This is a genomic window from Amycolatopsis jejuensis, from assembly GCF_000717335.1.
GTDB classification, from domain to species: domain Bacteria; phylum Actinomycetota; class Actinomycetes; order Mycobacteriales; family Pseudonocardiaceae; genus Amycolatopsis; species Amycolatopsis jejuensis.
Window position 1 is genome coordinate 115,086 of sequence record NZ_JNYZ01000005.1, and the last position, 57,671, is coordinate 172,756.

Annotated in this window: 49 protein-coding genes (2 of these 49 cut by a window edge); 24 read left to right on the forward strand and 25 right to left on the reverse strand. The window is 67.8% G+C overall.

Annotated elements, in window-relative coordinates; translation table 11 throughout:
• Window positions 1-865, forward strand: the 3' portion of a protein-coding gene (locus tag OO71_RS07095) for a sigma-54-dependent Fis family transcriptional regulator (protein ID WP_033288848.1). Its footprint begins 767 nt before the window's first position; 865 of the gene's 1,632 nt are visible here — the last part of the coding sequence; its start codon lies beyond the left edge, outside the window; the stop codon is at window positions 863-865.
• Window positions 866-868: 3 nt separating this feature from the next.
• Here OO71_RS07095 and OO71_RS07100 read toward each other — a convergent pair whose 3' ends face one another.
• Window positions 869-1,687 carry a glycoside hydrolase family protein gene (locus OO71_RS07100; protein ID WP_033288849.1) on the reverse strand — a complete coding sequence of 273 codons (819 nt, stop codon included), beginning with the start codon at window positions 1,685-1,687 and terminating at the stop codon, window positions 869-871.
• A gap of 204 nt (window positions 1,688-1,891) precedes the next feature.
• Between OO71_RS07100 and OO71_RS07105 the strand changes: the two genes are divergently transcribed.
• Window positions 1,892-2,278 carry a cysteine/serine endopeptidase inhibitor gene (locus OO71_RS07105; protein WP_033288850.1) on the forward strand — a complete coding sequence of 129 codons (387 nt, stop codon included), beginning with the start codon at window positions 1,892-1,894 and terminating at the stop codon, window positions 2,276-2,278.
• Window positions 2,279-2,286: 8 nt separating this feature from the next.
• Here OO71_RS07105 and OO71_RS47110 read toward each other — a convergent pair whose 3' ends face one another.
• The gene (locus OO71_RS47110) at window positions 2,287-3,582 is read right to left on the reverse strand and encodes a helix-turn-helix transcriptional regulator (protein ID WP_051791170.1); all 1,296 of its coding nucleotides are present in this window, start codon (window positions 3,580-3,582) and stop codon (window positions 2,287-2,289) included.
• 355 nt (window positions 3,583-3,937) lie between these two features.
• On the opposite strand from OO71_RS47110, the gene OO71_RS07115 reads away from it, so the two are divergent.
• Window positions 3,938-4,666 (forward strand): chitinase, encoded by a 729-nt coding sequence (locus tag OO71_RS07115; protein WP_033288851.1) that lies wholly within the window; start codon window positions 3,938-3,940, stop codon window positions 4,664-4,666.
• 54 nt (window positions 4,667-4,720) lie between these two features.
• Here the strand turns inward: OO71_RS07115 and OO71_RS07120 are convergent, their stop codons facing one another.
• The gene (locus OO71_RS07120) at window positions 4,721-5,956 is read right to left on the reverse strand and encodes a helix-turn-helix transcriptional regulator (protein WP_156096211.1); all 1,236 of its coding nucleotides are present in this window, start codon (window positions 5,954-5,956) and stop codon (window positions 4,721-4,723) included.
• 342 nt (window positions 5,957-6,298) lie between these two features.
• Between OO71_RS07120 and OO71_RS07125 the strand changes: the two genes are divergently transcribed.
• Entirely contained in the window at window positions 6,299-7,057 is a 759-nt protein-coding gene (locus OO71_RS07125; protein ID WP_033288853.1) for a thaumatin family protein, read from the forward strand.
• A gap of 301 nt (window positions 7,058-7,358) precedes the next feature.
• Here the strand turns inward: OO71_RS07125 and OO71_RS07130 are convergent, their stop codons facing one another.
• From OO71_RS07130 to OO71_RS07155, 6 genes are read right to left on the reverse strand one after another with little or no spacing between them, the layout of a single operon-like run.
• Complete coding sequence (locus tag OO71_RS07130; RefSeq protein WP_033288854.1) at window positions 7,359-8,135, reverse strand: alpha/beta fold hydrolase; 777 nt, start codon at window positions 8,133-8,135, stop codon at window positions 7,359-7,361.
• Window positions 8,132-9,136, reverse strand: coding sequence for an LLM class flavin-dependent oxidoreductase (locus tag OO71_RS07135; RefSeq protein WP_033288855.1), 1,005 nt, complete (start codon window positions 9,134-9,136; stop codon window positions 8,132-8,134). The genes OO71_RS07130 and OO71_RS07135 overlap by 4 nt, the downstream gene beginning before the upstream one ends.
• Window positions 9,137-9,138: 2 nt before the next feature.
• The gene (locus tag OO71_RS07140) at window positions 9,139-10,698 is read right to left on the reverse strand and encodes a fatty acyl-CoA synthetase (RefSeq protein WP_033288856.1); all 1,560 of its coding nucleotides are present in this window, start codon (window positions 10,696-10,698) and stop codon (window positions 9,139-9,141) included.
• A complete protein-coding gene (locus OO71_RS47115; RefSeq protein ID WP_051791172.1) occupies window positions 10,698-11,282 on the reverse strand; it encodes a YybH family protein in 585 nt (194 codons plus the stop codon). The genes OO71_RS07140 and OO71_RS47115 overlap by 1 nt, the downstream gene beginning before the upstream one ends.
• 6 nt (window positions 11,283-11,288) lie before the next feature.
• Entirely contained in the window at window positions 11,289-12,152 is an 864-nt protein-coding gene (locus OO71_RS07150) for a DUF1028 domain-containing protein (protein ID WP_033288857.1), read from the reverse strand.
• Window positions 12,149-13,660: a PucR family transcriptional regulator gene (locus OO71_RS07155; RefSeq protein ID WP_033288858.1), complete on the reverse strand. Its 1,512-nt coding sequence runs from the start codon at window positions 13,658-13,660 to the stop codon at window positions 12,149-12,151. Before OO71_RS07155 ends, OO71_RS07150 begins: the two co-directional genes overlap by 4 nt.
• 140 nt (window positions 13,661-13,800) lie before the next feature.
• On the opposite strand from OO71_RS07155, the gene OO71_RS07160 reads away from it, so the two are divergent.
• Entirely contained in the window at window positions 13,801-16,053 is a 2,253-nt protein-coding gene (locus OO71_RS07160; RefSeq protein ID WP_033288859.1) for a helix-turn-helix transcriptional regulator, read from the forward strand.
• Here OO71_RS07160 and OO71_RS07165 read toward each other — a convergent pair.
• The gene (locus tag OO71_RS07165; RefSeq protein WP_033288860.1) at window positions 16,025-17,443 is read right to left on the reverse strand and encodes a flavin monoamine oxidase family protein; all 1,419 of its coding nucleotides are present in this window, start codon (window positions 17,441-17,443) and stop codon (window positions 16,025-16,027) included. The two genes, OO71_RS07160 and OO71_RS07165, sit on opposite strands and share 29 nt — an antisense overlap.
• Window positions 17,444-17,793: 350 nt before the next feature.
• On the opposite strand from OO71_RS07165, the gene OO71_RS07170 reads away from it, so the two are divergent.
• Together OO71_RS07170 and OO71_RS07175 are read left to right on the forward strand one after the other, a co-directional pair.
• Window positions 17,794-19,836: a hypothetical protein gene (locus tag OO71_RS07170; RefSeq protein ID WP_033288861.1), complete on the forward strand. Its 2,043-nt coding sequence runs from the start codon at window positions 17,794-17,796 to the stop codon at window positions 19,834-19,836.
• A gap of 52 nt (window positions 19,837-19,888) precedes the next feature.
• Window positions 19,889-20,803, forward strand: a complete 915-nt coding sequence (locus tag OO71_RS07175; RefSeq protein ID WP_033288862.1) for a LysR family transcriptional regulator — start codon at window positions 19,889-19,891, stop codon at window positions 20,801-20,803.
• On the opposite strand, the gene OO71_RS07180 is transcribed toward OO71_RS07175, so the two are convergent.
• The 11 genes from OO71_RS07180 to OO71_RS47125 form a co-directional block, all read right to left on the reverse strand.
• Complete coding sequence (locus OO71_RS07180) at window positions 20,792-21,547, reverse strand: SDR family oxidoreductase (RefSeq protein WP_033288863.1); 756 nt, start codon at window positions 21,545-21,547, stop codon at window positions 20,792-20,794. The two genes, OO71_RS07175 and OO71_RS07180, sit on opposite strands and share 12 nt — an antisense overlap.
• The gene (locus tag OO71_RS07185; RefSeq protein ID WP_033288864.1) at window positions 21,544-21,993 is read right to left on the reverse strand and encodes an OsmC family peroxiredoxin; all 450 of its coding nucleotides are present in this window, start codon (window positions 21,991-21,993) and stop codon (window positions 21,544-21,546) included. The genes OO71_RS07180 and OO71_RS07185 overlap by 4 nt, the downstream gene beginning before the upstream one ends.
• Entirely contained in the window at window positions 21,993-22,685 is a 693-nt protein-coding gene (locus OO71_RS47120) for a cysteine hydrolase family protein (protein ID WP_051791174.1), read from the reverse strand. Before OO71_RS47120 ends, OO71_RS07185 begins: the two co-directional genes overlap by 1 nt.
• Complete coding sequence (locus OO71_RS07195; RefSeq protein WP_033288865.1) at window positions 22,682-24,034, reverse strand: dihydroorotase; 1,353 nt, start codon at window positions 24,032-24,034, stop codon at window positions 22,682-22,684. The genes OO71_RS47120 and OO71_RS07195 overlap by 4 nt, the downstream gene beginning before the upstream one ends.
• Window positions 24,035-24,048: 14 nt before the next feature.
• The gene (locus OO71_RS07200) at window positions 24,049-26,067 is read right to left on the reverse strand and encodes an oxidoreductase (RefSeq protein WP_051791176.1); all 2,019 of its coding nucleotides are present in this window, start codon (window positions 26,065-26,067) and stop codon (window positions 24,049-24,051) included.
• Window positions 26,064-27,389, reverse strand: coding sequence for an MFS transporter (locus OO71_RS07205; protein ID WP_051791178.1), 1,326 nt, complete (start codon window positions 27,387-27,389; stop codon window positions 26,064-26,066). Before OO71_RS07205 ends, OO71_RS07200 begins: the two co-directional genes overlap by 4 nt.
• A gap of 96 nt (window positions 27,390-27,485) precedes the next feature.
• Window positions 27,486-28,802 carry an MFS transporter gene (locus OO71_RS07210; RefSeq protein WP_051791181.1) on the reverse strand — a complete coding sequence of 439 codons (1,317 nt, stop codon included), beginning with the start codon at window positions 28,800-28,802 and terminating at the stop codon, window positions 27,486-27,488.
• Window positions 28,799-29,086 (reverse strand): muconolactone Delta-isomerase, encoded by a 288-nt coding sequence (locus OO71_RS07215; RefSeq protein ID WP_033288866.1) that lies wholly within the window; start codon window positions 29,084-29,086, stop codon window positions 28,799-28,801. The genes OO71_RS07210 and OO71_RS07215 overlap by 4 nt, the downstream gene beginning before the upstream one ends.
• A gap of 5 nt (window positions 29,087-29,091) precedes the next feature.
• The gene (locus OO71_RS07220; protein ID WP_033288867.1) at window positions 29,092-30,657 is read right to left on the reverse strand and encodes a 4-hydroxyphenylacetate 3-hydroxylase N-terminal domain-containing protein; all 1,566 of its coding nucleotides are present in this window, start codon (window positions 30,655-30,657) and stop codon (window positions 29,092-29,094) included.
• Window positions 30,654-31,199, reverse strand: a complete 546-nt coding sequence (locus tag OO71_RS07225; RefSeq protein ID WP_033289111.1) for a flavin reductase family protein — start codon at window positions 31,197-31,199, stop codon at window positions 30,654-30,656. Before OO71_RS07225 ends, OO71_RS07220 begins: the two co-directional genes overlap by 4 nt.
• Before the next feature lie 770 nt (window positions 31,200-31,969).
• On the reverse strand, window positions 31,970-33,391 hold the full coding sequence (locus OO71_RS47125; protein WP_051791183.1) for a pyridoxal phosphate-dependent decarboxylase family protein: 1,422 nt from the start codon (window positions 33,389-33,391) through the stop codon (window positions 31,970-31,972).
• A 105-nt stretch (window positions 33,392-33,496) separates the two neighbouring features.
• Here OO71_RS47125 and OO71_RS07235 point away from each other — a divergent pair, with 105 nt between their 5' ends.
• Window positions 33,497-33,949: an Lrp/AsnC family transcriptional regulator gene (locus OO71_RS07235; protein ID WP_033288868.1), complete on the forward strand. Its 453-nt coding sequence runs from the start codon at window positions 33,497-33,499 to the stop codon at window positions 33,947-33,949.
• A gap of 44 nt (window positions 33,950-33,993) precedes the next feature.
• On the opposite strand, the gene OO71_RS07240 is transcribed toward OO71_RS07235, so the two are convergent.
• Genes OO71_RS07240 through OO71_RS07250 form a run of 3 tightly spaced genes read right to left on the reverse strand, consistent with a single transcriptional unit; the run spans window position 33,994 to window position 36,571 of the window.
• Window positions 33,994-34,767, reverse strand: a complete 774-nt coding sequence (locus tag OO71_RS07240) for an amino acid ABC transporter ATP-binding protein (RefSeq protein ID WP_033288869.1) — start codon at window positions 34,765-34,767, stop codon at window positions 33,994-33,996.
• Entirely contained in the window at window positions 34,764-35,636 is an 873-nt protein-coding gene (locus OO71_RS07245; protein ID WP_051791185.1) for an amino acid ABC transporter permease, read from the reverse strand. The genes OO71_RS07240 and OO71_RS07245 overlap by 4 nt, the downstream gene beginning before the upstream one ends.
• Complete coding sequence (locus OO71_RS07250; protein WP_033288870.1) at window positions 35,633-36,571, reverse strand: transporter substrate-binding domain-containing protein; 939 nt, start codon at window positions 36,569-36,571, stop codon at window positions 35,633-35,635. The genes OO71_RS07245 and OO71_RS07250 overlap by 4 nt, the downstream gene beginning before the upstream one ends.
• Before the next feature lie 182 nt (window positions 36,572-36,753).
• On the opposite strand from OO71_RS07250, the gene OO71_RS07255 reads away from it, so the two are divergent.
• Entirely contained in the window at window positions 36,754-38,019 is a 1,266-nt protein-coding gene (locus OO71_RS07255; RefSeq protein ID WP_156096212.1) for a 4Fe-4S dicluster domain-containing protein, read from the forward strand.
• A 41-nt stretch (window positions 38,020-38,060) separates the two neighbouring features.
• Here OO71_RS07255 and tcuA read toward each other — a convergent pair whose 3' ends face one another.
• Complete coding sequence (gene tcuA / locus OO71_RS07260) at window positions 38,061-39,533, reverse strand: FAD-dependent tricarballylate dehydrogenase TcuA (RefSeq protein ID WP_245633594.1); 1,473 nt, start codon at window positions 39,531-39,533, stop codon at window positions 38,061-38,063.
• A 112-nt stretch (window positions 39,534-39,645) separates the two neighbouring features.
• Here tcuA and OO71_RS07265 point away from each other — a divergent pair, with 112 nt between their 5' ends.
• The 15 genes from OO71_RS07265 to OO71_RS07340 all read left to right on the forward strand — a co-directional run.
• Window positions 39,646-40,809: a pyridoxal phosphate-dependent aminotransferase gene (locus OO71_RS07265; protein ID WP_033288872.1), complete on the forward strand. Its 1,164-nt coding sequence runs from the start codon at window positions 39,646-39,648 to the stop codon at window positions 40,807-40,809.
• A 20-nt stretch (window positions 40,810-40,829) separates the two neighbouring features.
• Window positions 40,830-42,308 carry an aldehyde dehydrogenase family protein gene (locus tag OO71_RS07270; protein ID WP_051791189.1) on the forward strand — a complete coding sequence of 493 codons (1,479 nt, stop codon included), beginning with the start codon at window positions 40,830-40,832 and terminating at the stop codon, window positions 42,306-42,308.
• Complete coding sequence (locus tag OO71_RS07275; RefSeq protein ID WP_051791191.1) at window positions 42,308-43,741, forward strand: 4-hydroxyphenylacetate 3-hydroxylase N-terminal domain-containing protein; 1,434 nt, start codon at window positions 42,308-42,310, stop codon at window positions 43,739-43,741. Before OO71_RS07270 ends, OO71_RS07275 begins: the two co-directional genes overlap by 1 nt.
• A complete protein-coding gene (locus tag OO71_RS07280) occupies window positions 43,731-44,243 on the forward strand; it encodes a flavin reductase family protein (protein WP_033288874.1) in 513 nt (170 codons plus the stop codon). Before OO71_RS07275 ends, OO71_RS07280 begins: the two co-directional genes overlap by 11 nt.
• A 22-nt stretch (window positions 44,244-44,265) precedes the next feature.
• Window positions 44,266-45,585 (forward strand): M20/M25/M40 family metallo-hydrolase, encoded by a 1,320-nt coding sequence (locus OO71_RS07285; RefSeq protein WP_033288875.1) that lies wholly within the window; start codon window positions 44,266-44,268, stop codon window positions 45,583-45,585.
• A gap of 56 nt (window positions 45,586-45,641) precedes the next feature.
• Window positions 45,642-46,460, forward strand: a complete 819-nt coding sequence (locus tag OO71_RS07290; protein WP_033289116.1) for an FAD binding domain-containing protein — start codon at window positions 45,642-45,644, stop codon at window positions 46,458-46,460.
• On the forward strand, window positions 46,451-46,903 hold the full coding sequence (locus tag OO71_RS07295) for a (2Fe-2S)-binding protein (protein ID WP_033288876.1): 453 nt from the start codon (window positions 46,451-46,453) through the stop codon (window positions 46,901-46,903). Before OO71_RS07290 ends, OO71_RS07295 begins: the two co-directional genes overlap by 10 nt.
• Window positions 46,891-48,993 carry a xanthine dehydrogenase family protein molybdopterin-binding subunit gene (locus tag OO71_RS07300; RefSeq protein ID WP_033288877.1) on the forward strand — a complete coding sequence of 701 codons (2,103 nt, stop codon included), beginning with the start codon at window positions 46,891-46,893 and terminating at the stop codon, window positions 48,991-48,993. The genes OO71_RS07295 and OO71_RS07300 overlap by 13 nt, the downstream gene beginning before the upstream one ends.
• On the forward strand, window positions 48,990-49,910 hold the full coding sequence (locus OO71_RS07305; protein ID WP_033288878.1) for a dihydrodipicolinate synthase family protein: 921 nt from the start codon (window positions 48,990-48,992) through the stop codon (window positions 49,908-49,910). Before OO71_RS07300 ends, OO71_RS07305 begins: the two co-directional genes overlap by 4 nt.
• Window positions 49,891-51,060 (forward strand): acyl-CoA dehydrogenase family protein, encoded by a 1,170-nt coding sequence (locus OO71_RS07310; RefSeq protein WP_051791193.1) that lies wholly within the window; start codon window positions 49,891-49,893, stop codon window positions 51,058-51,060. Before OO71_RS07305 ends, OO71_RS07310 begins: the two co-directional genes overlap by 20 nt.
• Before the next feature lie 54 nt (window positions 51,061-51,114).
• Window positions 51,115-51,840 carry a GntR family transcriptional regulator gene (locus OO71_RS47130; protein ID WP_051791195.1) on the forward strand — a complete coding sequence of 242 codons (726 nt, stop codon included), beginning with the start codon at window positions 51,115-51,117 and terminating at the stop codon, window positions 51,838-51,840.
• A 1,294-nt stretch (window positions 51,841-53,134) separates the two neighbouring features.
• Complete coding sequence (locus OO71_RS07325) at window positions 53,135-54,664, forward strand: acetolactate synthase large subunit (protein ID WP_033288880.1); 1,530 nt, start codon at window positions 53,135-53,137, stop codon at window positions 54,662-54,664.
• A 6-nt stretch (window positions 54,665-54,670) separates the two neighbouring features.
• Complete coding sequence (locus tag OO71_RS07330) at window positions 54,671-56,101, forward strand: dihydroorotase (protein ID WP_033288881.1); 1,431 nt, start codon at window positions 54,671-54,673, stop codon at window positions 56,099-56,101.
• A gap of 132 nt (window positions 56,102-56,233) precedes the next feature.
• Window positions 56,234-57,208: an asparaginase gene (locus tag OO71_RS49930; RefSeq protein ID WP_162186040.1), complete on the forward strand. Its 975-nt coding sequence runs from the start codon at window positions 56,234-56,236 to the stop codon at window positions 57,206-57,208.
• Between the two features lie 2 nt (window positions 57,209-57,210).
• Window positions 57,211-57,671 carry the start of an FAD-dependent oxidoreductase gene (locus tag OO71_RS07340; RefSeq protein ID WP_162186041.1) on the forward strand. Its footprint extends 559 nt past the window's final position, so only the first 461 of its 1,020 coding nucleotides appear in the window; its start codon is at window positions 57,211-57,213; its stop codon lies off the right edge, out of view.

Genomic DNA, 57,671 nt, shown 5'->3' on the forward strand with positions numbered 1-57,671 from the left:
GGGCCAGCGGGCGCGGGTCCGGGCCGAACCGGTGGCCGGTGCTCGCGGCGGGGTGCTGGTCGAAATCCGGCCGCTCGACGCCTCGGAAACACGGCGCGCGCGGCACCGGAACCAGATTTCACCCGATCGAGTGGCTGGGCATGTGCACATTGCGGGCCCGGGAGGGTCCGGGCGCAGCACCGAGGCCCGGCTCAGGGCGCCTGCGGAACCGTGCGCGGTACTCACCGGTGCGCAGGCGGTGCTGGGTGGCTCGGCGGTGTGGGCGGAGAGGTTCACTGCCGCGGTTGACGCCGGGAGCGGCAGCATCTGTGTCGACGGGGTGGATCTGCTACCCGCCGAGCTGGTCGAGCTGGTCGCCACGCACGCGGCGGGCGGGATCGGCCCGCATCTGGTCCTGACGACCGGCCCGCGGGAGAGCGTGAGCGGCCCGGTACGGGCGCTGATCGCGTCGTGCACCGACAGCGTCGAGCTTTTGCCGCTGGCGCAACGGGTGGCCGACTTCCCGGACATCGCCGGGCGCATGCTGGCGGACCTGGGCGCGGCCCAGACGCACTGCATCACGCCGGGTGCGCTGCGGGTGCTGGGGTCATACGACTGGCCGGGGAACCTGACCGAGCTGCGCGCGGTGCTCGGCCAGGCGATCCGGCGGCGGTCGGCGGGCGGGATCGGTCCGGGGGACCTGCCGCCGAGCCTGGTGGCGGATGCGACGGGCCACGATCTCGCGCCGATCGAGCTGGCGGAGCGGAATGCGATCGTGGCGGCGTTGCGGTCGGCGAAGGGCAACAAGGTGCGGGCGGCGAGCACACTGGGGATTTCGCGGACCACGTTGTATGCCCGGATGCGGGCGCTGAAAGTGCAGGGCTGAGAGTCAGCCCGCAGCGCGGTAGGCGGCTCCGCTCGCGTTCGGTTTCGTCCCGTTGTACAAGCCGGTCGGAGCGGTCTTCGTCGACAGCGTGAACCACGCGTAACGCTCCACAAAGGACAGACCCTGCAGCATGGCGGTCGAGTTCTTCACGAATTTCGCCTGCTGGGCCGCACTGGGGTAGCGCGGGGCGCCGTGCCCGAAGTCGGTGAGTGCGTACTCGGTGAGCCAGATCGGCTTGTGGTAACGGTTGTGCACGGCTTCGAGGTACCTCCGCAGCTGCCCGACAGCGGCGTCGGAGAAGTCGCCGCCGTACCAGTGCACCGGAATGAAGTCCACTTTGTACTTCCGGGACGCGGCGCCGCGCATGAAGGTGTCGAGCCAGCTGCCCGCCTTGTCCGCGTTCGCGGCGACCGCGGGGGCACCGAGGCGCATGCCGGTCGACTGCAGTTTCGGCCACAGGCCGAGCGCTTGGTCGGGGGACATGTTCGCCTGCCCGCCGTGGTCGGGTTCGTTGAAGCCCAGCAACGTTTTCCCGAGTGACTTCGCCTTGTTCAGGTTCTGTTGCGTGACCGACCCCTTGCCCCACATCATCGGGACGAACTCGATCCCGCTCGGCTTCGTGACCCCCTGCAGGTCCGCGGCCCAGTCGTAGAACCAGCCGGCCCGGACGTCTTTCAGTGCCTGGCTCACGCCGGGTGTGTTGTTGATACTGGCGCCTTTTTTCTTGCCCGCCAAAGTGTCTGCGGACGTACTCGGTGCGGCGACGGTGAGCGCGAGCAGCAGTGCCAGCACTGCCGGGACGAACTTGCGGATCCACGACATCGGCGGATTCCCCTTTCCGGACCACGGATTTCCGGAAACGCTAGACCTCGGAACGTGCCGAGTCGAGGGTTCCGGAGGTTTTCTGTGGTGGTACCGCAAGGGCTTCTGCGGGGCCACCACAGAGTCCGGTCCGGATTCTTGCCGGAGTGCGGACCGGTACCCGACGCTCGGGCTGCTCTGTTCACGGAAAAGGGAGTCCAAACCATGTCCGGATGGAGAAACGCGGCGGCGGTGGCTGCCTGTGCGGCGGCTTTCCCGATTGCCATGGCCGGTTCCGCGCAAGCCGCGACCAACGGCAGCGCGACCTATTACAACGATGCGGGCTACGGCGCTTGCGGGCAGCAGATCAATGCGGCGACTCAGATGCTCGTCGCGGCCCCGGCGGCACTGTGGACGTCGCCGAATCCCAATAACGACCCGTTGTGCCGCAAGTCGATCCGGGTCACCTACAACGGCAAGACCATCACCGTGCCGATCAAGGACAAATGCCCCAGCTGCGATTCCACCAAGATCGACCTCAGCCTTCCCGCGTTCCGGTCACTGGCCAATCCGGACCTCGGGATCATCAGGGTCACCTGGTCGATCGTCTGATCCCGGTTTCATCCCGGCGGATCCAGCCCGGCCGGAATACCGGACAGTTCCGCCCGGCCGGCAATGCCGAGTTTGCGGTAAACGCTGGACAGGTGGAATTCCACGGTCCGCACGGTGAGACATTCCTGTTCGGCGATACGGCGGTTGCTCAGCCCGGTGCGGGCCAGTCCGGCGATCTTGCGCTCCTGCGGGGTGAGGTGATCGCCGGCCTGGCGCGCGAGCCGGCGCAGAGCCTGCTCCACCCGGTTCGACCAGCCGTGGTAACCGTTGCGCGCGGCGAGCCCCGCGGCACTGCGCAGCACTTCCCTTGCTTCGCTGTACCGCTGCGCGGAACTCAGGAAATGCGCCAGGTCGTAGCGCGCGCGAAGGAGCTCTTCGATGGCCGCGCTTTCTGCGAGCAGGTCGGCCGCCCTGCGCACCGACTCGGGATTTCGCTTGACCACCACCGCGTGCGCGTGCGCAGCCACCCCGAGCGCCCAGGTGCCCGACCATCTTCGCGCCAGCAGCAGTTCCCGTTCGGCGAGCACCGCGGCGAGCCGGTGCCGCCCGGCCGCCTCCGCGCACAGCGCCGCGCGAGACCGCCACGGCTGCACCGCCGGGTTGTGCACCCCGGCCGCCATGAGCAGCCGTCCGCACTCCAGGAAATTGCCTCGCGCCACGTCGTGCCTGCCGGCCGCGAACTCGAGATGCCCGGCCGCGGCGAACAGTTCCGCCTTGTCCTGGTAGCGCAGGATCACCGGATCGCAAGCGTGGTCGACGATCAATGCGGTCGCCGCGTCGATGGCGCCACCGTCCACCAGCGCCAGCACCGACCACGCCACCAGCAGTTCCCGCAACATCGGCTGCCGGGTGCGGCCGAGCAGGTCGGACAGCATGGCGGCGCCTTCGTCCGGTGCGCCGCGCAGCACCCGCAACCGGGCGTGCAGCGCGGTCGCGAACTCCCGCTGGGTTGCGTCCGGACCGCGGGCGCGGCGCACGCAGTGGTGCTGCGCGAGGTCGGCCGCACCGGCGTGGATGAGCGCGAAAACCGCGCACCACCACGAAAGCAGGTCGTGCGCGGCGGGGGAACGCAGCACCGCCTCGGCCTCGCGGGCCACCGTCTCACGGTCGGCGCCCCGGTTGGCCATACCGATGGCCCGGAGGGCCCGCCGCCGCTCGGGCGGCGCGCTGTCCGCCCATTGCGCGACGGCCGCCCCGCCCGGAACGTAGGGCAGCCACCAGGTGCCCGGCAGCGCGGTGGCGTGGTCCGGCAATGGCGGCAGCGTCCGCGTCGCGCCGGCCGGCGGGGGACCGGTGTCATTCATGGAAAGTGCCTCGAATCGTTTTCCGGGTTTGCGGGGTAACCGAAAACGATCGAAGTTTAGGAAACGATGATCATTTATGTCAACGACCGGGGAAACTCGGAAACAGCTTCACTCGGACGGAGCAGCAGTGCACTGCTCACCTGGGCGTTTTTCCGGACCGCGCCTGGCTTCCCCGTAGTGGACCAGACATCTGAGCACAACCGGGGTCGGGGATTTCTTTACGCTCATACGTATCTTCGGACGAATTGCGGACGCACCGTGAAGACGGTTCCGGGCGGCGCGTGCGTTGATGGGCTTTCGGCGGTGTCCGCCATTCCTCCGGGCGGACCCCGGGAGACGATGGGAGATCCGGAACGTGCTGTTCACGAGGATTGCCGCGGTGGCGGCTGCAGTGCTGGCCTGCGGGTTCACCGGGATGAGTACCGCGTCGGTGGCGCACGCACAGCCCGACGGGCAAGCTGCCGGTTTCGTGGTGAGCGAGGCCCAGTTCAACAAAATGTTCCCCGGCCGCAACGGTTTTTACACGTATCGCGGTCTGACCGACGCGCTTTCTGCCTACCCGCGCTTCGCGACCACCGGCAGTGCCACGGTCAAAAAGCGGGAAGCGGCCGCGTTTCTGGCGAACGTCAGCCACGAAACGGGCGGGCTGAAGTACATCGTCGAGCAGAACAAGGCGAACTACCCGCATTACTGCGACACCGGCAAACCCTATGGCTGTCCGGCCGGGAAGGCCGCGTACTACGGCCGTGGCCCGCTGCAGATCAGCTGGAACTACAACTACAAGGCCGCAGGCGACGCACTGCATCTGGACCTGCTGCACAATCCGAGTCTCGTCGAAAAGAACGCCGCCGTCGCGTGGAAGGCGGCGCTCTGGTTCTGGAACACCCAGAAGACTGCGGCCGGAACCTTGATTCCGCACGACGCGATGGTGAACGGCAAGGGCTTCGGCGAAACCATCCGCACGATCAACGGCGGCGTCGAATGCAACGGAAGGAACCCGGCGCAGGTCCGCTCGCGGGTGGAGGCGTACAAGAAGTTCAGCAGCATGCTCGGGGTCGGCCCGGGCGGCAATCTCAGCTGCTGACGCGGGTTTCCACCGGAAGGCGCGCGGCCTTCCGGTGGATTCCGCCGTCCCGGGTCAGGACAGCCGGTTCCGGTTTCCGGAAAGCCGGTACCAGATCTCGAGCAGTCCGGCCCGCAGCTCGGCCCGGCCGCGGATGCCCAGCTTCCGGTACACGTGCGACAGATGGAACTCCACGGTGCGGACGGCGACGTACAGCCGCGCCGCGATGTCCCGGTTGCTGTACCCGGCGATGGCCAGCAGTGCCACCCTGGTCTCGGGCATGGTCAGCGCAATCGGCGGCTGCAACCCGGCCAGTTCGGCTTCCGCGTGGACGGCCTGCGCGGTGCAGCCCGCCCACCGGAACCGGGCGGCCGCCTCGCGGAACTGTTCCCGCGCGAAGGTGGGCTGCCCGGCCGCGGCGAACCGTACCCCGAGCTCGTACCGCGCTTCTCCGGCTTCCAATGCGGCGCCGGCGACGTCGAGCAGGTCGACCGCCTCGCGGAGCAGGTCGACGGCCGCCGCCGGATTGCCCACGACCGCAAGGACGTGCAGCGCTTCCCCGAGCGTTTTCGGTTCGCCCCAGGCCATTGCGGCTTCATAGTCCTCGACGGCAAGTTCGGTTGCCCGGCGGTGGTCGCCGAGGGCGTGCGCGCACCGCGCGGCCCGGCGGCGCCAAGCGGAAAACGCCGGGTTGACCATGCCGCGGGCGGTGAGCCTTCGTCCGCACAGCAGGTGATCCGCCAGCGCGTGCCGGACGTCGCCGATGGCCATCCGGACCGCGCCGCGGGCGCCGAGCAAGGCCGGGGGCGACGCGGCGTCGATGGTTCCGTGCGAGTGGCAGTAGGCGGCCAGCACGGTGTGCGCGGCCGCCGGATTGCCACGGACGAGCAGCAGTTCGGCGGTTTCGGCCACGATCGACGGGCGGAGCGCCGGGTCGACGCCGGTGTGCTGCAGCGCGCGGTACCGGCTCCAGGCAGTGTCGAGATCGCCGTTCCAGCGCGCAGTTCTGGCGCGCAGCAAGGTGATCCGGCCGGCCAATGCGTCGCTTGTGGACGGTAGACGGCCAAGCCGCGCCGCGGCTTCCTCGGCCTCCGCCGGTTCGCCGGCGAGCACGAGCGTGGTCACCGCACCGAGCACGCAGGCCGGTTCGCTGCGGCAGTGCGGAGCGACCAGTGCCTCGTCCGCTTCCTGGACTGCGTCGGGCAGCCGCTGCCCGCTTCTCGCCAGCGTGACGGCACGTTCGGCAGCGCAGCGGCCTCGCGGGGCGGGGGCCGCGAGTGCGTTGCCGGGCGAGGATCCGGAGATCTCCATGAGTTCCTCGGTGCGCTCGGAGGGGACCGTGCTCGGGCACCGGCAGCGGACCCGCCGGAGCGCGAAAAAATGGAACACCGGACTCACCAGCCGGTATGGAGCGCTGGCCTCCTGTCTTCCGTGAACAGTTGACGGACTCGACAACCGGGACGAAACCGGCCGACGGTGAACCGAGCATAAGGACTTCGCCCGACTCGTCAACAGCAGTACGGGAAATCCCCAGTCTTTTGGCTTACCGGACAACGCCCTTTCCGCAGATTGCGGGGCGACCGTGAAGACACTGCGGCAGCGGGCGGCCACGATCGGGCTGCGTCAGTTCTCATGCGGTGCAAAGGAGCTCAGATGCGCAGATTCCTGATGGCCATGCTTGCCCTGCTGGCGGCTGCGGTCGCGCTCGCCGGAGTGTCGGTGGGCGCCACCTCGGCGGATGCCACGACCGCGAACCGGACGGTGACGTTCGTCAACCGGACCGGCCAGCCGATCTGGATCGGCAGCGGGGTGAACAACGACGGCTCCAAGAACCTGACCGGGCTGCCCCGGCTCAACGACAGCCAGCGGGCGACGATCACCGTGCCTGAGTCGGGTAATCCCGGGCACTGGCGCGGGCGGTTCTTCGCCCGCCAGGGCTGCACCGGGAAGTCCGGCAGCACCTTCCACTGCGTGGTCGGTGACTGCGGCAAGCTGGCCGACCGCTGTACCACCGGCGCACAGCCGACCAGTCTTGCCGAATTCAACTTCGACCGGCACAACAAGACCGCACCCTGGTACAACGTCAGCTACGTCGACGCGGTGTCGTTCTCCATCACGATCGAGCCGACCGGCGCGAAGCGGCCACCTGGTTCGAACCAATGCGAGACCCAGGGTTGCTCGGACCGGCTGCTGCAGTACTGCCCACCGGCCAACCTCACCAAGCGCGGCGGCAAGGCGATCCTGTGCACCAACCCGAACCGGGACGCGAAAACGTCGTACAGCAACGCCATCTCGAGCCACTGCCCGAGGGCGTACGCCTGGTCGAAGCAGGACACCGAGCCCGGCAACAAGACGATGCGGAACTGCCCGAGCTGCAGGGGGTTCGTCGTCACCTTCCATCGCGGGATTTAGTCGCGGTGCGGAGTTCGAAGACCGGCGGGCTGTTCGCGGCGGCGTTCGGGGTGGCGGCCCTGATCGCCGCCGCACAGCCCGCCACCGCGGCGGCCCCGGCCGAACGCGCGGGGTACCGCGGCTGGCGGAGAATTTCGCCGGTGGGAACAAGACCGCCGCCGGCGTCGTGCGGGCGTGGATGAACAGCCCGGGTCACCGGGCGAACCTGCACGACATCGGGGTCGGCTACCGGCACCGCAGCGGGACGAAATACGGGCAGTATCGGACGCAGCTGTTCGGTACCCGCTGAGCGGGAACTGCGTCACTCCCGATCGAGGTGCGCCGACAGGAGTTCGGCCAGTGCCTGCGGCGCTTCGAGCATCGGCAGGTGTCCGACCCCGGGCATCGTGACGAGGCCGACCCCGAGCGCGTCCGCCATCTCGCGCGCTTGCTCAGGAGTGCAGGTGCGGTCGAAGGCGCCGGTGATCACCGTTGCCGGGCACTGCACTGCCGGAGCGTGTTCGCGGACGTCGCTGCTGGTCGTCGCCGCCCAGATCGCGCTCACCGTTTCGGCGTCGTTCGGGTTGCTCAGGTCGAGCATCCGCTCGACGACCTCGGCCGGAGCGCCGGGTGCAAGGGACATTTCCGGCAAGTTGTCCTCGAACACCCGACGTGGGCCGAGGGTCCGGAACGCTTCGACCGCCGCGTCGAGGCCGTCGCCCTCGATCGCCAATGCCCCACCCACCGAGACGATCGAGGCGACCCGGTCCGGGTGAGTGGCGGCGAGGTACACCGAGAGTGCCCCGCCGAGCGAACCGCCGATGACGTGTGCGCGGGGGATGGCGAAGTGGTCCAGCGCGGCGAGCAGGTCGGCGGCCCAGTGCTCGACCCCGAACGGGCCGAGTGGTTCGGACCTGCCGTGTCCGCGCAGGTCCGGCAGCACGCAGAACCTGTCCAGCGGGCCGACGACCTCGGCCCAGCATGCGGCCTGCAGGTTGATCGGGTGGGCGAACAGGATCGGCAGTGCCTTCGCGGCAGGGTCACCGGTGGTCAGTACCGACAGTTCGCCTGCCGGACCGGGGATGCTCGTGCGGTTCACGCCCCGCTCCGGACCAGCGGCAGTACCTCGTCGGCGGTGCGGCGGAGAGTGGTTTCGAGGTCGTCGGTCCGCACCGGCATGAGGACGACGGAATCGGCACCGGCGTCGAGCAGCGCACCGATCCGCTCGGCGCAGGTCGCGGGATCACCGGCAACGGTGAGTTCGTCGAGCCAGGCGTCGGGCATTTCCTTGCCGATCAGCTCCGCTCCGCCCCGGTCGCACAGTTCCTGGACTTCCGGGCCGAACGGGTTCACCGTGACGAGCGGACTGCGTGAGAGGAAACTCAGGTACAGCGAGACCAGCGGCCGGACCACGGCGCGGGCCGCGGCAGTGTCACTGTCCACACAGTACATTGCGAACGCCGGAACTCGGTGCTGCCTGGTGGGTTTCGTGGTACGCCGGGCCTCGCCCTCGGCGATCCGGGCCCGCAGCCAGCGCAGGTAGGCCGGGCTGGCCATGGCCGAAACCACGGTGCCCTCGGCGATTTCCCCGGACAACTGCAGCATTTTCTCGCCGAGTACACCGAGGTGGATCGGCGGTACCGAATGCGGTGGATGGGTGAGCTGGATGTTGTCGGCCTCGAATTGCCCCGCCGGTTCGGTGTACGCCTTGCCGCTCAACAGGGTACGCAGAATTGCGACACTTTCGCGGACCGCGCCGAGCGAAGACCGCGGTTTGATCCCCATCTTGCTGACGATTTCCGGCACGCCGAGCCCGATGCCCGGCCGGACGCGACCCGGGAACATCCGTTCGGCGGCAGCGATTTCCATGGCGGCGACGGCGGGATGCCGGACCAGTGCGGACATCACGCCCACGCCGACCGGAATCGTCTCGGTGGCCGACAGTGCCCGTACGAGGCAGGCAATCGAGCCGAGGTACCAATAGTCCTCGGGAATCCACAATTCGCCGAAGCCGAGGTTTTCCGCCAGTGCGGCGACTTCGCCGACCTGCTCCGGCGCCAGGCTGCTGGCCACCGCGAGGCCGACCGGGTTTTCCGGCATGGTCAGTCTCCTTTCTCTGCGGCTGCCGCGAATTCCTCGCGCAGCACGCGTTTCAGCACTTTTCCGCTCGCGTTTTTCGGCAGGGCCGGCACCACGGTGACCGCTTTCGGCACCTTGAACGGGGCGAGGTGCGCGCGGGCGTGTGACCGGATGTCGTCCTCGGTCACCGTCTGGCCGTCCTTCGGCACGACGATCGCCACGACCGCTTCGATCCACTGTGGATGCGGTACCCCGATCACCGCGGCCTCGGCCACCGCCTCGTGCCGGTGCAGGACCTCCTCGACCTCGCGCCCGGCGACGTTCTCCCCGCCGGTCTTGATCATGTCCTTGATCCGGTCGACCACGGTGAGGTAACCGTCCTCGTCGAGCACCCCGAGGTCGCCGGAGTGGAACCAGCCGCCGCGGAACACCTGCTCCGTCGCGGCCTCGTCGTCGAGGTAACCCAGCAGCGCCTGCGGGCTCCGGTGCACGATCTCGCCGACCTCGCCGGGTGGCAGTTCGCGTCCGTCGACCGGGTCGACCACCCGGGTTTCCACGTTCAGCGCGGCCTTGCCCGCCGCGCCTGCCTTGCGCATCTGGTCTTCGGGTCGGAGTACCACCGCCAGCGGTGCCATTTCGGTTTGGCCGTAGAAGTTCCACAGCCGCAGGTCCGGCAGCCGCTTTGCGATTTCGTGCAGCACCGGGACCGGCATGATCGCCGCGCCGTAGTATCCCTTGTGGAGGGTGGAAAGATCGCGGCGATCGAAGTCCGGGTGCCGCAGCAGGCCGATCCACACGGTCGGCGGGGCAAACAGCTTGGTGGCCCCGAACTCCTCGACGGCGGCCAGGATCGCCGCGGGGTCCGCGCCGGGCAGGATGATGCTTGTGGCGCCCAGCATCAGGTCCGGGACGAGGAAGCAATGCTGCTGTGCACAGTGGAACAGCGGCAGCGCGTGTACTTCGATGTCCGATGTGGACATTTCACCGTCGGCAACGCAGCTGGCGTACTGGGCCATCAACGCCGAATGCGACAGCATCGCGCCTTTCGGCCGGGACTCGGTACCTGAGGTGTAGAGGATTTGCGCGAGGTCGTCGGGCGCGATGTCCGCGACTGGTTCGTTTCCGGAGCCTTCGGCGAGCAACGCGGAGAGGTTCTCCCATCCGGTGCGCTTGCCGTTGTCGAGGAGTACTCGTGCTGGGTCGCCGGGGCCGATCGCCTGGTCGGCCACCTCGGCGAGCTCCGTCGAGGACAGCACGGCGATCGCACCGGAATGCTTGAGTACGTAACCGGCTTCGCCTGCGGTGAGCATGAAGTTCACCGGCACGAGCACCGCGCCGAGCCGGGCGACGGCGAAGATCGCGAGCACGTAAGCCGTCGAGTTGCGCGACAGCACTGCGACGCGGTCGCCTTGGCCGATTCCCCGTTCTGCCAACGCATTGGCCAGCCGGTTCACGTCGAGGTCGAGCTGCGCGTAGGTGAGGGAGGTACCGCCTTCGCGCAGCGCCACCCGGTCCGGATGGCGCCGGGCGGAGCGGCGGAGCACGTCCCCCAGGGAATTGCGGCGGACCCGCGCGGCGGTCATCACGCTCCCGGCGGCGGGAGTTCGACGGTCTGTGCGATGCTGCCGCCCCGGTCGCCGCCGCGGCTCAGCCAGGTGTCGGCCATACCGGGGCGCTCCTCGTCCGCGGGTGCGGCCGGTGAGCAGTGGAAGTGCCAGATCTTCCACACCGGATTGCCGTTCCCGTCGTCGCGGCGGGCGATCGACGTTTCCCGGAACCGCACGGGCGCAACGTCCTGCTCGCCGATGTCCAGATTGGACGCTCCCCAGCCTTCCTCGGCGGATTTCTTCGTGGGGAAAACGCCTTCGCAGGTAATGTAGGCGAGGTCGCCGGAGACGAAAATGCGGTAGTCCCACAGATCGACGACGTCGACGTCGATGGCGCCGACGTAGAATTCCCAGGCCTTGATCATTTCGTCGAGGCCGTAGTAGGTGTGGCCGTTGAGGTTGAACATCAGCGTGTCCGGTGCGAAGTTCCGGCTGCACCGCGGGATTTCCTGGGTGTGGTTGGCCGCCCACCAGTCACGGTGGGCGACCCGGATCGCCTCGACGTCCTCGGCGGGGCCGACGAAACGGGGCTTGGCGGTGGGGTAGAGATCGGTTGTCATCGGAACTTACTCCTTTTCTGGGTGGCCGCCGAGAATTCCGGCCTCGGCGAGACGGGGGAGCAACCGCGCAATCGGCGGATGGACGGCAATGGCCTCGGCAAACGCGGTGCGCGCAGCTTCGGCTCGGCCATCGCGGGCGAGTACGACGCCTCGCCACAAATCGGGTTCGGCATTGGCCGGTCCGAGCCCTTCGCGGGCCTCGGCAAGGGCCTTCAACGCGGCATCGGCGGAATCGCCGGGTTCGCCCAGTACCGCGCCGGGAGTCGCGATCGCGGCCATCATCCGGGCCGCCGCGCGGCTGCGGGCGAGGAGGCGGCGGAGTTCGGCGACCGGGTGCGGTGAATCGTCGACCCGCAGGTCGACCTGCCCGGCCACGATCAGCGCGGCGGCCTGCGCACCTCGGACGTCACCACCGGCATCATGCCCGGCTTCGAGCACCGCGAGCAGACGGTCCGCCAGGTTTCCGCCGGACTGCGCGGCATCGGCCATCGCGTCCAGCACGGCATCGCCGTCGAGAAGATTCCCCTGTACACACCAGTTTTCCCCCTGTCGTGATCCCACAGCACCGATACAGCCGGGTCCGGTGTGCACGGCGATGCCGCCTTGCGCGTCGAGCATTGCGACCTGCCGGAGGTCGGTCAGCGGGTCGTCCGCACGGATCTTCGCCAGTGCTTCGGCCGCGCTGAGACCCTGGCGCATCGCAGCGAGTCCGCCGCGGCCGTACTCGAGGTTGACGACGGCTTGTGTCGCCACCGCACCGACTCCGGCTTCCACCCACGGAACCTGGCTGCCTACCGCGAAGAAATGCGATTGGACCGCCACGCCGAGTTCGCCGGTGCCCGGATCGCGCAGGAGAACGGAATACGTCATGACGCCCCTCCGTCCGGTGTGGACAGTCGCAGTTCCAGTTCGGCGAGCAGCCGGTCGAGCGGGGACTCGAGGTCCATTCCGGACAGTTCCTGGAGGCGGCGAAGCCGGTAGCGCATGGTGTTGCGGTGCACGTACAACGCGCGCGCCGCGGCAGCCATGTCGCAGTTGGCGTCGAAATACGCCTGCAGGGTCTGGCGGTGGACGTCAAGGCGGGGTTCGTCGGTTTCGGCGAGCCGACGCAGGTACCCGGGCATCAGATGCGGCCGTTCCGCGGCAAGTTCCCCGGGTTCGTGCAGAATGCATTGGGTTCGGAGGTCCATTATGGACACCACATCCTGATGCGCTTCGACTCGCAGCGCGCGCTCCAGTTCTCGACCCGCCTGGGATACCGCGGACCTTCCGTGACTCGGCTGCCCGAGCACCGCGACGAGTTTCATGCCGAGCTGACTGGCCGACCGCGCAACGAGATCCGTGATCAATCCGGTGTCGATCGAGGGGGTGACCATCGCGTACACGCCGTCGCCCCACCTCGTGACCGCGAGCGGGCTCAGGCGGAGGGCGACCAGGTGCTCCAGATGCGCTCCGTCTACTTCGGACAGTGCGGCGCGATCACGGAGGCGGAAGCCGACCAGCTGGAAGGCGTCGTCCTCGCGTCCGCCGAGGAGAATGCCGGGCGTAGAGCTGCCGGAAAGCGCCTCGCGCAGGGCTTCCGCCGCGCGACGGTCGCGTCCCGGCGTGGCGGTGCGGACGAGGGTGGCGGCGACCGCGCGGGCGACATCGGTCATCCCGGCTTGCGCGCCCGGGCCGAAGGTGGCGCCGACGGGCGAAAGCCAGAGGTACCCGAGCACTTCCGGACCGGCGCGCAGCGGCGTGACCAGCCGCGGCGGCTCGTCGAGGAGGACCGGCGCGTGGGCGTGGGTGATCCGGTTCAGCTCGCCGGACGTCCGCAGCCGCTGCTCGAGGTCGTCCGGCACGCGGCGGGCTACGACGGTCGCGCGGCGGAGGTCGTCGGACTCGTGGTCGAGGGCGGAGTAGGCGACGAGCCGGAGGTGGTGGTCGGTGATGTCGACCGCGCCGCCGAGGGCCACCGCCGCGGCGTCGGCGAGCGCTGACCGCGGGTCGCCGATCCCTGGTTCCGGCGCGCCGCTACCCAGCGCCGCGCGGGTTCGGGTGAGTGCTTCGTCCCAGGTCAGCGCCGTCGGCAGCGCCAGCACCGCGATCCCGAGGTGCCGGGCTCGGGCCTGGACCCAGGTCGCGTCGGCGGGACGGCGGGTGACGACCCCGGCCGCGCCGGTTTCCGCTGCCTCGGTGAGCAACCGGGTGAACTGGTTCGACGTCGGGTCGAGTCCGACGGCGAGCACGAGGGCGCCCGGCGCGAGGTCGCCGATCCGCACGGCGTGGACCGGGGCATGGGCACCTGCCGGGGCGGCGAGGATTTCCAGCTCGGCGGCTTCGGCCAGCGCGGCGAGGGTGGCCGGGGCCGGGGAGGACAGGCACGGTGCGGTCACGGTCGGCGACACCTCCTTCGCCCGACTGCGGTGCCGGGGTGCTTCGAAGTGTCAGTGGCGCGGACGCGTGGGTACAGTTGAGGAAATTACCTACGTGTCACACCTAGGCGGACTGCGCAGTACCGCACGAGGATCGGCCCGTGAACCCTCGAGGCGCTCCACCGGCGGAGCTCACGAGCCTGGTCGGCCGCGACCGGGAGCTGCGTGAGGTGAGCCGTCTGCTGGGCCGCGCGCGGCTGGTGTCGCTCACCGGCCCTGGTGGCGTCGGGAAAACCACCGTCGCGCTGCGCACCGCGCACCGCGAGCTGGACGAGTTCCCCGACGGAGTGTGGTTCGTCGAGCTGGGTTCCCTGCGTGACCCGGAGCTGGTCGAGCCCGCGGTCGCCGCCACGATCGGGGTCGAGGACGCGCGGGGTTACCCTGCTGGCGCGACGCTCGGTGACAAGATCGACCGCTGGCGGGCGCTGCTGATCCTGGACAACTGCGAGCATCTGCTGGACGCGGCCGCCGACCTCGTCGCGCATCTTCTCGCGCGGGCGCCGGAGGTCCACGTGCTGGTGACCAGCAGGGAAGCGCTGCGCGTGCGGGGTGAGCACGTGTTCGCGATCAACCCGCTGACCACACCGCCCGAGGGCGCGACCACGGCCGAGGTCGCCGCGAGCGACGCCGTGCGGCTGTTCGTGGACCGGGCGATCGCGGTCGCCCCGGACTTCCGCATCGACGACGCGAACGCGGAGCCGGTGGCCACGCTGATCCGCCGCCTCGACGGCGTCCCGCTTGCACTCGAACTGGCCGCGGCCCGGCTGCGTGCCTTGTCCCCGGAGGAAATCCTGCACCGGCTCGACACCGGGTACCGCGTGCTGGCCACCGCCCCGCGCGGCACGCCGACCCGGCATCAGGACCTGGAATCGGTGTTCCGCTGGAGTTACGAGCACTGCACCCCGGCCGAGCGGCAGCTGTGGCTGCGGATGAGCGTGTTCGCCGGACCGGTCGGGCTCGCCGCGGTCGAGGACGTGTGCAGCGGCGGCGAGGTACGCGCCGAGGACGTCGTCGACCTGGTCGATTCGCTGGTCGGGAAGTCGGTGCTCACGCGCGGCGGCGGCCGGTACCGGATGCTCACCGTGGTACAGGAGTTCGGCAGGCGGCTGCTGGCCGAGACCAGCGGCGAGGCCGAGGTCCGCGACCGGCACGCCCGGTACTGCGGGCGGCTGGCCGAACAGGCCGACCTCGGGCGGTTCGGCCCGGACCAGGCAGACTGGAACGCGCGGCTGCTCGACGGCCTGCCCGACCTGCGGATCGCGATGGACCGGCTGCTCGCGGGCCCGGACGTCGACGCCGGTGCCCGGCTGGCGGTCCGGCTGTGGCGGCTGTGGGTGGCGCAGGGGTACCTGCGGGAGGGCCGGTTGCGGATGACGCAGGTACTGGCCACGGAAATGTCACCGGACCTGCGGGCCGACGCGCTGTGGGTACACGGCTGGATCACGCTGTTCGAGGGCGAGGTAGCCGGTGCGGTCCCGGTGCTGGAGGACGCGATTTCCTGGGCGGAGCGCTCCGGAAACGCCCGCGCACGCGACCGCGCGACGACGCTGCTGGGCTCGGCCTACGGGTTCCGCGGCGAACTGGACCTGGCGCGCGAGCTGCACGAGCGGGCGTTGGCGGGGCGGCGGGACGATCCGGAAAGCACCGCGCTGGTGCTCCTCTTCCTGGCCGAAGTCCATTGGGCCGCCGGAAGATTCGGCGACGCAGACCGGTGCAGCCGCGAGTGCGCCGACGTGTGCGCAGCCTCGGGCGAGCGGTGGCTGCGGTCGTACGGGCTGTGGATGCGGTCGCTGACCCGGTATGTCACCGGCGACCTCTCCGGCGCGACAACGCTGGCGAAGGAAAGCCTGCGGGTCACGGAACCGTTCCACGACACCGTCGGCATCCTGCTCGCGGCCGAGGTGGTCGGCTGGTCCGCCGCGGCGAAGGGCGATCTGCGTTTTGCCGCACAGCTCGAATCGGCGATCCAGCGCGCGTGGTCGGTGACTTGTTCGCCGCTGATGGGTTTCGCGAGCCTGCTGGAACAACGCGACCGCTGCACGGAAACGATCGTCGCGGGGCTGGGGGAGCAGGAATACCGGCGGATCCGTGACCTGACCGCCAATGCCGGGGTCCCGGAGGTATTCGACCTTGCCATGAACGGCCTTCCGACGGCGCATCCGCTGGATTTGCTTACGCCGCGCGAACGCGAGGTGGCGGCTTTGATCCATGCCGGTTTTTCGAACAAGCACATTGCGACGAAACTGGCCGTGGCCCGCCGAACGGTGGAGGCGCATGTCGCGAACATCATGGGGAAACTGGAGTGTCACACCCGGGTACAGATTGCTACTTGGTACGCGGATGCTGCCGGCTGATCTCCCGCGCGGCCCGGATACCTGATGCCACCGCGCCGTTCATCCCGCCCGGAGTTGTTCGCTGGTCGGTGTGCTCTCCGGCGAAGTACACGGTTTTTCCCAGCGGGGTGGCCAGTTTCGGGATCGTGGTGTTTGTCTGATCGCCCCACGGGACGCGGACCACGCTGGTCCAGTTGTGGGTTTCGCCGTAGTTCCGGTTCACTCGATGTCCGACCACTGTGGACACTACTTCGTCCAATCGGGACAGTACGTCTTTTTTCTTTTCACGGTCGGCGGGAATGAGACAGGACAGGAGCGCGTGGTTTTCTTCTTGGCCGGCGGTTTGGTTGGTGATGATGCCGAATTCGGTGTCGGTGATGACCCTGGGGTCGAATGCTTCGTTTTCGTATCGGGCGACCACGCGAAGTGCTTCGCCGAACCGGAGTCCGAGCAGCGCGTGGACCCTTTCCTGATCGAGCACCGGATCGAAGGCGATTTCCAGGAGCTGAGGCCCGGGAACGGCGAGGATGACCGCGTCGCCGTTCCAGGTACGAGCTGAGGTTTCGACGGTGACTCGCGCTTCGTCCCACCGCACGGCGATGGCCCTGCTGTCCAGGTGGACTTCCAGGTCTTGCGCCATGGCGGTGGTGAGGAGGTCGTTCCCGCCTACGATCTCGTACCCGCCGGTGCTGTGGAAGCTGGCGGTGAACCCGGCCGCCGGGGTGAACCGCAAAGGCGCCGCCGGGGTCGACTGAGCCACAGCTGACACCAGCGCCCGCTCGAGATCGCTGAGCCGCGCCCGATGCATCCACTGGGCGAGGCTCTCGCAGTCCCCCGGCGGAGTCGCCTTCAGCCGGACGTCGAGCGCGGCTACCAGGTCCGCCGTGTTTTGTTCCTGGCCACGAAGAAACGCCCTTGGCAGCGGCGCCGGGGCTACCTCGCGGAGGGTGAGGCCGTAGCGGGTGCAGAGGTCGAGCATGAGGCCCTGGCCGGGGTAGATCCGCTCGGCCCCCAGCTCGGCGACGTGCTCGTTGGCCGGTCTGCTGGCAGTTTCCTCGCTCAGGCCGTTGGCCTGTCGGTCGGGTTGCCCGCGTGCCGCCAGTTGCGCCTGCCGGGTGGCCCGCTTGTTGGCGGTCCCTTGCGCCTCGCCGGTGGCCCGCTTGTTGGCGGTCCCTTGAGCCTCGCCGGTGGCCCGCTCGTTGGCGGTCCCTTGTGCCTGCCCGCGTTCCGACTCGCGTGCCTGCCCGCTGACCGTCCCTTGCGCTTGCCCGTCCGCCAGTCCGCGCGCCGTCCGGACTCGCCCGCCGGGCCGGTCGGCAGCCTCGAGGATCACGACATCGTGCCCCTCCTGGCTCAGCTCAAGGGCAGCCGTGAGCCCCGCGAGCCCAGCTCCGACCACGATGTACCTCATCGGCCGCCCCTTCCGCTATTGACCTCACTACGTTGAACACTACAGTGATAACTACAGCGACGGAAGGCGGTGCAATGCCGAGAGAAGCGCAGACCGCAGACGGCGGAGGTGTGCCAGAGAGTGGTCCGGCCGACCGCGTGAGTGGGGCAGGCAACGGAGACCTGGCTGGCAAGACGAGCGCAGGCAGTGCGGCAGGGCCCGGCGGCCCGAGCGGCGGACGTGCACCGCAGGGCCGGGGCGTCCCGGGGTTCGCGGGATCGAGCGCGGACACCGCAGGCAACTCCGGCAGCAAAGCCACCGCCCGTGACGCGGACATATCCGGCAATGACTCCGGGTCAGACACCGTAGGCATGCCGGTCCTCCCGGGAGAAGGCCGGTTCCACCGCTTCCTGCACGGACTCGCGTACCGCACACTGTCCATCCGTCGGCAGGCGTTCCTCTACCGCTTCCTCCCCGACCGCTCGGCGCGCCTCCGGACGCGTTTCCCCGTCGACGGCCGCGCGGTGCCGTTTGACCGGGTACCGCCGCCGGATCTCCTCACTGTGCCCGGCATTCGCCGCGACCGGGAAGTCGAGGAACAAACAGCCCGCGACGACCCGCTGCGCTTGCTGTTCGACACCTGGCCGGAAGTCCGCGAGCACATCCACCGCTCGATGTACCGCAACTTCTTCCGCGTCGGCCCGATGATGCACCGCCTCCGTCGCACACAACGACTGGAATTCGAGCGAGCCACCCCAGTTCCCACCGAGGCGCCCGATGCGGACCCCTCCGGTCCAGCCGCCGCGAATGGCACCGCGTCGCTCAGCGGCAACCCGGCTGACGCGATCGCCCCACCTTCCACCGCCGCGACCGGCAGCGTCATACCCGGTACCAATCCCGCCACCCCGGCCGCAATACCTGGGACCAACCCGGCCGCCACGAACGATGTAGCCCAGGCCGACGCGACCGGAGCCAACCCCGTCAATCCGGCCGCCACGAACGACGTGGCCCAGGCCGACGCGACCGGAGCCAACGCCGCCAATCCGGCCGATGCGCCCGACACCGACCCGACTGCTGCGACCGGTGCCACTTTGGCGACCTCAGTCGCTGCAGCCCCGGTTCCTGTCGATGTGACCGGCGTGGCCCAGGCCGACGCGACCGGAGCCAACCCCGCCAATCCGGCCGATGCGCCCCACATCGACCCGACCGCCGCGACCGGTGCCACTTTGGCGACCCCAGTCGCTGCAGCCCCGGTTCCCGTCGATGTGACCGGCGTGGCCCAGGCCAACCCGGTCGGTGCCACCCTGGCCGCCGAGGCTGCGGCAAATCCGACCGTCACGAACGGCGCGGCCCAGGCCGACACGACTGGAGTCACCCCGGCCGCCGTGGCTGATGCCAACCCGGCTGCTGCGACCGGTGCCGCCCCGACGGCCGCGGCTGATGCCACCCCGGCCGCCATGGCTGATACTGACCCGACTGCCGCGGCTGACGCCACCCCGGTCGCCGAGACCGATACTGACCCGGACGCGACCAGTACCACCCAAGCCGCAGCGATCACGCCCACCGCAACCCCGGCAACCCCCACCCCCCATCCCGACTCGGTGCTCACCGCCGATGTCTTCCGGCACGCCCACACTCTCGGGATCCCCATCATCGGCGTGGCGGAATATGACCCCAAGTACCACTTCGCCGGGCATACCACCCCGCCGCTGGGCGACCGCGTCGTCGTGTGTTTTGTCGAGCAGGACTACGCGGCCACGCAGAGTATTCCCAGTCTGCACGCCAACAATGCGTCATTCGCCGCGTCCGCGAATGCCGTCCGCGCGGCCGGGAAGCTCGCGAAATACTTGCGGGAATTGGGATTCCGCGCCCGCGTCAACGACGAATACGAACAGGGTATCGTGATCAACTACGGCGTTCAAGCCGGGCTGGGGCAGCTCGGGATGAACGGGCAGCTGCTCACCCCGCAGTTCGGCTCGCGGTGTCACCCCGCGACGATCACCACGGACGCGCCGCTGGAATTCGGCAAACCCGTAGACTACGGGATCACTCGAATCTGCGAGGAATGCCGGATCTGTGTGCGCCGCTGTCCGCCCGGGGCGATTCCGGCGCGGCGGCGGATGTATCGCGGGGTCGAGAAAGCCAAGATCGACGCGAAACGGTGCGGGCCGACGGTTGCGGTTGCCGAGGGGTGTGCGGTGTGCACGAAAGTGTGTCCGGTGCAGAAATTCGGGTTGGCCGCAGTCTACGACGAATGGGAGCGCTCCGGCACGATTCTCGGCAAGGGGACCGACCAGCTGGAAGGCTACTGGTTCGACGGGGTCTACTACGACGCCGCGCGCCGGCCGAAGCTCGAGCCCACCTGGCTGGAACTGCAGCCCAAAACGTACGTCGCGCCGCCTGCCGATCGGTAGCCGGCGGCGGTACGCTCGACCCTGATCTGCCGGTCTGCCCAGGTTGGAGCCCATGGACCTCACGCTGAAGCAACTCGAATACTTCATCGCGACGGTCGAAGCCGGCACGATGACCGCCGCGGCCAAGAAATGCTTCGTGTCGCAGTCCGCGATTTCCCTTGCGGTCAGCGAACTCGAGCGCGGGCTCGGCGTCCAGCTCATCATCCGCCAGAATCCCCGGCGTCTCGCGCTCACCCAGGCAGGCCGCCGTCTGCTCGCCGACGCGCGGCAGGTCCTGTCCGGCATCGAGGAAATGCAATGGGCTGCGCGCACCGAAGGGGAAACCATTGCCGGAACGCTGAAACTCGGCTGTTACCGCACCCTCGGTCCATTCGTGCTGCCGCCGCTCATCGAAGGATTCGAGGTGCAGCACCCGGACGTCAAAGTCGACCTTCTGGAGGACGGCACGGACGAATTGTGCGAACGTCTCGCCAGCGGCGATGTCGAGGTCGCCATTCTCTACGACCTCGACATCCCGATGCCACTGGAAACCGTCGAGCTGACCACCTTTGCGCCGTACGTGCTGGTGTCGCCCGACCATCCGCTGGCCGCCGCCGAAACGGTTTCGGCGGCCGACCTCGCCAACGAGGACTTGATCCTTTTCACCCCGCCCTCCCGATATTACCTTTCCCTGCTGAGGCAATCCGGGGTGGAACCGCGAATCCGCTACGAGTGTGCCAATTTCGAAACGGTACGATCAATTACCGCCAGGGGCATCGGGTACGCATTGTTCCACCAGCGACCGGCAATCAGCGCCAGCTACGAAGGCCGCCCGTTGTGCATTCGTGAGTTCCGGGAGGAAATGCCGACGCTGCGGATGATCATCGCGCACGGGGTGGGGCAGCGGCTGACCCGGCGAGCTGAGACATTCGTGGAGTACTGCCGGACCAAGTGGGCGGCCGACGCGGAAGGGGCGTCACCAGGCTGACCAGCCGCCGTCGGCGTACATGATCGCGCCGGTCACGTATGCCGAATCCGGGCCCGCCAGGAAGGTCACCAGGCCGTCCAGGTCGCGGTCCGGGTCGCCGAGGCGCCCGGCCATCGTGCGGTTCATCATGCGGGCCAGCACGTCCGGGTCGGCGCCGAGCGGTTCGGTCATCTGCGTCGGGTAGAAAACGCCCGGGGCAATGCAGTTCACCGTCACGCCGCCGCGGGACCATTCGGAGGCCAGCCCGCGCGTCAGGTTCGCCACGGCGCCTTTTGAAGCGTAGTAAGCAGGTTCCGGTAATGGTCCGGCGAGCGCCGCGTACTGGGAAGCGACATTGATGATACGGCCTTCTCCGCGCTCGAGCATTTGCGGAGCGAGTTCGCGTGCGACGAGCCAGGTACCGGTCACGTTCACTTCCAGCACGTGCCGCCATTCGGCCACGCTGGTCTCCACGGTCGGTTTGCGCAGCATCACCCCGGCGGCGTTCACCACCACATCGACGTGCAGGCCTTCGAACGCCGACGTGACCTGGTTTTCGTCGCTGACATCCGCTTCGAGCGCAACGCATTTCCGGCCCAGTGCGAGGACATCGGCCAAGGTGGTTTCCGCCCGGCGCATACCTGCTTTGTGCTCTACGACGATGATGTCGGCCCCGGCGCGGGCCAGCGCAATGGCTGCCGCATAGCCGAGCCCGCCTTTACCCGCGCCTGTCACAAGGGCGGATTTCCCGGCGAGGCTGGTCATCGCAAAGCCCGGACGGCTGCGGTGATCGTGACCTCGGCACTGGCGCGGAGCAAAGTGGACAGTGGACAGCGCTGGTCGGCCTCGGCGACCAATTCGGACAGTCGCGCACCGGTGAGTTCCGGACTGTCCACTTCGACCTTCAGTGCGGACCGGGTGATCGCGAAGACGCCGTCGACGCGGTCAAGGCTGACCGTGGCTTGAACGTCCACTGTGGAATCCTTCAGCCCGGCGTTGGCGAGCGCCGAAGCGAGGGACATGGCGAAACATCCGGCGTGCGCCGAGGCGAGCAGTTCCTCGGGGCTGGTTTGGCCGTCGGGTTCGCCGGTGCGCTTGGGAAAGCTGAGTTCCGCGTCGGTGAGCGCACCACTCTGCGAGGAAAGAGTTCCTTGTCCGGCAAGGAGATTGCCCACCCAGTGCACGTCAGCGGATCGGGTTACGGTCGGCATCAGAGTCCCTTCAAGTAATCGTCGACGTCGAGGACGTCCGCGTATTTGAGCCACAAATCGAACAACGCCACGCGGCGGGAGAGGTCGACGCGGTCGGCGGTGGCGTCGCGCAGCACGCCGACCCGATAGCCTCGGCTGGCCGCATCGACGGCAGTGGCCCGCACGCAACCGCTGGTGGACAGCCCGGCCACGAGCACGGTGTCGACCTTGCGTTCGGCGAGAATGTCGTCGAGTTCCGTGCCGTGGAAAGCGCTGGCGGCTTCCTTGCGGATCCGGATGGCGTCGGCGAATTGGTCGAGTTCGGCGCAGAACTGCGTGCCCGGCGATCCCTCGGTGAACAATTCGCTCGCTCCCCGTTTACCGGCGAACCCGCGCGTCTGGTCGCGGTCGGCGGGGTACGCGATCCGCGTGAGCACCAGCGGAATTCCTGCGGCCTCAGCGGCTTTGGCCAACGGCAGAGCCCGCCGCATTGCCTGCCACGCAGCCGCACCGCCGCCGGTGGGGAATTCGGTGAGCTGTTCGGCAATGGGGACATCCCGGCCGAGATACGCGAGCTGGAAATCGACCAGAATGATCGCGGGCGCATCGCCGAGACCGCGGCTGGTGCCGTAGGCAGTGGATTCCACCAGAAGCCGGTCGGAGTCGGGGAGTTCCGGCACGAATTCCTGCATTGCCTCCCAGGAAAGGTTCATCCCCGCACCCCCTGGCGGCGGGGGAGGAACACCCCGGCGGGCACCTCGGGCAAGGAACCCTTTTCCAGCAACGGTTCGCCGCGCAGGAAGGTGTTTTCGACCCGCAGGGGCGCGGTCCAGCCGTCGAAACAGGAGTACCCGGCGGTGCTGTGCAACGCCGAACCGTCGATCACCGTTTCGCCCGCGGTGTCGATGACGGTGAAATCCGCGTCGTAGCCGACGTCGATCCGGCCTTTACCCGGAATACCCAGCGTTTCGGCCGGACTCGTGGCGAGTACCCGGACCAGCGTGTTCAGCGAACCACCGCGGTCGCTGATCGCTTTCCAGGTCACCGGAAGCAGCGTTTCGGTACCCGGCATTCCCACCGGCACTTCGGCAAAGGCGCCGGATTTCACCGACTTTTCGTAAGGCGCGTGGTCAGACGAGACGACATCGATTTCCCCGGACAGCACCGCATCGGCGAGCACCTGGCAGTCCCGTTCGGTCCGAAGTGGAGGTGCGACCTTCGCGAGTCCTTGCTGTGCGCGTTGGTCCGCTTCGGTCAGAGTGAGATACTGCGGGCAGGTCTCCGCGAAGACTGTCTGACCGCGTTGCCGCGCCGCGCGGATCTCGTCGAGCGCCGCTTCACACGTGACATGGACAACGTAGAGCGGACATCCGGCGTCGGCAGCGAGCCGCAGCGCGCGCCGAGTGGCCTCGGCTTCGACCCACGCCGGGCGGCTGCCGGTGAAAAGACCGATGTCGTCGGTGTTTCCGCGCAATTGCGCCGAGAGCGACCCGACGACGTCCTCGAGTTCCGCATGCACCATGGCGAGCCCGCCATGGTCGGCGATCCGGCGCATGGCGGTGTGCAGGAATGCGTCGTCGACCATCATTTTGCGGGCCCGGTTGATCATGAACATCTTGAATGTCGTGACCCCGCGGTCAATGGCTTCCGGAATCTGGTCGACAGTGCCGGGCTCGGCCGCGATGGCGGCGTGGAACCCGAAGTCGATGGGCATTCCGGACGCCCCTTCCGCGCGGCACGCCCCGATCCGGCCGAGGAGGTCGTGTTCGCTCATGTGCATTCCCATGACGAACCCGCAGAGGCTCGTGACCCCGCCGTACGCCGCGGAAACGGCCAGTTCGGAAAGGGAGTCGGAATGTTTCGACCAGGTGCGGAAATGGGTGTGCGCGTCGATGATGCCGGGTAGCACGTGCTTGCCGTGCAGATCGACGGTGCGTTCGGCTTCGATTTCGTTGTCCGGATCGGCGATGGCCGAGATGACCCCGCCGGTGACGAATACGTCTTTGCGTGCCGTCCCGGTGTCGGAAACGATCGATCCGCCGCGCAGGGCGAGCGAGTACATGGAGAAGGAACCTTTCAGCTCGGGAGAAGGGGAATGAGCGCGGTGCCCGGCCGGAGCAGATCGCCGCCGTGGTCCGCACCGGTGTACGGGGCCCGCAGCGACGGCCCTTGCCAGCCGCAGGAAAGATCGACGCCGATCAAGACGCCCGCGCCGTGCCCCTCGTAAGTGGCCTCGAGAGTGGTGCGCGGGGCGAAAGCGTCCCCGACCAGGTGGACCGGATTCGGATAACCGGCACGGGTGAGTTCCCGTGCCAGGCTGTCATCGGCCACCGGCGGGTCGACGCGAATGACGGAAACCGCACGGTCGATTTCGGTCCGGGTTCCCGTGACGTCTTCCATCGCGCGTCCGTCGTCGACGAGCCGGGTGAGCGGCGAAAGGGAAATGCCCCATTCCCGGAAGGCCGCGTAAAGGCCGAGCCGGGAATACACCGCAACTTTGGGCGAAATTGCATCCAGCGACGTGATCATCCGGACGGAATGCCCGCGCCGCGCGAGGTGCACGGCGAGCCCGGGCGCCGCCCACGAACCGTCGCCGTCGGCAATCAGCACGTGGTGGTGCAGCCGCTCCGGCCGCTCGATCGCGGCGCGATGGGAGAACACCGGATGTGCCGGCGGCCGGGAACCGGTGGCGAGCACGACCTCGTCCCACCCGCCCGCGACGATCTGCTGCGCGGTGACCCGTCTCCCGAGCCGGATCTCGACCCCGGCCGCGCGCGCCGCACGGGCGAGCTCGTCGACGAGCAGCCCGAACCGCTCGCGCCCGGACAGCGCGCGGATGAGCCGGACCTGGCCGCCGACCTCGGCCGCCGCGTCGACCAGTGACACGGAATGCCCGCGTCGCCGGGCGGTAACCGCTGCCTCGAGCCCGGCCGGTCCGGCGCCGACCACCAGCACGCGCCGCGCCTCGGCCGGGGCCGGAACCTGCTGCCATTCGCGTTCCATCCCCGCCTCGGGGTTGACCACGCAGCGGATCGGCAGATTGCGTTCGAGGTGGCCCGCGCACGCCTGGTTGCACGCAATGCACGAGCGGATCTCGTCCGCCCGCCCTTCGCTCGCCTTCCGGCTGATCTCCGGGTCGGCGATGTGCGCGCGGGCCATTCCGACCAGGTCGGCACACCCGGAAGTGACCAGGTCGGTGGCCGTTTCGATATTGTCGACGCGGCAGATCGCGAGCACCGGCAGCTCCGGGAATCGCTCCTTGAACAATCGCGGGTACTGCCGGAAGGGGGCCGAACCGTACGACATGTCGGCCATTTGTGTGGACAGTGAGTGTTGATCAGTGTACGCGGAGTGACTCACGTGGAGAAAGGCGACCGGGAATTCGGCGGCCAGCTCGGCCACGATGTCGGCGGCGTAGTCGGGTCCGATTCCACCCGGCACCATTTCGTCCGCGCTGATCCGCAGGCCGAGCGGCTTGCCGGTGACCTCGTGCACTGCCGAAAGGACCTCGCGGGCGAGCCGGAGCCGGTTTTCGTGGCTGCCGCCGTATTCGTCGGTACGGCCGTTTGTGGTCGGGGACAGGAATTGCTGCAGCAGGTGTCCGTGTCCCAAGTGGATTTCCGCGCCGTCGAACCCGGCCTCGGTGACGAGCTGCACGGTCTGCCGGAAGGCCGCGATGACGAGCTGGATCTCGGCCTTGGTCATCGCGTGCGGGACCTCCGCCCCGGCCGCCCACGGGATTGCCGACGGCGCCCAAAGCCCGGTCCACGCGCTGCCGTCGTGCCTTCCGGTGTGCATGACCTGAGCAAACAGCCGGGAACCTTCGTCATGCACCGCCTCGGCGAGCTTTTCGAATCCGGCACGGCGGGGGTCGTCGTACCCGCCGATGCCGAACCGCCGCAGGCTGGACGGGTGCACCCGGACCGCCTCGGTGAAAACCAGACCGGCGCCGCCTCGGGCTTTCGTGCGCAAATAGTCGACGTACCGGGTGCTGATGTCGTTGTCGCCGGCGAAATTCGTGGTGTGCGGGGCGACGAAAATGCGGTTCCGCAGGGTCAATCCGCCGATCCGCACCGGTTCGAACAGGATGCTCACTGCAATGGCCTCCCCTTGGTCTCCGGGAACCGCAGCACCGCGATGAAGCTCAGCAGCACAATGCCGATCACGAGGAACGACGGGGTCGCGGACGATCCGGTGCTGCCGACGAGCAGGGTCGCGAGAAACGGCGTGAAACCGCCGAGAATTGCCGCGTGGATGCCGTAAGGAATCGCGACGGCGCTGTATCGCACGGTGCCGGGGAACAGTTCGGTCAGGGTCGTGGCGAGCGGGGCGAACATCAGCGCCATACCCACTGCCATCGGCATCAATGCGACGACCGCGAGCGGCCGGGAACCGGTGCTGATAATGGTGAACACGGGGTACACCAGTGCTCCGGTGAGGACGTATCCGGCAAGCAGGGTCGGCTTCCGGCCGATCCGGTCGGACAGGATCCCGGCGAGCGGCATCAGTCCGATGTAGACGACCTGGAGGCTGAGCGTGACGAGAAGCGCCTCGGTGGAGCTGTAGCCGACGCGGCTTTGCAGGAACGTTGGCAGGTACACCATCAGCACGTAGTACGCGGGTGAATTGGCGAGCGGGAACGTACGCAGCATGTCGCGCCAGTGGTTCCGGAACGCTTCCAGCACCGGTGCCCGGCTCGTCTTGCCGGATTCCTGCAGGGCTTGGAATTCCGGAGTGTCACTGACCTGTCGCCGGATGTAGTAACCGGGAATCGCGAGCACCGCGCCGAGCAGGAACGGAATCCGCCAGCCCCAGCTCTGCAGGTCGGGAGCAGAGATCAGCTGGGACAGCAGCACGCTCACGAGTGTGCCGAGCAGTAGCCCGATGGCGAGTGTGGCTTGCTGGAAACTGCCGAAGAATCCCCGTCGTTCCGGTGGTGCCGATTCGGTCAGGTAGGTGACCGAACCGCCGAATTCGCCGCCGTTGGAAAGGCCCTGGCACAACCGGAGAAACACCAGCAGTACGACGGCGGTGACGCCGATGTCGTGGTACGTCGGGAGAAGCCCGATGAGACAGGTTGCGATCGCCATGAGCAGCAACGTCGCGGAGAAGGTGCGGCGTCTGCCGTACTTGTCGCCGAAGTGTCCCATGAGGAATGCGCCGACCGGGCGCATCACGAACCCCGCGCCGAACACGGCGAACGACGAGAGCAATTGCACGACCGGCGTTTGCGCCGAGAAGAAGTTCTTCCCGATGGTGGCGGCGAAATAGCCGTAGACGGCGAAGTCGTACCATTCGAGCGTCTGCCCGATCATCGCCGAGGCGACGATCTTCTTTCGGGCGGCACGGGAAATCGCGGAGCCGGGGGAGGTTCGCGCGGGGACGGCGGATGGTGCGCCTGGTTGATCGGAAGGCATCGTCGGCTCCTTCGTCGCGCCAATGAGTCTCCCATTTCTAGGCTTCGGGACCCGTTGAGGCAAACAGATCATTTCAATAGAACCTATGAGATCAGCTCATAGATCGGCTTTGGCGCTCCGGACCACGGCCGTTGCGCCGAGCTCGTCGTGCCGGGTTTCCCGGAGCAGCAGCACGCACAGCAGGCTGACCAGGCACAAGCCGGACATGTACGCCATCACCGGCCACGAGCTGCCGGTGGCTCCGTGCAGTGCGGTGGCGACCAGCGAGGCCGGTCCGCCGCCCAGAATTGCTCCCGCTTGGTAGGCGAGCGATGACCCGGTGTAGCGGACGTTGGTGGGGAACAGCTCGGCGAACAGCGCGCTTTGCGGTGCGTAGGTCGCGGCGAGGCCGAGCGCCATGAGCCCGACGGCGACCACGATCAGGACGGGGTTACGGGAATCGATGAGCAGGAAGTACACAGTGGACCAGACGAGCATGGCTGTCGCGCCGACCAGGTACAGCCTGCGACGGCCGTATCGGTCGGAAAGCAATGCGCACAACGGGATCATCGCGAGCCAGACGACCGCGCCGACGAGGACCGCGGCGAGCATTGATTGCCGGGAGACTTTCAGCACCGAAGTGCCGTAGCTGAGGGTGTACACCATGAACAGGTAGCCGACGGCGTTGTTGGCAATGAAGGAACCGGCGGCAATGGCCACGGTGCGCTTGTGCTTGCGCAGGATTTCCCTGATCGGGGCCCGTCCTTGCAGCTCGCCCTGCTGTCGCGAATGGACGAAGAGCGGGCTCTCCGCGACCTTGAGGCGGATGGCGAGCGCGACGACGATCAGCAGTGAACTGGCGACGAACGGGATCCGCCAGGCCCACGAGGCGAACTGCTGCGGAGAGGTGGCCGCCGTGGTGCCGAGAAAAGCGAAAGTCGCGAGAATGAGACCCGCTGGTACGCCCATTTGCGGTGCGCTGCCATAGAGTCCGCGTTTCCGTTTCGGCGCGTGTTCCACAGCCATCAACGCGGCCCCGCCCCATTCGCCGCCGATCCCGATGCCCTGTACGAAACGCAGCAGGGTCAACAGGATCGGGGCGGCCACGCCGATGGCCGAGTAAGGCGGCAGCAGTCCGATGAGGACGGTTGCGGTACCCATCATGACCAGCGACGCGACCAGGCTGCTCTTGCGGCCCAGCCGGTCGCCGTAGTGCGCCATCACCACCCCGCCGAGTGGCCGCGCGACGAAGCCGACCGCGAAGGTGGCGAGCGACGCGAGAACACCGGCGGTGGGGGACAGCTTGGGGAAGAACTGCGGGCCGAAAACGAGCGCCGCGGCGGAACCGTAGAGGAAGAAGTCATACCACTCGATCATCGTGCCGACGAAGCTCGACACCAGGACTCGCCGCGTTTCTCTTCGGCCCGCGGTCATGACTGGGCTTCCACGCTGGACGGGTGCTGCGCCAGTGCGGTCACTTCGATCTGCATGAACGGGAAGAGCGGCAAGGACGACAGGATGCCGTGAAGTGCGTCGGCGTCCGGGACCTCGAATATGCTGATATTGCTGCGTTTTCCGGCGACCCGCCACAGGTGCAGCCAGATGCCGTCGTGCTGCAGTTGCAGGGCGAGTTTCTTTTCGGCGGCGAGAAGTTCGTCGCGCCGCTGCGGGTCGAGGCCGGCGGGGAGGGCGACGTCCATCTGGACATGGAAGATCATGGCGCTCACCGGCCGAACATCGAGACGTCGGCGTTGCCGATCAGATCGGGCGCGGTCCAGCCGTCCAGATCGTATTCGGCGAGGCATTGCTCGGCGAAACCCTTCATCTCCGCGGCTGCGCCGGAACGTTCGGCTGCCGTCAGCACTTCCGCGCGTACGCCTTCGTGGTTGCCGGAGTAGTTGCGTTCGTACAGTTCGTGCCGGCCACCGAATTCGGAACCGATGGAGTCCCAGATCAGTTTCATCAGCTTGACGCGTTCGACGGCGCTGTAACCATTCGAACCGCGGACGTATTTGTCGAGGTACGGGCGCAGTTCGGCGGATTCGAAATCGCGGGCGTGCGAGGGCAGGTAAATGAGCGCGCTGCCGAGGTCCTGCATGATGATCTCGCGGATCCGCGGGTAGCCGATGGTCATGAACCAGCGGTAGGCCATGCCGTATTCGAGATGCGGCAGTACGGCGTCGCCGATCCAGGCATCGGGTTTGGCCGCCATGGCTTCGGACAGGCCCCAGAACATGTTGCGCCAAGCCAGTACTTCGCCGACCCGGGTCTGGATGCCGCGGAAGTCCTTGGTGCCGGTGACCTCGACGCCCTTCATCAGGAGCCCGGCGATGAAATCGAGTTTGACCGCGAGCCGGGTGGTGCCGTGGAAGGTGAAGCGGTGCATGAAACCGGACTGCGGGAAGAATGTACTGGCCTTTTCCACCTCGCCGTAGATGAAGACGTTCTCCCACGGGATTTTCACCCGGTCCAGGATGAAGATGGTGTCGTTTTCATCGAACCGCGACGAAAGCGGGTAGTCGAACGGGCTGGACGTGGCCGCGGCGACCGCGGAATAGGAATTGCGGCAGATCAGTTTCATGCCGGGCGCACCCATGGGTACGGTGCAGACGAGGGAGAATTCCTTTTCCTTGATCGGCAGGCCGTAGTGGGCGATGAAGTTGTAATGCGTGATGGCCGAGCCGGTGGCGACCACCTTCGCGCCGGAGACGATCAGGCCGTCGTCCCGCTCTTCTTCCACGTGCATGAAGACGTCGCGTACCTCGTTGTGGTCCCGGTGGCGATCGACCGGCGGATTCACGATCGCGTGGTTCCAGTAGAGGACCTTTTCCTGTGATTCGGCGTACCAGCGGCGGGCGTTGTCGCCGAATGGCTCGTAGAAGTCCGGATTTGCGCCGAGGGTACCGAGGAATGCGGCTTTGTGGTCGAGGCTGCGGCCCATCCAGCCGTACGTCATCCGTGCCCAGGCGGCAATGGCGTCGCGGTCGGCGTAAAGGTCTTCCTTGCTGCGGGGAGTACGGAAGAACGGAAAGGTGAAGCCGTCGCTGCCGGTGTCGGTGCGCGTGGTCACCAGTGCCTGCTGCTCGGGGGAATGGAGGGAATCGTAGAGCCGGGCGGCCATGCGAGCGGAATTGCGGAATGCCGGATGGGTGGTGACGTCCTTGACTTTGTCCCCGTACAGGTACACCTCGCGGGAATCGCGGAGGCTTTCGAGGTATTCGTCGCCGGTGAGCGGCCGGGTTTTCCGTGCGGCGGACCCGGTTTCGGCGCGTTCCTGCTGAGCGGTCATGTGCGGCTCCTCTGTGCGTCTTCGGTGGGGCTGAACCAGGAAAGCTCCGGATGATCACCGGAAGCCAGCCACGGGATTGCTTCTTCCTTCGGACCGAGACGGCGGAATGCACCGCCGTAGAACAGCAACGGCTCCCCGGTGGTGTGGTGCAGTTCCTCGACCTTGCCGAGGAAAAGGACGTGGTCGCCACCGTCGTAATTGCGCCATGGTGAACAGGTGAGAGTGGCGACCACGCCGCACAATGCGGTGCCGTCGGGGGTCCATTCGGGTTCCCGGTCCATCGGACGACCGGCGAAATGCAAGGCGACGTCGTGCTGGGTTTCGTGCAGGACGTTCACGGTGAACGGCATTCCCGGCAGGTAGGCCGAGATGCGGGTTCTCCGGTCGAGGGAAACGAGGACGAGCGGGGGATCGAGGGAAACGGCGGTGAACGCGTTGACGGTCGCGCCGTGCCGGGTGTCTTCCCCGGCGCAGGTGATGACCGTGACGCCGGTGGCGAACCGGCCGAGACACGTACGCAGTTCCCGCGGATCGATGGACATCGGCATCGCCTCCTGTGCAAAGGACCGGCGAGAAGAAGCGGCCGTGCACGGCCCTCGGACCAGTGAAAGGGACATTCGGTGCACCGGTCAAACAGGCAGATCTCATGAGTTCCATTGGCCTGCCTCATCGACCGGGTGGGGTGGGGGCCGGGAGGTTTGCCGGGCGGGGGTGGCCCGGTGCGGGGGGTTTCGTGAGGGGTGGCTGGGGGTGGCCGGTTGCGGTTTGTGAGGGTGGTTGGGTGTGCGCGGGGTGGGTTTCGTGAGGGTGGCCGGGTGTGGCCCGGCGTGGGGTTCGTCTGGGTGGCTGGGTGTGGCCGATCGGGTGTTGCGAAAGTGGCCGGGCGTGCCCGGTTCGGGGTTGGTGAGGGTGGCTGAGTGCGCCCGGATTGGGCGGACGTTCGGCGAATCGGTCGGTGCGGGTTGGGGTTGGTGAAGCGAGTCGGCCGGGGTCGGCGGGCCACCGTCCGGCCCCGGGGTGGCCGGTGCCGGGCGGTGCCCCGGGGTGGCCGGGACCGGACGGTGGCCCGGGGTGGCCGGTGCCGGGCGGTAGCCCGGGGCGGTCGGTGCCGGGCGGTGCCCCGGGGTGGCCGGGACCGGACCGTGGCCCCGGGCGGGTCGGCGTCTGGCGGGGCGGGGTTGTCCGGCCCAGACCGGTCAGCTGTCGCCCGGGGCCGGTCGGCTGTCGCCCGCACCGGTCAGGGTTGGTCCGGCCCGGCCACCGGCAGGCCCGTCGATGTCCAGCAGGTCGGGCAGGCCGGGCCTGGGACCGGTCAGCGGCTGGCGAACGTCGCCAGCCGGTCGGCGATCAGGTCGATGTCTGCTTCCGTCGTGCGGTGGTTCGTGACGCATGCGCGGATTCCGGGTCGGCCGTTCAGCAGCGCCGGACCCAGTAGCGCAGTGCCCTCCTCGAGAAGCTGCGCCAGCAGTCGCGGGTGTTCCTCGTCGCTGCGGCCGGACACTCGTACGCATACTGCCGTGAGCGTCACCGGGTTCATCAGTTCCAACCCGGGCTCCGCGGCGACCCGTTCGCCCAGGCGCCTCGCCAGGCGGAGGCAGCGTTCGGCGGCCTCGCGGAACGTGTCGATTCCGAATGTACGCAACGCTGCCCATACCTTCAGCGCCTTGAAACTCCGCGAAAGCTGGGGGCCGTAGTCCATGAAATCGAGCATCAGATCGTCTTCGGCAATGGTCAGATACGAGGACGAGAAAGCGAATGCGGCACGCAGTTTCGTGGCGTCTTTGACCAGCAGCGCCCCGGCTTCGTATGGGGTGAAGAGCATTTTGTGCGGGTCGAGGGCAATCGAATCCGCGCGGGACATCGGGGCGAATTGCTCTTTCGCGGAATCGGCGAGAACGAACAGCGCGCCGTACGCGCCGTCGACGTGCAGCCACAAGTCCTCTCGCTCGCACAGGTCGGCGATCGGGCCCAGGGGGTCGATCGAGCCGCTCGTGACCGTGCCCGCGGTGGCGACGACGCAGAACGGTTCGAGGCCTGCTTCGCGGTCGGCGGCGATGGCTTCGGTGAGCAGGTCGACGCGCATGCGGTACGCGTCGTCGGTGGGGATGTGGCGGACGTTCGCCAGGCCGATGCCGAGGATGGCGGCCGCTTTGTCGACACAGCGGTGGGCTTCCTCGGAGGTGTACAGCACCAGCGGCGGCGCGCCGGTTTGCAGGCCGCGTTCGCGGAAATACGGGCGGCGGTCGGCGAGTGCGGTGGTGATGGCGTCCTTGGTTGCGCCGGAACCGCCGTTGGTGAGAACTCCGCCAGCGGCCGGGCCGAGGTCGTAAAGCCCGGCCAGCCATTGGATCACCGACCGCTCGACGACGCTCGCCGCGGGCGAGAGCTGCCAGAAGTTGCAGTTTTGGTTGAGTACGGCGGTAATGGCGTCGGCGTAGGGCGCGATGCCATTCGGCGGACCTTGCACGTACGCGAGGAAACGCGGGTGCGCGACAGTGGTGGAATTGGGGAGAATGCGGTCGTGGAGGTCGGCGAAAAACCCTTCCACCCCAACGCCTTCCGCGGGGAACGGCTCGGCGAGCAGCTTGGCGAGCGTGTCCCGGTCGACGTCCGGCAGGATCGGGCGGTTCGCCACGGAGTCCTCGTAGTCGTCGACGAAACGGGCCAGCAGCTCAGCGGCGCGGGCCCGGTCGGCCGCGTCGAGCACGAGGGTGCCGGGGTTCGCAGTGTCCACTGTGGTGCCTTCCTGTGTCGGTGCCGGTTGTCACGGTAGTCCGGAAGGCGGGGCAGGCGATCCCAAATATTGCTTATTCTCCCCAAAAGATTAGCATGCTATGCCATGGACAAGACAGATCACGCAATCGTCCGCCTCCTGATGGCCAACGGGCGGCTGCCGAACAACGAGCTGGCCGACCGGGTGGGGCTGTCGCCGTCCCCGTGCCTGCGCCGCGTGCGTGCGCTGGAGGCGGCGGGAGTGATCACCGGCTACCACGCGGCGGTCGACCCGGCCGCGCTCGGCCGCGGCTTCGGGGTGCTGTTGCACGTCGAGATGGCGGACCAGCGCAGCGAGGTCATCGAGGCGTTCGAGGAGGCCAGCCGGAACCTGGACGAGATCGTGTCGTGCCGGCGGATGTTCGGCACGCCGGACTATCTGATGCAGGTCGCGGTCTCGGACATCGCCGCGTACGAGCAGCTGTACATGACCGAGCTGACCCGCATGCCCGGCGCGGCGAGGACGAACTCGCAGTTCGCGATGAAAACGGTGAAAACCACCCCCGGTCATCAGTGGTGAGGGCGTCACGGCGGGAGACCGGTCTCCCGCCGTAACGCAATTCCTCACGAAGGCAGTAACGCCGATAGAAAGGCCCGCGTCCGGTCGTGCTGGGGATTCTCCAGGACCTCCCGCGGCGCACCCGTTTCCACGATCCGCCCGGCGTCCATGAACACGATCCGATCACTCACCTCCCGCGCGAACCCCATTTCGTGCGTGGCCACCAGCATGGTCATCCCGTCCGTGGCCAGCGCCTTCATCACGTTCAGCACCTCGCCGACCAGTTCCGGGTCCAGCGCACTCGTCGGCTCGTCGAAGAGCATCAGCTTCGGCCGCATCGCGAGCGCCCGCGCGATCGCGACCCGTTGCTGCTGCCCGCCACTCAGCTGAGCCGGATAGGACTTCGCCTTGTCCGCCAATCCGACCTGTTCCAGCAAGGAGCGAGCCCGCTCCTCGGCCTCCTGTTTCGGAGTGCGCGTGACCATTCGCGGGGCCAGCGTGATGTTGTCCAATACCGTCATGTGCGGAAAGAGATTGAAGCTCTGGAATACCATTCCGATATTCGACCGCTGCAGGCACACTGCCCGTTCTTTGAGCTCGTGCACTGCGGTGGGAGCGTCACGGTACCCCATCAGCTCGCCGTCCACCCTGACCTCGCCGTCGGTCAGGTCCTCCAGGTAGTTGATGCACCGCAGCAGCGTGCTCTTGCCCGAACCGGAAGGGCCGATCAGGCACAGGGTTTCGCCCTCGTACACGGTGAGGTCGACCTCGCACAGCGCCTCCAGCGAGCCGTAGTGCTTGGCGACCCCGGTGAGTTCCACCATCGGAACCGCGGTCATTTCTCGGCCACCTTCCGCTCGATGAAGAACTGTCCCACCGAAAGCACGATGACCACCGCGAGGTACCAGATCGTGGCCACCAAGAGCAATTCGATCGTGCGGTAGTTCAGCCCGGAAATGTTCATCACCTGGGTGAGCAGGTCGCCACCGGCGATCACCGAGACGATCGACGTGGCCTTGAGAAGGCTGATCAGCTGGTTGCCGGTCGGCGGGACGATCACGCGCCACGCCTGCGGGATCACGATCCGGCGGAACGTCTGCGACCCGGTCATCCCGAGTGCCTTCGCCGCCTGCCGCTGTCCTCTTGCGACAGACAGCAGGCCGCCCCGGATGATTTCCGCCATGTACGCCGATTCCGCCAGCCCCAGCCCCATCACCGACGCGATGAACGGCGTGACGAGCGAAGACGTGCTGACCGAAAAGAACTCGACACTGGTGAACGGAATACCGATGGTGATCGTTTTGACGAAAAGGCCGATGTTCCCCCAGAAAATCACCTGGACGATCATCGGCACCCCGCGCAGCAGGAAGATGTACAGCGCGGCAATGGACTGCATCACGCGGCTGGACGAAACCCGCATCAACGCCACCACCACCGCCAGCACGACCGACAGCGCCATGGCGAGCAGGCTCATCTGCACGGTGGTCCACAACCCGCCCAGCACCGCCGGGCTGAACAGGAACTGGCCGACCACCGCCCACTGGATGTTGGGGTTGCGGGCCAGCCCCATCAGCACGAGCACGCCGATCACGGCCACGACCACGGCGAGCACGCCGCGGCGGTAGTGCCGCAGCGGCCGGACCGGTTTGCGCGTCCTCGGCGACCCGCCGCCCAGAAGCACGTCGTCCGCGGTACTGCTTTGCGTCATTGTTTGGCCCCCACGGGCGTACCGGTGAAGTAGTTGATCCGGATGTCCGCCTCGGGCATCGCGCCGGTCTCGACCCCGTACGTCTTGAGGATCTTCAGGTACGTGCCGTTGCGGACGAGTTCGACGAGCGCGCCGTGAATTGCTTTCGTCAGTCCGGTCTGGGATTTCGCGACGGCGATCCCGCTCGTGTCGTTTTCCGTGCCCGCCGGGATCGTCGTGAACGCGCCGGCGCTCTGCTTTGCGGCGTACCCGAGGGTAGCGCCGGTGTCCATGTAGCCGTCGATGTTCCCGGCACGCAAGGAGTTGATCGCGGAATTGACGTCGCGGAACAGCGGGTTGTCGATCGGCTGTTTCCCGGCCTCGACGCACTTGTCGCTGAATGCCTTGATCTTCCGCTGCTGGGTGCTGCCCACCGGCGCGGCGATGCGGAGGCCGCAGGCGTCCGGCAGGGCCTTGAGCTGGTGCGGGTTGGCGGTCGGAATGATCCCCATCTCCGCGCCGCGGTACCAGGACACCAGATCCACCACCGATTTTTCGCGTTCGGCGGTGTCGCTGATCTGGCCCCAGAGCACTTCCACGGTGCTCGACTGCAGGGCGGGCAGCTGTCCCGGCCAGTCGAGGTTGACGTACTTGAACTCGACCCCGAGCAGGTCGCCGACCGCTTTGGCGAGGTCGGGCGCGGTGCCGGTGACGCGGCTGCCGTTGTCGACCACCATCACCGTCGGCGCGAAGTTGAACATCGCCCCGACCCGGACGACGTTCGACTTTTTCACCGAGTCCGGCAAGAGGTTGCGCAGTTCCTGGTTGACGGGTGCCGTGCTGGACGCGGGACCCGATCCGGCGGCATTGCCACCGGAACAGGCGGCCAGTGCGAAGGCGCACGCGGCCAGAGCGGTCCATCGAGCGGCGGGGCGGGGTTTCGTCGAGAGCTTCATTGCTTTCTCCCCTCAGCGGGCCGAAGCCGCTGGATCGGGTGCCATCCGGAAGGGCCGGCGGGCCGTCTGGCCGGGACGGAAACCGCCGGACCGTCGCGATCGCAGAACTATAGTGCGCGCCGTAGAGACTCGCAATATCCACTATGGTGCTTACTATGGTGTTCCGTATCTGAGGAGGTCCTGTGGCAGAGCCGACCAGAGAGTCAGGGAGAGCGCGAGCCGGTACGTCGGGCCCGCCGGGCAGGCTGCGGTTCGCCGTGCAGTACCTGGCCTACCGCGTGTTCTCCGCCCGCCGCCTTGCCGTGCTCGCGCGGTTCCTGCCCGCCCGCAGCGCGGTGCTGCGCGAGCGTTACCCACTTGGGATGCAAGCCCCCGAATTCGCGCGGCAGGTGCCGGCCGACCTGCGGAGCGTGGCCGGGATCGAGAAGGATCCGGCAGCCGAGGCCGAGGCAGCCCGCGAACCGCTGCGGAGCCTGTTCGACCGCTGGCCGGAGGCCGACGAGCACATCCACCGGGTCGGCTGGCGCAACTTCCTCCGGATGGAGCCGGTGATCCGGGAGACCCAGCGGCGGGTGCTCGCGCTGAACTCGCGTGGGCCGGTCACCGCGCCCGCGCCGGACGACGATCCCGAGCAGCTGACCAAGGACGTGCTCGAGTACGCCCACAGCGTCGGCCTGCCGATCGTCGGCGTCGCCGAGTACGACGAGAAGTACGCCTTCGAACCCCGGCGCGGCAATGAGGTCGGCGATCGCGTGGTGGTGTGTTTTGCCGAGCAGGAATACGAGGTGACTCAATCGTTGCCCAGCCTGGCCGCTTATCACGCGGCGTTCTCGACCGTCGCGGAAGTTTACCGGCGGACTGAGCTGGTCACCGAGTATCTCCGGGCGCGCGGCTATCGGGCCCGGCTGAACAACACCGAGGACCAGGGGGTGGTGATTGCTTATGCGGTCCAGGCTGGTCTCGGGCAGCTCGGCCTCAACGGGCAGCTGCTGACCCCGCAGTTCGGTTCGCGGTGCCGTCCGTGCACGATCAGCACGAATGCGCCGCTGGTGTTCGGGAAGCCGGTCGACTACGGTATTCCGCGGATCTGCGACGAATGCAAGATCTGTGTCCGGCGATGCCCGTCCGGGGCGATTCCGGCGCGGAAAGCCGTGCATCGCGGGGTGTACAAAGCGAAAATCGACCCGGCGCGCTGTGTCCCGGTGGTGGCCGCCGCACACGGGTGTGCGGTGTGCATGAAGGTGTGCCCGATCCAGAAATACGGGCTGGACGCGGTACTCGGCGAATGGGAACGCTCGGGAACCGTGCTGGGCAAGGGAACCGACGACCTCGAAGGCTATTGGTTCGACGGCGAGTACTTCGGCGCCCGGAAACGGCCCAAGATTCCGCAGGTATGGCTCGAACTCGGGCCCACGGTGTACGCGGAGCCGCCCCGCGACCGCCGATGACCACTGGTACCGGGCCGTTCGGCGGCCCGGTACCGGTGGGGTCAGCCGGCCGCGTTCGTCCCGGCAATACGGCCGAAAACCGCGCCGTTGGTGAGCCCGGAGCCGCCGGGGTAATTACCGTAGAAGATCCCGCCGACGAGTTCCCCGCACGCGTAGAGACCGGGAATCGGGTCGCCGTTTTCGTCCAGTACCTCGGCGCCGGTGGAGATCCGCACGCCGCCGAAGGTGAAGGTGAGTCCACAGGTCACCTGGTATGCAGTGAACGGCGGCTCGTCGATCGGGTTGGCCCAGTTCGATTTGCCGACCGCCAGCCCTTCGGTGCCGCGGCCGTCCTTCCGGTTGGGGTCGAACGGGATTTCCATGCGGACCGCGGCGTTGTATTCCTCGACGGTCCGCACGAATTGCGATGCGTCGATGCCTTCCATCCGCCCGGCCAGTTCCGCCAGGGTCTGCCCGGTCGCTTTGGTGACCTCCTTGATCCGGTACTCGTCCCGCAGCAGATGCTCGACCTTGCGATCGAAGACCTGCCACGCCGTCTGCCCCGGCTGCGCGAGGATGGCCCGGCCGTATTTGGCGTAGGTGAAATTCCGGAAATCCGCGCCCTCGTCGAGGAAACGCCGGCCGTCGGCATTGACCACGATGGAGAACGGGTAGCTGTGCTTCTGGAAGCCGTCGCCCACGGCGAGATCGCCGAATGCGGGTGCATTGTGGTCCCAGGCCACCGCGTGCGCACCCGACCAGTTTCCCCACGACACCGCGCCCGCCGCCAGCGCCATCCGGATTCCGTCGCCGGTGTTGAACCGGGTCCCGCGCACTTTTGCCAGGTCCCAGCCGGGGCCGAGATAACGGGTGCGCCATTCCGTGTTGGCCTGGAATCCGCCGGACGCCAGTACGACGGCACCGGCGCGAATGTCGGTCTCCTCGGCTCCGCTGCGTACCCGTACCCCGGTGACGGCCTGCTTTTCCGTGTGGAGGGAAACGGCGCGCGTGTCGTACGCAATTGTGATTCCCGCCGATTCCGCTGCCCGGCTCAGGCTTTCGACGAGTCCGGGACCACCGCCGACGACCTCGAGCGTGAGCCCGCCCCAGAAGGTGAACCGGCCGTCCACTTTGAACGCTTGCCTGCCGTAGATCGGCGCGAACCGCACGCGGTGCGAGCGCATCCACTTGAGCGTCTCGAAACTCCGGCTGACCAGCAGGTCGGCGAGGTCCGGATCGGTCCGGTAATCGGTCACGCGCGCGAGGTCGGCGAGGAACTTGTCCTCGGGATAGGACCCGAAATCGGTGATCTCGAGCTGTTCGGGGGACAGGTCGGGGACGAGTTCGGTGATGTCTTCGGCGCCGCGGTAGGCGACCCGCATCGCCCCCGCGGTGAAGGCCGTGTTCCCGCCGCGTTCGGCTTCCGGCGCGCGCTCCAGGACGAGCACGGAGGCCCCGCGTTCGCGGGCGGCGAGGGCAGCGCAGAGCGCCGCGTTTCCGGCTCCGACCACGACGACGTCATAGCGATCTTCCACTATCGCTCCACCTTCCGGACTGAGCACTACAGTGTCTTGCCAGCTTTCACTATGGCAAGTACTGTAGCAGTCGCAACACTGCCGGGAACGGCCCAGACGAGGGAGTCGGCCAGTGAGCCCGTCCATTGCGAGACACATCAGCGCCGCCCCCACGTCCGGGGTCCGGGACATCGCCGCGCGCGTCGCGAGCCTGCCGGACTGCATCCGGCTCGAGGTCGGGCAGCCGGATTTCCGTACCCCGCAACACATTTGCGACGCCGCGAAGCGGGCGATCGACGAGGGGCGGCACGGATACACGCCCACCCAGGGCATCGGTGAACTGCGCGAGCTGATCGCCGCCAAGGTCGCGAAGGTCAACGACCTCACCATCGAACCGGAGCAGGTGCTGCTCGGCAACGGGGGCACCAGCCTGCTCGCCGACGCGGTGCTCGCCACCTGCGAACCCGGCGACGAGGTACTGATCCCGGACCCGTATTGGCCGACGCTGCGCACCATTCTCGCGGTGGCGGGCGCTCGCGCGGTGCGGTATTCCTGCCGTCCGGAATGGGATTACCAGCCGGATCTCGATCAGCTGCGCGACGGCGTGACCCCGCGGACCAAAGCAATCGTGGTGAACAGCCCCAACAATCCGACCGGCGCGGTGTATCCGGCTTCGACGCTGGCCGCGATCGGGGAAATTGCCGCCGCGCACGGGCTTTGGGTGATCAGCGACGAATGCTACGACCAGATCGTGGCTCCGCCGAGCACCGTCGCGCCGAGCATGGCGACGTTCGCCGACCCGGACCGGGTGATCACGGCGATGGCGTTCAGCAAGACCTATGCGATGACCGGTTGGCGGATCGGGTACGGATTCGCGACGACAGAAGCGGTTTCGCAGATGCTGAAGGTGGCGGACGCGCACAATTCGTGCATCAACACGATCAGCCAGCTGGCCGCGATCGAGGCGCTCACCGGACCGCAGGACGCGGTGGTGACGATGAATACGGCGTACCGCGCGCGAGCTGAGCTGGCGCATCGCGAACTCGAAGCGCTCGGGATTCCGCACAACCGTCCCGACGGGGCGTTCTACCTGCTGGCCGACATTTCCGCATCCCATTTCGGTTCGGCCGCCTTCTCTGCCGCACTGCTGCGGGATCATTCCGTCGCGGTCACGCCGGGCAGCGCGTTCGGCTCGGTCAGCGAAAAGGCAGTACGGATCAGCCTGGCGTCGAGTGAGGCCGACCTCGTCGAGGGCATCCACCGGATCGGCAAGCTCGTCGAGGCATTCGCCCGGTGAACGGAGGAGAGGCGGTACCCATGACAGCAGCTCTGGATTTCCTTGCCAGCAAACCGGGTCTGCTGATCGGTGGCGAGTTCGCCGCCGCGCAGGACGGCCGCACGTTCGACACGATCAACCCGTCCACCGGGCAGGTACTGTCCACTGTGCCCAGAGCCGGACAGGCCGATGTGGACAGTGCGGTCCGCGCCGCAAGGGCCGCCTTCGACCCGGGTTCGCCGTGGCGGCGGACGAGTCCGGCCGAGCGGGGACGGCTGCTGCACCGGATCGGTGACCTGATTCTCGAACACGCCGAGGAACTGGCGACCCTCGAAGCACTCGACAGCGGCAAGGTCATCACCGTCGCGCGTTCGTCCGACGTGGTGCTGGCGGCCAACATGTTCCACTACATGGCCGGCTGGGCGACGAAGGTCGAGGGCTCGACCATCCCGTTCTCGATGTCCGCTCCGGACGAGCATTTGGCCTACACGGAAATGGAACCGGTCGGCGTCGTCGCCGGGATCATCCCGTGGAACTTCCCGCTGGTGATGGCGTCGTGGAAGGTGGCGCCCGCACTGGCCACCGGTTGTGCCGTGATCCTGAAACCGGCCGAGGAAACGCCGTTGTCGGCCTTGCGGCTGGGACAACTGGTCACCGAAGCCGGTCTTCCGCCCGGGGTCGTGAACGTGCTCACCGGTTACGGGCACGAGGCCGGGGCGGCGCTGGCGGAGCATCCCGGGGTGAACAAGGTCGCGTTCACCGGGTCGACCGAGGTCGGGAAGCGCGTGCTCGGTGCCGCGAGGGGGAACCTGAAGCGGGTCACGCTGGAACTGGGCGGTAAATCGCCGAACATCGTCTTCGATGACGCTGATCTGGACATCGCCATTCCCTTTGCCGCCCAAGGAATCTTCTTCCATCAAGGGCAATGCTGCAATGCCGGGTCGCGCCTGTTCGTGCACCGCAAGGTGTTCGACGAGGTCGTGGCCGGGATTGCGGAAATCGCCGCAGGGTACCGGATCGGTGATGCACTCGACGAGGAATCGACCATGGGCCCGCTGGTTTCGGCCGGGCACCTGGAGCGCGTGCTCGGTTACCTGGAATCCGGCCAGTCGGAGGGGGCGACCGCAGTCACCGGTGGGGATCGTGGCGCCGGGCCGGGGTATTTCCTGGAACCCACGATCCTCACCGGCACCACGCCCGAAATGAAGGTGGTGCGCGAGGAGATCTTCGGCCCGGTCGTCGCCGCCATTCCCTTCGACGATCCGGACGAGCTCGTCACCGCCGCCAACAACACACCGTACGGCCTCGCTGCCGGAATCTTCACGCGAGACCTGGCGAAAGCGCATCGCACGGCGCGGGCCTTGCAGGCGGGTACCGTGTGGATCAACACCTACGGCGCCTTCGATGCGGCAATTCCGTTCGGCGGGTTCAAGGAATCCGGCTGGGGCCGGGAAATGGGCCGCGCTGTCCTCGACAACTACCTCGAAACGAAGTCTGTCGTGATCCGATTGGCCCCGTGATGAGGACCGGCGCGCATTACCGGAAGTCGTTGCAGGACGGGCGAAGCGTGTACGTCGATGGCCGTCCGGTTTCGGATGTCACCACCGATCCCGAGCTGGCTCCCGTGGTCTCGGCGGTGGCGGGGATGTACGACTATGCCGGCGACCATCCCGACGAGATGGTGACGGTGGCCGACGAGACCGGCCGGGACGCGCTCGCGCCGCTCACCGTCGCGCGGTCGCCGGAGCAGCTCGCGAAGAGAACACGCGCGATGACGGCTTGGGCAGAGCTGACCGGCGGCTGGCTCACCCGCACCCCGGACCACGTCGCGGCCATCCTCGGCGGCCTGGCGAGTTGTGCGGAGATCTTCGACGAGGGCTCGCGGCCGCTTGGGCGGAACGTGCGCACGTGGTACCAGCGGGTGCTCGACGAAGCACTCTACGTGACCTATGCGAGTGTTCCGCCGCCCGCGCAGGTCCCGCGGACGGTCGATGAAACCGGCACCTATGCGCAGGTCCACCGCACCGGCGAAGACGCGCACGGCATCCGCGTCAGCGGCGCGCTCGTACCGGGTGCCGCCGCGGCCGTGTCGGATGTGCTGTTCCTGACCAGCGTGAACCCGCTGACCCCGGACGACGGCGAGCTGGCGCTGGCGTTCGTGGTGCCGGTGGCGACGCCGGGGGTCCGGATCCACTGCCGCCCGGCGTACCGGCGGGGCGCCGACGAGCCGCTGGCCGGGCGTTTCGACGAGCTTGACGCGCTGGTGGTGCTCGAGGACGTGGCGGTGCCGTGGGAGAACGTGTTCGTGTGCGGCGATCTCGGCGCGTGGGAGTCGCAGTTCCGCCGGACGCCCGGATTCCTGCTGGCCAAGCATCAGAACCTGGTCCGGCTGACGGTCAAATCGAGAATGCTCGCCGGACTCGCGAAACGGCTGTGCGAGCTCAAGGAGAACGACGGCCTGGTCCGGTCGGTCGAGCTGCTCGGTGAGATCGGCGCGCTGGCGGCGCTCACCGAAGCGTCGATGGTCGCGGCTGAGGCGCAGGCCGTGCGGCTCCCCGGCTCGGACGTGCTGTGCCCGGCCCCGCACCACCTCACCGCGGGGGTGTTGCACCAGGTCACGGCGTATCCGCGCGCGGTGCAGATCATCCGGGAACTGGCCGGTGGCGAGGTTCTCGACCTTCCTCGCGCGCACGACCTCGCCGACGCGGTCGCGCAGCGTGACCTGGAGAAGTACGGCGCCCCGGCGGGTACCTCATACTCGGACCGGCGGCAGGTGCTCCGGCTGGCGTGGGACTGCTTCGGCTCGGAGTTCGCCGGACGGCAGGTGCATTTCGAGGCGCTGACCGGCGGGGTCGCGGCGGTGAAGCGGCGGGAGTCGTTCGAGCGGTTCGACTTCGGGCCCGGGCTGGAGCTGGTCGGCCGGTTGCTGGCGGAGGTGGCGGATGAGCACTGACGAATCCGTCGCGCCGGTTGCCATGCGGAAGGCGATGGGGGTTTTCGCCACCGGCGTCGTCGTGATCACCACCGCCCATGACGGGCAGCGGTTCGGGATGACGGCGAATTCCTTGACGTCGGTTTCGCTGGACCCGCCGTTGTTGCTCGCGTGTTTTCAAACGAATTCGGCGACCGCCGCGGCGATTGAAGCACGGGGTGCATTCGTGGTGAATTTCCTGTCCGAGCGGCAGCAAGCGGTCTCGCGATTGTTTGCGCAGTCGAAGACCGACCCGTGGGACGGACTGGCCCCGGAGTACGTGGACGGCGATCTCCCGGTGGTCCCGAAGTCGCTGTGCTGGACGCGTTGTGACCTGCATTCGTCCACTGTGGCCGGTGACCACACCGTCCTGTTCGGACGCGTGGTGGACGCCGTGCACCGGGAGGGGATTCCTCTCGTCTTCTATCGGGGTGCGTACCACAAAATGTCGCCGGACGGGGTCGATGCGGGATGGTTCTGGTGAGGCGTGCAAAAGGAGGGAACCGGTGAGCGAGCACCCTGGTGAGGTCGTCGACCTGCTGCAGCAGATGATCCGCAATGAATGCGTGAACGACGGCGGACCCGATTCCGGCGGCGAAAGCCGGAATGCGGACCTGCTGGAGTCGTATTTCGCCGGTGCGCCGGTCGATGTGGTCCGGGTCGGCCGCACTGCGGGCCGGGATTCACTGGTCGCGCGGATCGAGGGGTCCGACCCGGATGCCCCGTCGTTGCTCCTGATGGGGCACACCGACGTCGTACCCGCGACGGCCGAGGGCTGGCAGCACGACCCGTTCGGCGGCGGAATCCACGACGGGATGGTCTGGGGTCGCGGCGCCATCGACATGTACAACCTCACGTCGTCGATGGCGGTCGCCTTCCGGCGGCTCGCGCGCACCGGCTGGCGGCCGCGGGGAACGCTGATCTACCTGGCGGTCGCGGACGAGGAAGCCGGGGGTACGCACGGAGCGCAGTGGCTCGTCGACCACGAGTGGGACCTCGTCGGTGCCGATTACGTCCTCACCGAGGGCGGCGGGATGTCCGTGACGACGCCGTCCGGGCGCCGGTCGATGGTCTCGGTGGCGGAGAAAGGCATGTACGCCACCAGAATCACCGTGCATGGGACGCCTTCGCACGGGTCTCGTCCGTATGACACGGACAATGCGCTGGTCAAGGCGGCTGAGGTGGTCCGGCGGCTGAGCGAGTTCAACGGGACGCCCCGGATCGACGCGGCCTGGACCGAGTACGTCGCGACCATGGGCTATTCACCGTTGCTCCTGGATCCGGATCGGTTTGCCGACGGGCTGGCCGTGCTCCCGGCGGACCATGCGCGGCTCGCGCACGCGCTGACGCACCTCACGATCAGCCCGAACGTGCTGCACAGCGGGGACAAGACCAATACCGTCCCGGGTGCCGCGGTGCTCGACGTCGATGTCCGGCTCCTTCCTGGACAGTCCAAAGAGGACTTACTGGCGGTGCTGGCACAGGCTCTCGGGTCGCTGTACGACGAAGTGGATCTGGAGTTCTTCAACGAAACCGTTCCGTCCACTTCGGAACCGGACGGTCCACTGTGGCATGCGCTGGGTTCGGCGAGCCGGCGGTTGCAGCCGGACGTCACGCCGATGCCGTCGCTGATGACCGGCGGCACGGACGCGCGGTTCTTCCGGGCGAAGGGCGCGAGCGCGTACGGCTTCGGCATGTTCAGTGACCGGATCACCCTGGCGCAGTGGCAGAGCATGTTCCACGCGCAGAACGAGCGGGTGGACCTCGAATCGCTGCGGCTGTCGGTGGACCTGTGGGAAATGCTGGCCCGGGAGCTGCTCGAGTGACCACTGTAGTGGTTACTATGGTAATGTGCCCTGACGTGTGAAACCGGATGGTGACGATGAAACCGGCGCAGTTCGAGTACCGCCTGCCCGGCAGTGTCCGCGACGCGGTGCTGCTGTTGCGGGACAACGAGGACGCCAAGGTGATCGCCGGCGGGCAGAGCCTGGTCCCGCTGCTGAACGTGCGGCTGGCGCAGCCGTCGATGCTGGTCGACGTCGGCCGGATCGAGGAGCTGCGCGGGGTCGAGGTGCGCGACGGGTCGGCCACGATCGGCGCGCTGACCACCGAGACCGAGGTGCTGCAGCTCGCTCCTGGGCTGCTGCCGGGGCTGATTCCCGCGGCGGTGGCGGAGATCGGGCACTTCCAGATCCGCAATCGCGGCACGGTCGGCGGTTCCCTCGCGCATGCCGACCCGGCCGCCGAATGGCCCGCGCTCGCGCTCGCCCTCGGCGCCACCGTGCGCCTGGTCGGTCCGGAGGGTGCTCGTGAGGTCGCCGCGGCGGACTTCCTGGTCGGTCCACTGTGGACGGCAGCGGAGTCGGACGAGGTGCTGACCCACGTGCGCGTACCGGCCACAGTGGACGGCTGGGGATTCGCCGAAGTGGCGCGGCGGCACGGGGATTTCGCCTTGGTCGGCGTCGTGGCGGTGCGGATCGGTGGGGAGTGGGCGGTGGTCGCGTTCGCCACCGGAGCCATGCCGCACCGGCTGGTGGCCACCGAGGAGTACCTGCGTGGTGGCGGTTCGCCGGGCGACGAGCTGGTGGCCATTGCGGCAGGGGAGATCGACGTTCGAGGGGACATCCACGCGTCCCCGGACTACCGCCGGGCAGTCGGCTCGGCACTGGTGCGACGGGTGGTGGAGCAGGCATGCGAGTGAGCATGACGGTCAACGGCCGGCTGCGGCAGGCCGAGGCCGAGCCGCGGATGACGCTCGCGGACTTCCTCCGCGACCGGCTGCGGCTCACCGGCACCCATCTCGGGTGTGAACAGGGCGCCTGCGGGGCATGCACGGTTTTGCTTGGCGGACAGGCGGTTCGGGCCTGTCTGGTGCTGGCCGTACAGGCGGAAGGCGCTGAAGTGCGGACGGTCGAAGGGATGTCGAACGGCTCGGGGCTGAGTCCGTTGCAGGAAGCCTTCCGGAAGCACGCGGCGCTCCAATGTGGATTCTGCACGCCCGGTTTTCTGGTCAGTGCACAGGAAATTCTGGACCGCGGCGAGCGGCTGGAAGAGGACGAGATCCGCAGGGAACTGTCCGGCAATGTGTGCCGCTGCACCGGGTACGCGGGGATTGTGAAGGCGGTGCAGGAATGCCAAGGCTGACCCACGACCGGCAGTCCGGCCTGCTCCGCGGAACGGGCGCGTTCCTGGCCGACCTGGAGTTCGACGACGTGCTGGAGGTCGCGTTCGTCCGTTCGCCGGTGCCGTACGCGCGGATCACGTCGATCGATCTGGGTACTGCCGACGGGTTCACCGGCGCCGATCTGGCCGGGGAAATCGAGCCACTGGTCATCGTCGGGCACGGGCTGGGCGATTCGCAGTGGCAGCCGCTGCCTGCGGACCGGGTCCGGTTCGTGGGTGAGCCCGTTGCGCTCGTGTGGGCCGCAGATCGTTACCACGCCGAGGATCTTGCCGATCAGGCCGATGTGGACTATGAGCCGTTGCCGGACGGAACGCCGTTGCACGAAGGGATTCCGGATGGGGTCTTCTATCGTGCTTCGCAGGAGAATGGCGACGTCGACGACGCTTTTGCTCGGGCGTATCGGGTGTACGAGGAGACGTTTTCGACCTCGCGAGTGTCGGCGATGCCGATGGAATGCCGTGGGGTGGTGGCGAGCTGGGAAGACGACCGGCTCACGGTGTGGACGTCGACGCAGATTCCCGACATCGTACGGCTGGTCGTTGCGAAGTCGCTGGGGCTGGCCGAACGCGCGGTTCGGGTGGTCGTACCGGATGTCGGTGGCGGGTTCGGGTTGAAGGCACATGTGTTTCCCGAGGAGGTCGCTGTTGCGGCGGCCGCGCGGAAACTGGGACGCACCGTTCGCTGGGTCGAGGATCGCCGGGAGAATCTGATCGCGAGTGCGCATGCGCACGAGACCACGATCAAGCTCCGGGTCGCGGTGAGTGAAGAAGGCCGGTTTCTGGCGGTGGACCAGGAAACTGTGCATGACGCCGGGGCGTACAGTATTTATCCGCATTCTCCGATTTCGGAAACGATTACCTGTGCGAGTGCGGTGTTCGGGCCGTACGACCTGGAAGGTTTCCGCTACGTAGCCCAAGGTGTTGCCAGTAACCGATGTCCGGCTGGGGTGCATCGCGGGGTCGGTGCGCTCGCTGCTGTGCATGCCACCGAGCGGATGGTGGATCTGATTGCGCGGGACCTCGATCTTGATCAATTCGAGATTCGGTATCGCAATCGGATTCCGGAGCTGCCCGGGCGTAGCGCGAGCGGTAGCCGGATTGATTCCGGGGACTATGCGTCGTTGCTGGAGTTGCTGCGGGAACGCGGTGAGTACGACCGGCTGTGCGAGGTCCGGGATGCGGCGCGGGCCGAGGGGCGGCTGGTCGGAGTCGGGATCGGACTGTTCAATGAGGGCAGTGGCGTGTGCGCGGCGGACTACGCAAACCGTGGCATGGAGTCGATTCCGGGGTATGACGCGAGCCGGGTCGTGGTGAAGGACGACGGGCGGATCGAGATCCGGACCAGCGCGGCCGAGGCCGGGCAGGGGCACGCCGAAACGTACCGGCAGATTGCGGCGCAGGAACTCGGGGTTTCCCTTGACGTGATCGACGTACTGGAAGGTGACACGGATTTGTGCCCGCCGGGCACCGGTACTTTCGCCAGCCGCGGCGCGGTCGGGGTTTTCGAAAGCCTGGTACAGGCGTTGCGAGCGGTGAAGAAGCTCGACGTGGAACCTGGTGCGGACGAGACCCGCACGGTCGATCAGCAGCACGTGGTGGCGCAGTGCGCGGCGCTCGCGGTGGTGGAGGTGGACCCGGTGAGTTACCTGCCGTCGGTCACCGCGATGACGATCGTCCACGACTGCGGCGTGGTGATCAAAGAGGATCTGGTGAACGGGCAGGTGCAGGGCGGCGCTGCCAACGGCATCGGCTGTGTGCTGATGGAAGCGCACGCCTACGACGAGGGCAGGCAGATCGTGACGTCGAGCCTCGTCGACTACCTGCTGCCGCTTGCCACCGACGTCCCTGAAGTGTCCATTGTGCACTACGAATCGCCGAGCCCGGTGAACACCTTGGGTAGCAAGGGATGCGGGGAGGTCGGCACCATCGCACCACACGGTGCGGTGGCCAATGCGGTCGTGGATGCGGTGCGCCCGCTGGGCATTGCGCCGACCCGGCTGCCGTACCGGCCGGAGGATCTGCTGCCGGCCGCGGGACGGGGGTTGCGATGAGTGTGTCGATCAGGGTCATGATGGTGACGCCGTTCGGTCCGGAAGGGACACTGGACGTCGAGGCGTTGCGGCAGCATGTCGATGCGATCGCCGCTGCTGGGCTGGATGTCTTCATCGGTGGTTCCTCTCCGGGGCAGGGCTATACGCTTTCGGCGGCGGAGACGGTGCGGCTGTATGAGGTGTCCCGGGAAGCTGCGGCGGGCCGGATTCGGGTGTATGCCAGCGGTTTCGAGCCGCGGCAGGCAGGTGAGCTGATCGAGCTGGCGAAGGTCGTGGCGGACAGCGGGCTCGACGGGATGCAGGTGTATTCGCTCGACCTTGGCCATGGCGGACGACCCGGGCCGCGCGAGATCGAACGGTACTTCCGGACGGTGCTGGACGGGGTTTCGCTTCCGGTGGTGCTGTCGACGCACGAGAACATGGGTTATCTCGTGCCGCCGGAGGTGCTGTCGCGGCTGCTGGCCGACTATCCACAGGTACAGGGTCTTCATGTGAACACCGGCCAGATGTCCTATGTGCTCGATGCGGTACGGGTTGCCGCTGCCGCACCGCATCCGGTGACTGTCCACAGTGGTTCGGTCGGCTACGGGTTCTCGGCGGTCGCGCTGGGAGCGGACGGATTTCTTTCTGCGGAAGCGAATCTTGCCCCGGAGCTGGCGGCTGGCGTTGCCGAGGAGTGGGCGCGCGGGGAGTTCGATTCGTACCGGCGGCTGTGCAGCCTGTCGCCGGTGCTCGAGTTCGGCAGTGCGACCCGGGGGATCAAAGCGGCAATGCGGCTGCTCGGCCGCGCGGGGTCGGAGCTGCGGGAACCGCTGCTCGCATTGGCGGAGCCGGAAGACCGGATCGTTGCGGACGCCTTGGTACGGGCGGGGTTGATGGCTGGAGAGGGAGAGGGACATGTCGACGACCGTTACTGAGACCGGGCCCGAGCTGGCGGATCCGGTCGACGCCGAGGCGATCCTCGCCAACACTCGCGCGGTGCTGCCGTTCGTCGAGAAAGAGGCCGACGAGGTCGAACGGCTGGGCAGGCTCACCGAGCCGCTGAAGGACGTGCTGGCCCGGGCGGGATGTTTCCGGTTCGCGTTCCCGCGGCGGCTGGGCGGGCCCGAGCTGACCCTGCGCGATCAGACCCGCGTGGTGGAACTGCTGTGCTCGGCCGACGGTTCGGTGGGGTGGAACGTCAAAATCCTTTCCGACTCCGGGTTTTATGCCAGCCGGCTCGATGCGGAGGCGGTCGACGCGCTGTATCCGTCGATTGACTATGCGACTGCGGGTTCGTTCAATCCGCCGGGAAAGGCGCGGAAGGTCGACGGCGGATATTCGGTGACCGGGCGGTGGAGTTACGGCAGCGGGGTGCATTCCGCGGACCAGGTACTCGGCGGGGTCCACGTTTTCGACGGTGACACGCAGGTTTTCGGTCCGGGCGGAGCGCCGCTGGTGCTGGGCGCGTACCTGCCGCGGGAGGACGTGACGATCGAGGACGACTGGCATGTGACCGGAATGCGCGGCAGTGGCAGCAATTCGTATTCGGTCGTACAGGCGTTTGTTCCGGATGGTCATTTCTTCGTCCGTTCGGCGGCCCCGGATGTTGCGGCGGATCCGTTGAACCGGCACGTGGAGCTGCCGTTTTACAATGCGGTCGGAATCACTCTCGGAATTGCCGGGCATGCGCTGGCGGTGGTGCGGGATCGCATCACGTCGGGTCCGCATCCGCTGGCGGACCGGGAGGGGATCAAGCGCTTGTACGGGGAGGCGGCGAGCCTGCTCGACGTGGCGCGGTCGCACGCCTACGCGGTGGCCGACGAGTTCGACGAGGTGCTGTTCGGCCGCGGCGGGCTGCTGGACGACCGGCAGTTCGCGCGGATGCTCGCGATGGGACCGGTGACCGGGCAGCTGGCGCGCCGGGTGCTGGAGCTGGCGGTGGAGATGACCGGGTCGGCGAGCATTTACGCGGCGAACCCGATGGAGCGGATCGTGCGCGACATGCAGACCAATCTCGTGCACCTGCAGAACCAGCCGCGCCGCTGGGTCGACAGTGCGGGGCGGGAACTGAAGCAAGTACCATAGTGGTGAGTACAGTGCTGATCTCGCTGAGCTCGCCGACTTCGTCGAAGGGATATCGTGGCCAAGCAGACGACGCGCAAGGGGGGCCCGCCCGCCTGGGTGCGCGCTTATGACGACCTGCGCCACCGCATCCTGACGTGCGCGCTGGCGCCGGGTACGCCGATTTCGGAACAGGGGCTCGCGAAGGAGTACGGGATGAGCCCGACCCCGGTACGCGACGCGATCCAGCGGCTGCGCCAGGAAGGCCTGATCACGCGCCGGTCCGCCGTCGGGTTCGAGGTGGCCCCGATGACGTTCGCGGACATCCGCCAGCTGGCCGAACTCCGATGGGCGATCGAGAGCGCCATCGTGACCCTGGCGATCGACCGGGCGAAACCGGAGGACGTGGATGCACTGCGGCCGCTCGCGGTGGCGTCGCAGGAACCGATGGAGGGTGCGGAACGCGTCGCGATGAACCGGAAGTTCCATCTGGCAGTCGCGGAACTGGCGGGAAATCCACGTTTGGTGACGGCTTTGGGGCAGGCGTTGGATTCCTCGTCGCGGTTCTTCCATCTGGGGATAGACGGGTTGCCGCCGGACAAGATGACGGGTACGCATCTGGACATCCTGGACGCAATCCGGGATCGGGATGTGGAAAAGGCACGGGATCTTGTTGAGCGGGAGGCGTTTGACAATAGTGAGCGGGTGGTCCGCGCGCTGGTCTCGGGGGCGGTCAGCCCGCGGGGGGATATCTATAGTTTGGTGGGGAATGTGCATGTGACCCGGAAGGGTGAGGCGGGCTGAGTTTATTGGGCCGGGTTGGTTTGCGGTCCGGACCCGCTGGGTCGATTTGCCTGGTGGAGGTGCTCTCTTGCGATTTCGCGGAGTGAGCCTCCGCGGGTGAGTCGTCTTGGGTTGGGGGATCCGGCGAGTTGGCCGGCGGGTGACTCCTCCCCGGCGACTGCTCCAGCAACCAGCATGACCACTGCGGCGGTGGTTGCCGTTCTGCCGTGACTGCTGGCACCGCCGCTGCTGCTGGCATCGTTGCCGTTGCTGCCGTTGCTGCCGTTGCTGCCGTTGCCGTTGCGGTTGCCGTTGCCGTTGCTGCCGTTGCGGTTGCGACTACCTGTGTCGCGGCCGCTACGACTGCCCCGGCTGCACGGTGCTGCTGCCACCGCAGTGTTCTCTGTCGCCACGGTGCAGCCGTCGCAGCCGCGCTGCCACCACCGTGACGGCGACTGCCGATGTCGCGAATGCGGCGGCTACCGCCGCCCCGAGTGTCGCCGCTGTTACGACTGCCACACCGTCGTCGTGGCGACTTCCGTTGTCGCGAAGGATGCGACCGCGGCTGGCGTTGCGAACTGCTGCCGCCGCGCTGGCGTTGCGAACGGCTGCCGCCGCGCTGGCGCTGCGAACGGCTGCCGCCGCGCTGGCGCTGCGAACGAATGCTGCCTGCCGGAGCAGATGCCCGCCGCCACTGCAGTTGCCATCACTGCCAAGGCTGCTGCTGCCAAGACTGCCGCTGCCGCTACTGCCATGGCCGCCGCGTGGCGGCTAGCACCACCGCCGCTACCACCGTCGCCGCGGCGGCTGCTGCTGCTGCGCTGCCACCGTCGCCGCGGCGACGGCCACCGCCGTCACGGAGAAGGCGGCTGCCGTCACGGAGAAGGCCGGTGCCCGTCGCAGCGGTGCTGCGACCACTGGTGGTGCTGCCGGTGCCGTAACCCCGCCACCGCACCGCCACCGCACCGCCACCGCACCGCCACCGCACCGCCACCGCACCGCCACCGCACCGCCACCGCACCGCCACCGCACGCACCGCCACCGTGCCGCCACCGTCGTGATCTCGCTGCCCTCCCGACTCACCGTGCGCTTCCCCAGGCCGGGCGCGTTCACCCAACTGAGCCGCTCCGACCGGTGAGGCCCCGCCAACCCCGCCCTCCCGGCACTCACGCCCACCCCGCCCCCAGGAACCACCCGAATCCACGCTTCCATCTTGCCGCCGCACTGCACCAAGCACTACAGTGCTCACTGTAGCGATAAGGCAAGCGGTGCCGACCAGAAGAGCACGCTGCCGTCGATCCGAAAGTGGGTTCCGGTGAACGGTGCGGATTCCGTGCTTCAGGCGGCCGTCGGTGCGGGGGTTGACGTGTGTTTTGCCAATCCTGGTACTACCGAAGTGCATTTGCTCGGCGCGTTGGACCGGACGCCCGGGATCCGGTCCGTGCTGGGGCTTTTCGAGGGGGTCTGTACCGGGGCGGCCGACGGGTTTGCGCGGATGTCCGGGCGGCCCGCGATGACCCTGCTCCATCTCGGGCCTGGGCTCGCGAACGGGGCGGCCAATTTGCACAACGCGCGCAAAGCCGCGAGTCCCGTGGTGAACGTCGTCGGGACGCATGCGAATCGGCATCTCAATCAGGATTCCTTGCTGTCGTCTGATGTTTCGGGGCTGGCCCAGTATTTCTCGCTGTTCGTCAGGGAAACCCGGGCCAGCGATGACGCGGCGGCGGATTTCCAGCTTGCCTACGCGGCTGCGGTCGAGGGGCGGGGAGTGTCCACTGTGGTCTTTCCGACCGACGTGCAGTGGGGGGAGGTCACCCGGAGTCAACCGCACCGGTGTCGGGAGCCGTGGGCGGCTGGGTTTGATGCCGGGCGGGTCGAGCAGGCGGCCAGGGAGCTGGCCAAGGACAACGCGGTGCTGATCGTCGACGGAGCGGGACTGTCACGGGAAGGGCTGGTTGCGGCGGGGCGGATTCGGGCGGCTACCGGGTGCCGGGTGTTCAGTAAGCGGCAACCGGCGCGGATGGAGTCCGGGCCGGGGGTGCCGGTGATCGAGCGGCTCGGTTACTTCCCGGACGCGGCGATTGCTCAGCTGACCGGTGCGAGCACGGTCGTGCTGGCGGGGCTGGACGAACCGGTGGCCATTTTTGCGTACCAGGGTGGGCCGTCGCACGTCATTCCCGATGAGACGGTCGTGTTTCCGGCTGCTCGGGTGACCGATGACGTCGTGGGTGCGTTACAGGCGATTGCGGAAATTGTCGATGCAAAAGGGAAAGTGGCGGCCGAACCGGCCAAACCAGTCGACAATGGACTGAGTGCGTTGATTGCGGACGTGCTGCCCGAGGGGGCGATTTACGTCGACGAGGCGATCACGTCTGCGCCGGACGTGTTCGAGCATGCGGTGGGCCGCAAGGAGTTCACGTATCTCGGGTTGACCGGTGGGTCCATCGGGATCGGCGGTCCACTTGCGACGGGGGCGGCGGTCGCATGTGGACCGGAGCGGCCGGTGGTGAACGTCCAAGGGGACGGTAGTGCGCTGTACACCCTCCAGGCATTGTGGACTCAAGCGCGCGAGGAATTGAACGTCACCACGGTGATTTGCGCCAACCATCGCTACCAGATCCTGTCCGTCGAGCAGCAACGTGCCGGGATCACCGGGGTTTCGCCGGAGGTCGAGGCGTTGATGGACTTGCGGTCACCGGAGATCGACTGGGTCAACCTGTCGCACGGTTTCGGCGTACCGGCAGTGCGCGTGTCCCCCGAAGAGCTCCCGGCGGCGATGAAACGGGCGGTGGCCGAGGACGGTCCGGCGCTCATCCAGCTCGACATTCCAGCGGAAAGGAAGTGACGCACCGTGCGGCTGGTCATCCGAGACGGCACGATCGTGACCCCGTCCGGGCTGCTCGCGGCGGACGTGGTCTGCGCCGACGGCCGGATTGCGGCCTGGCTCGACCCGGGCGAGCAAACCCGGGCGGACGATGTCCTCGACGCGCGCGGCAAGCTGGTGTTCCCCGGGTTCCTCGACCCGCACGTGCACTCCCGCGATCCGGGCCTCACGCACAAGGAGACCTTCGGGCACTCGACCCTCGGCGCGCTGCACGGCGGCGTCACCACCGTGCTGGAAATGCCGAATTCCGTCCCGCCGGTCACTGACCGGGCGTCGTTCGACGACCGGGTCAAAGCGCTCGAACCGCAGGCGTGGGTCGATTTCGCATTGTGGGGAATGGCGTTGGGGGCGGAGAATATCGAGGCGGTCGACGAATTGTTCGATGCCGGGGTCGTCGCCGTGAAACTGTTCTGGGCGTACGCGTTGCGTCGCGACACCCGTTCCCTGGTCTACAACATCAGCGATCTGCCCGCGGACCAGGTGATTGCGCCACCGGAGAACGGCGACGTCCTCACGTTGTTCCGGCGCGTCGCCGAGCGCGGCGGATTGCTTGCCGCGCACTGTGAAGACCGGCATATCCTGATGGCGGCGGAGGAAGAGCTCGGACATCCCCTTGCCACGTATGACGATTTGCTGAACGCGCGGCCCGCGTCTGCGGAATCGACGTCCGTCGCGGTGGCGGCGCATTTGTCGCGACTTACCGGATGCCGATTCCACGTCGTGCACATGGCATCCGCGGAAGCGGCGGAAATCGTGCGCCAGGCACGGGCGGACGGCGTGGGGATCAGTGCCGAAACCTGTCCGCAATACCTTTCTTTCACCGCCGATGATTACGCCGAAATCGGGCCGATCATGAAGGTCTACCCGCCGATCCGGCAGCGTGCGGACCAGGATGCGTTGTGGCAGGCCGTGCGGGACGGCGTCGTCGTGTCGGTGGGTTCCGACCACGCGCCGCACACGCTCGAGGAGAAAGCCGCCGGTCTGGACACCCAACCGGCCGGGGTGGTCGGGGTGGAAACGCTGGTCCCGACGATGCTCGACGCGATGGCGCGCGGACGCCTCGACCCGGTCCGTCTCGCCGACGTGCTCAGCACCTCGACCGCCAAGCTGTACGGGCTCTACCCGCGGAAAGGCTCGCTGCTGCCGGGAACGGACGCCGACCTGACGGTGGTCGACCCGGCTGCCGAATTCGAGGTCCGCGACGCCGACCTGCACGCGCTCCACCCGCTTTCGCCCTGGTCAGGGCGGCGGCTCACGGGTCGTCCGGTCGCGACGGTGCTCGGCGGGCGGGTCGCGATGCGGGACGGAGTGGTGGAGGGGAAACCGGCCGGGCGGCTCGTGCGGGCCCGGCACGAGGGGCCGGAATCCGCCAGAGCGCCGGGGGAGGTGGCTCGGTGAGTGCCGGAGGTGTGCTGGTGAGCGCCGGTCGAGCGCTGGAGGTGGCTCGGTGAGTGCCGGTCGAGAGCCTGAGCGTGCGGGACGAAAGCCGGAGAGTGCCGGACGAAAGCCGGAGAGTGCTGGAGTGGGTTGGTGAGCGCCGCGGGAGGGCCGGTGATCGACGTCCTAGGTACCGGCGGCACGATCGCGAGCGCGCAGGACGTCACCGGGCGGCTCGTTCCGACGCTCAGTGCGGCTGACCTCCGCAGCACCGCCGGTCTCGGTGACCACGTGCGGATCCGCGCCCGCCAGGTGTTGCAGACTTCCAGCCGCAACATGCGGCCGTCGGACATGCTTGGCCTCGCGGTGGACATCGAGAGATCGGTGGACGGCGGGGCAGACGGAATCGTAGTACTACATGGCACCGACACCCTCGAGGAGACCGCGTACCTGCTGTCCCTCGTGCTCGACGTGCCCGTTCCGGTGGTGCTGACCGGGGCGATGCGCGCGATCGAGCAACCGGGTGCGGACGGACCGGCGAACCTGCGGGCTGCCGTGGTCGCGGCGGGTTGTCCCGGCCTGGCTGCGGACGGTCCGGTCGTGGTCTTCGACGGCGAGATCCACGCGTCCGAGTGGGTCACCAAAGCCCATACGAACCGGGCGCACAGCTTCGACAGCGGACCCGGCGGGCTGGTCGGCGCGGTCGTCGAGGACCGGGTGGTCCGGTACCGGCCGGGCGCTCGCCGGAAGCCGCTCGGCAGGCCGGGCGAGCTCGACGCGTCGGTCGAGCTGGTGTGGGTCACCGCCGGAATGAGCGACCGGTTGCTGCGTGCGGCAGGCGAAGCCGACGGCCTCGTCATCGCGGGGACCGGTGGTGGGCACGTGCCCGAGTGGTGTGCGGAAGCGGTGCATGACCTGGCGAGCCGGAAACCGGTCGTGCTCGCCTCCCGTTGTGGCCGCGGGACCGTGCTGACCTCGACGTACGGCGGCCCCGGATCGGAGACTGGCCTGCGCGCGGCCGGGGTCGTCCCGGCTGGGGATCTTGCGCCGGTGAAGGCCCGGCTCCGGTTGCTGGTGGCGCTCTCTTTGGGTCTCGACGTCCAGGCGGTTTTCGCTCCGGAGGTGTGAAGGTGTACGACATCGCGGTGGTCGGGCTGGGTATTGCCGGAGCGTCGACGTTGTGGCGCGGGGCCGAACGCGGGCTGCGGATGGTGGGTTTCGACCTCGGTACGCCGCCGCACGCTCTGGGTTCTTCGCACGGGCGCACGAGAATCGTGCGGCGGAGTGCCTACGAAGGACAGTCCTATGTGGAGCCCGCGAGGCGTTCCCTTCGGCTGTGGCACGAACTCGACGCGGGGGCGGCGCAACGCGTGTGGTTCCACACCGGACTGCTGCTGCTCGGCGAACGTGATTCGCCGCTCCTCACTTCGGCGCTGGATCAAGCAAAAGAGTTCGACATCGCCATGGACGTCGTCGATCTCGCCGAAAGTTACCCGTGGCTACGGAACGGAACAGCCGGGGTGCTCGAACGCAACGCAGGTCTGGTCAGCCCGGAAAACGCCATCACCGCCATGCTGGACCGGGCAAGGGC

Coding starts and splice junctions, on each gene's coding strand:
- OO71_RS07100 (WP_033288849.1), bottom strand. CDS start 1,687: ATGTCGTGGATCCGCAAGTTCGTCCCGGCAGTGCTGGCACTGCTGCTC.
- OO71_RS07105 (WP_033288850.1), top strand. CDS start 1,892: ATGTCCGGATGGAGAAACGCGGCGGCGGTGGCTGCCTGTGCGGCGGCT.
- OO71_RS47110 (WP_051791170.1), bottom strand. CDS start 3,582: ATGAATGACACCGGTCCCCCGCCGGCCGGCGCGACGCGGACGCTGCCG.
- OO71_RS07120 (WP_156096211.1), bottom strand. CDS start 5,956: ATGGAGATCTCCGGATCCTCGCCCGGCAACGCACTCGCGGCCCCCGCC.
- OO71_RS07125 (WP_033288853.1), top strand. CDS start 6,299: ATGCGCAGATTCCTGATGGCCATGCTTGCCCTGCTGGCGGCTGCGGTC.
- OO71_RS07135 (WP_033288855.1), bottom strand. CDS start 9,136: ATGCCGGAAAACCCGGTCGGCCTCGCGGTGGCCAGCAGCCTGGCGCCG.
- OO71_RS07140 (WP_033288856.1), bottom strand. CDS start 10,698: ATGACCGCCGCGCGGGTCCGCCGCAATTCCCTGGGGGACGTGCTCCGC.
- OO71_RS47115 (WP_051791172.1), bottom strand. CDS start 11,282: ATGACAACCGATCTCTACCCCACCGCCAAGCCCCGTTTCGTCGGCCCC.
- OO71_RS07150 (WP_033288857.1), bottom strand. CDS start 12,152: ATGACGTATTCCGTTCTCCTGCGCGATCCGGGCACCGGCGAACTCGGC.
- OO71_RS07165 (WP_033288860.1), bottom strand. CDS start 17,443: ATGAGGTACATCGTGGTCGGAGCTGGGCTCGCGGGGCTCACGGCTGCC.
- OO71_RS07170 (WP_033288861.1), top strand. CDS start 17,794: ATGCCGGTCCTCCCGGGAGAAGGCCGGTTCCACCGCTTCCTGCACGGA.
- OO71_RS07175 (WP_033288862.1), top strand. CDS start 19,889: ATGGACCTCACGCTGAAGCAACTCGAATACTTCATCGCGACGGTCGAA.
- OO71_RS07180 (WP_033288863.1), bottom strand. CDS start 21,547: ATGACCAGCCTCGCCGGGAAATCCGCCCTTGTGACAGGCGCGGGTAAA.
- OO71_RS07185 (WP_033288864.1), bottom strand. CDS start 21,993: ATGCCGACCGTAACCCGATCCGCTGACGTGCACTGGGTGGGCAATCTC.
- OO71_RS47120 (WP_051791174.1), bottom strand. CDS start 22,685: ATGAACCTTTCCTGGGAGGCAATGCAGGAATTCGTGCCGGAACTCCCC.
- OO71_RS07195 (WP_033288865.1), bottom strand. CDS start 24,034: ATGTACTCGCTCGCCCTGCGCGGCGGATCGATCGTTTCCGACACCGGG.
- OO71_RS07205 (WP_051791178.1), bottom strand. CDS start 27,389: ATGCCTTCCGATCAACCAGGCGCACCATCCGCCGTCCCCGCGCGAACC.
- OO71_RS07210 (WP_051791181.1), bottom strand. CDS start 28,802: ATGACCGCGGGCCGAAGAGAAACGCGGCGAGTCCTGGTGTCGAGCTTC.
- OO71_RS07215 (WP_033288866.1), bottom strand. CDS start 29,086: ATGATCTTCCATGTCCAGATGGACGTCGCCCTCCCCGCCGGCCTCGAC.
- OO71_RS07220 (WP_033288867.1), bottom strand. CDS start 30,657: ATGACCGCTCAGCAGGAACGCGCCGAAACCGGGTCCGCCGCACGGAAA.
- OO71_RS07225 (WP_033289111.1), bottom strand. CDS start 31,199: ATGTCCATCGATCCGCGGGAACTGCGTACGTGTCTCGGCCGGTTCGCC.
- OO71_RS07235 (WP_033288868.1), top strand. CDS start 33,497: ATGGACAAGACAGATCACGCAATCGTCCGCCTCCTGATGGCCAACGGG.
- OO71_RS07240 (WP_033288869.1), bottom strand. CDS start 34,767: ATGACCGCGGTTCCGATGGTGGAACTCACCGGGGTCGCCAAGCACTAC.
- OO71_RS07245 (WP_051791185.1), bottom strand. CDS start 35,636: ATGACGCAAAGCAGTACCGCGGACGACGTGCTTCTGGGCGGCGGGTCG.
- OO71_RS07250 (WP_033288870.1), bottom strand. CDS start 36,571: ATGAAGCTCTCGACGAAACCCCGCCCCGCCGCTCGATGGACCGCTCTG.
- OO71_RS07270 (WP_051791189.1), top strand. CDS start 40,830: ATGACAGCAGCTCTGGATTTCCTTGCCAGCAAACCGGGTCTGCTGATC.
- OO71_RS07275 (WP_051791191.1), top strand. CDS start 42,308: ATGAGGACCGGCGCGCATTACCGGAAGTCGTTGCAGGACGGGCGAAGC.
- OO71_RS07280 (WP_033288874.1), top strand. CDS start 43,731: ATGAGCACTGACGAATCCGTCGCGCCGGTTGCCATGCGGAAGGCGATG.
- OO71_RS07290 (WP_033289116.1), top strand. CDS start 45,642: ATGAAACCGGCGCAGTTCGAGTACCGCCTGCCCGGCAGTGTCCGCGAC.
- OO71_RS07295 (WP_033288876.1), top strand. CDS start 46,451: ATGCGAGTGAGCATGACGGTCAACGGCCGGCTGCGGCAGGCCGAGGCC.
- OO71_RS07300 (WP_033288877.1), top strand. CDS start 46,891: ATGCCAAGGCTGACCCACGACCGGCAGTCCGGCCTGCTCCGCGGAACG.
- OO71_RS07305 (WP_033288878.1), top strand. CDS start 48,990: ATGAGTGTGTCGATCAGGGTCATGATGGTGACGCCGTTCGGTCCGGAA.
- OO71_RS07310 (WP_051791193.1), top strand. CDS start 49,891: ATGTCGACGACCGTTACTGAGACCGGGCCCGAGCTGGCGGATCCGGTC.